Genomic DNA, 57,671 nt, shown 5'->3' with positions numbered 1-57,671 from the left:
TCGGGGTACGATATTATCGGTGGGAAAGCCCGGTCCGAGAGACCGGGCATCAATGGACGTCGTGATAAAAGGGAAGTCGGGCTCCACAAAAGGAGCAAAATCAGCCTCCTCAAAATTCACCTCCCTGATAACTTCGGAATCTTTCGGGGCTGGGTCTGTCTCCGGAGCACATCCCGCCAAAAGGATTATACCGGTCAGCAGGGCGATTATTCGGACAGCACTGGAGAGATTGCAAAAAAAACCGGGTGTTATCTTGTCAGCATCGCCGGGAAATTTCACGGAGCGGCAGGTAAATCGATACATTTTATACGGTCACTACTGGTTTAATAATTTTTTACCATCGTTATTGAAGTCGTTTTCCTATCACTTATTTTCACTGAGACACATATTCAGCTCTGTGTTCCCGAAAGGTATTAACAAAAATACCTCGACTCGCTCCTTTAATAAAAAAGAACGATACCATACAGAAACAGGCACAATATATACAACCGGGAACGCACGATTCATAATTTATTCTGTCGCAACCGTCACGCCCGGAGGATAGGCATAGTCGTTCCACAGGCGGTTTAGTTTTTCAGGATCCGGTTCCCCGTCAAAAGTTATATAGCGATAATGCATAACATAGGGAGCCCCCGGCTCTATAGCCATTTCTCCGAGCTGCATGGGAGCAAAAACAAAATACGGGGTCTCCGGATGAATGCGAACCGGTTGCGGGGCCCGGTAGTTGTCCGGATGACTCAAGACGGCGATTCCTGCGCGTTTGCCGTCCACCATTCCTCCCATATGCGCCCATCGCGCCCGGGTTTCATTGGCCGCACTGCGATCGTGTCCCCGGGAAGTCAAAAAGGTTACGTTATCGGGATTATCCCAGTTCCGGTGTCCCCTGAACCCCATGCCTCCATAATGATATTCCGGCAGGAGGAGCGGCTGAGCTGTGTTTGCCGTATGCGACAGGGTCAGGTCAAACATGAGGTAATCACTGCGGCTCGCAGCATCATAGACTTTCATTTCCCACTGCTCGTTAAGCGCAATAACCGGAGCCGAAGAAGTCAGATCCGTAAAATAATGGTTAGCCTTCAGTCCCCCGTGCACCGGTCCCTCCCAGGCGAGCTCCATCGAGTCCTGGTCCACCCGGGCGGTCTTGTCCTGGATATTCCAAAAATCGGGTGTTCGTCCCTGAAACTCGGTATTGGTCCATGCCGACCATATCCCGTAATGATGAGGATGCATCGCCGTATCCAGGTGATTGGTTAAAACCGTGCCCCCCGGCGAATATACGGGATGAAGATATCCCCCGCGCTCGTATTGCTTATCCAGCTCCCGCGGCGGGTTGTTTTTCCCGTGATAGTAGGAAAGCACGGGATCCTCCCCTGCTTTGAAAGTGATTGTATTCTCATCCACAGCATAAGTGACTCCGCTATCGTCAGCAGTGGACGAAAAGGATTCGGCGTCCAGGCTATAGCTCTTCGAAGAACCTGCGGGAAGCTCCTCCAGCACAAACCAGCCTTTGTTTTGCTCATCCACCTGCAGGAGCGCCTGGTTGCCCGCCTCATCCTCCATCGTATACACACCGGGATCCACGGGCTCCGGGAGCGTAAACGAAACCACCGACTCCATGCGGTCGAAGCCACCCGCCGTAACGGTCACGGTATATTGGCTACAGGCTTCCGGAGGCGCCATGAGCATCAGAAATGCTGCAGTGAATAATCCGATATGAAAAGAAGTATGTTTTTTTTGGTTACGCATAAGTTATCAACAATTTAGTTTACAAGCATACTGAGTCCTTCCGGCACCACCCCGATATCGATCCCCAGAAAGAGCGTAAACAGGAAATAGGTGAGCAGCGTAATCAATATGGCAAAAAACAGATTCAGCACCAGGCCGGCACGTGTCATCTGCGGGATATCCATCACGCCGCTGCCATAGACGATCGCGTTGGGAGGTGTAGCCACCGGAAGCATAAAGGCACAGCTTGCCACCATCGTTATGGGGACGGCAAACAGGAGCGGATCCTGGCCTATTCCTATGGCCACCGAACCGATCACCGGCAGGAAAGCCGCAGCGGTCGCCGAGTTGCTCGCCAGCTCCGTAAACATGATAATAATCAGGGCAATAACAAGAATAGCCAAAATAACAGGCCATCCTCCCAAAACTTCAAAGTATCCACCGACCCATTCCGCCAGGCCCGTCCGCTGGATCGCCCCCGCCAGTGAGAGTCCCCCGCCAAACAGTATCAGCACGCCCCAGGGAATTTTTTCGGCATCTTTCCAGCGCATGATAAATTGTGACTTGCTGAGATCAACCGGGATAAGAAACAGGATGAGCGCGCCGAAAATGGCAATACTGGCATCCGAAAGTCCCGGCAACAGCGGCTCCAGCAGCGGCCGCGTCATCCAGAGTATCGCAACGAGTACAAAGACCCCGCCCACGTACTTTTCGGGACGACTGATGGCACCCAGCCGCTGCATTTCATCATCAATGTAAGCGCGTCCCCCGGGAAGCGTTTTCATACGGACCGGAAATACCAGACTTGTCAGGGTATAAAAAATTATCGGGAGTCCCAGTACCACGACCGGAAGCCCCAGCCCCATCCACTGGGCAAAAGTGATTTCCATGCCATAGGCATCATTGACAAAAGCAATCATAAGCGCATTCGTCGGCGTTCCGATCACCGTACCCAGTCCCCCTACATTAGCCGCATAGGCAATAGCCAGCATCAGCGCCACCGCGAAGTTCCGGTTCTGCTGCCGTTTTGCAGCGTCCTGCACCCCCGTTTTCGTAAGCTGAATAACCGAAAGTCCGATCGGGAGCATCATCATGGTTGCGGCCGTATTGCTTACCCACATGCTCATAAACGCCGCGGAGACAATAAAGCCGGCGATAATATTGCGGGGCCTGGACCCGATAAAGCTGATAATGTTAAGCGCAATGCGCCGGTGCAGGTCCCACCGCTGCATGGCGATGGCGATAATAAACCCACCGAGGAACAGATAGATCATGGGGTCGGCATACGGGGCCGCGGAAGCGTCGATATCCGCAATTCCAAGAATGGGAAACAACACAAGCGGCAAAAGGGCTGTCCCGGATATCGGAAGCACCTCGGTCACCCACCAGGTGGCCATAAGCACGGCCACGGCCGCCGTGCGCCATCCGGCCAAACTGAGTCCCTCAGGCGAATTTGAAAAAAGCATAAGCAGGAATACCGAGAGTCCCCCTACAAAACCGACCCATTTGGTCGTGCTTACAGGCTTCTCCTCGGGTTCTCCCATTCCAAGTTCTTCTTCCTTCCCCTTATCTGATCCCTTAACCTCTTTATCCTCTGTGTTTTTCTTCATTCGGATACTGTTTTAAAGAAACCTTTGCAAAACCGTTCGTTTGGCCAATGTTGGCCTTACCGGTCGGTTGAAATCCTCACATATGGGTGATTTGCTGCGAGAGCACCCTCCCTGAGGCCTTGACCTTGAACAAAATTCCTGGTTTTTCAAAAGCTTCTTAAATTGATTTTATGTTGTTGTAGCTCTTGTATGCTAAATTTATAACAAGGTTATAGCCGCTGGATCGACAGTCCCCCGTCAATCATCATCACTTCTCCGGTAGAATAGGGAAAATCACCCTCGACCAGCGAAAGGACCCCCTTTCCCACATCCTCGGGGTATCCCCAGCGGGGCTGGGCGGTCAGTCCCCCGGCAATCAGCTTGTCGTACTTGTCGGTGACCGCCGAAGTCATATCCGTTTTGATAATGCCCGGGCGCACTTCATAGACCGGGATGTCGTACTCGGCCAGACGCACCGCCCAGATCTTGCTGTGCATCGCCAGTCCCGCTTTCGACATGCAGTACTCCCCCCGCTTGGGAGAGACCACCGAAGCCGAAATGGATCCCACATTCACAATGGTGGCCGAAAAAGACGAATCCTCCTGTTTTTGTTCAACCATCCAGCGGGCTACGCCCTGCGTCAGAAAATAGGGCCCCTTCAGGTTGATACGCATCACCCGCTCATAACTTTCCTCCGTGGCTTTCAGCGGATCTTTTCGCTCCCGGGGCGCCACGCCGGCATTGTTGACCAGCACATTGAGCCGGCCAAAATGGGAGCGAATGCCGGCCATGATGGATTCCCGGTCGGTGGCAGAACTGATATCGCCCTGGCAGTATATCACGTCGCTGCCCGTCGAGCTAAGCTCCTTTAACGTCTCCCGTACCTGACCTTCAGGGCGCACGCCATTGAACGCAACGTTGTAGCCGTTCTCACACAGCTTCTTGCAGATTCCCTTTCCAATGCCGCGGGATCCGCCGGTGACTAAAGCAACTGGTTTCATAACTCTTCCTTGTTATTGTCTGGTGTTCGAAAAAAAAGTGTAGTAGGGACGGTCGCCCGTCATGCGGGACAGATACAGCGCGAGTTCCCGCAGGTGGTAGTCGCCCCACATGCTCGACTCCCCGCACGGTATGCTCTGGCCTTCCGGGATATAGTCCCACCCATTGGGCCGGTGGTAGACCGAGTGCAGCAGCAGGCCCTGGTGGGACTCATCCGTGCTCAAGTACGGTTCCTCAAGCAGCGTCCGCGCCACTGAGAGCCCCGCCTGCCAGTACCTGCTTCCTTTTTCCTGCTCTCCCCTCGACTGCAGGTAATGTCCCAATCGAAGCAGTCCCTGCGCCCCTATGGCCGCAGCGGAGCTGTCCACCGGCTCCACATCATTATAAGGGTCCGCCGGCATATCCCTGTAGTCCCCCAGCTTGTGCAGGTCCGGGGCGCCCGTATCCCAGTAAGGGATGCCATCCAGGGAGCTGTGCTCAAGGTAAAAATCGCAGGTCGCCAAAGCCGCCTTGCGCATCATCGACTCGACCTGCTGGCGTCCCCCGTACGGCTCCAGCTCGTCGTCGTCCAGCATATCCAGAAATTCCAGCTGCTCGGGGTATCCACACATCGCCCAGGCCAGCCCGCGCGTCCATGTCGTGAAGGGAGAAAATCCCTGCTGCGAATTCGGACAGCGAAACTGTCCGTCCGTAACATTAAAGACCGCCTCATGGGCCGTTCGTCCCCGCAGGTCATAGCTGTCGCGTCCCTCCCCGTAGTAGATGTTGTAGGTCGCCGTAGCGCGGGCGTGCCGGATAAGCCGTCCCAGCAGCGAAATGGGCTCGTCATGCTCACCATAAAGCACATGTCCCAACCGGTGGCTCAGGGCCAGGGCGCGCAGGGTCCGAACTGTGTCTACAAAGAGCGAGTGGGGGCCGTTGAAGGAGTGGATAAATCCTCCTCCGTCCGCGATTGGGGTCCACCTGCTGGCCTGCACCGCGCCCGTACTTTTCAGCGCCAGCCTGTAAAACGACTGTTCCCATTCACTGGCGTCGATCCGACCCTCCCGGCACAGCCTCCACAGGGCGCCATAGGTACTTACATTGTTGAAGCCGTGATCGTGGACCCCGATATGGGTAATATGAGGTGCCATCCTGGTAACCGTGGCCTCCCGCCCCATTTCAAGGTACTCCGTCTGGCCGGTCGCATCGAACTGGATGATCTCGGACCCAAACTGAAATCCCTGTGTCCATTCGGTCCACCCGCGGGTCGTGTACACCCCGTCCTCGGTAAAGACCGGAGACCCCTGAGAGGTATCATAGTCGCTGCGGATCAGCTGAATCTTTTGGGCTGACAGCTCCCAAAACCGTTGCAAAGGCAGATCTTCCACCTGAAGATCCTGTTGGATATTCATCTTACTTTTTTTCAGTTATAATTCCTGTGTTTCAGTTTTAATAATGGTTATTAGTCGAAGGTAGAAGGTATAAAGTAAAAGGTATAAGGTAATAGATCCCGGAACCGACTTCTCATTTTGATTTTTCATTTTCCATCTTTCATTCCCAATCCCTCATTAAAAATTCCTGATTTCCCATTCTTTCTCTTAACCCCGCAATCTTAAGCCAGCTCCGGTACCTCGATCCATGCCCGCTGCTCGGACGCTTCGTAGCCGATCTCGGCCAGCTGGACCCCCTTGGCCGCTTCCAGGAGATTCCATCGGAAGGGATCGTCCTTGACCACATGCCGCAAAAACAGCTCCCACTGCATTTTAAAAGCGTTGTCAAACTCCTGCTGCTTCGGCATTTTAATCCAGTCGTCATAAAAGTTGTGATCCGAATCCACATCGGGGTTCCAGACGGGCTTCGGGGTCGCCGAATGGGGCTGAATCCACACCTCCCGGAGTCCGGCCACCGCCGATCCCCTGGTGCCGTCCACCTGGAACGTGACCAGGTCGTCGCGCCGCACCCGGGTGGTCCAGGAGGAATTAAACTGGGCTACAATGTCGTCCTCCAGCTCAAAAATCGCGTATGCCGCATCATCCGCCGTGGCCTCGTAGGGCGTACCATCCTCCTCATAGCGCTTGTCAATATGGGTGGTCCCAAGACAGGAAACCGATTTCACCTCTCCGAAAATATTATCCAGTATGTATCGCCAGTGGCAGAACATATCGAGGATAAGTCCCCCGCCATCCTCCTCCCGGTAGTTCCAGGACGGGCGTTGCGGCGCAATGGTATCACCCTCGAAGACCCAGTAGCCGAAATCCGCCTTCACGGAGAGTATTTTTCCAAAAAAGTTCTGTTGCCTGAGCTGCTTTAGCTGCACCAGACCCGGCAGCCACAGCTTGTCCTGCACCACCCCGTGTTTGACGCCCCCTTCTTCGGCAATGTGATGCAGCCGCACGGCTTCTTCGGTGGTCACCGCCGTAGGCTTTTCGCAATAGATATGTTTCCCGGCCGCCACCGCTTTTTTGACGCTGTCAAACCGCAAGTCTGTCCGCTGCGCATCAAAATAAATATGATAGTCTTCTTCATCGAGGACCTCATCCAGGTTGGTCGTCCACTCCTCTATGCCGGTCCGCTCCGATAGCTTTTGCAGCTTCACGGGATTGCGGCCCACCAGCACCGGACGGGGCATGATCACCTCATCTTCGCTGATCTTCACGCCCCCCTGCTCCATGATCGGCACGATGGAGCGCAGCAGATGCTGGTTGGTACCCATGCGTCCCGTTACCCCATTCATAATTATTCCTACGGTGTGTGTCGTCAGTTCATCACTCATTTATCTTAATTTATTTCTTATTTTTTTTATTTAATCGATCGATCCCGGGAAATGGGTGGTTTTGTTGCTGCTTGAGAATCCTTCGTTAGCGGATGTATTAAAACGAAGCCACGCAGACACGCTCAAGCAATTCCACGGGAAGGCGTGTCAGTTACCCGGCAGTTTCCGGATAAAACAGGGCTTGTGCCAATATCAAATAACGCACACCCCGTTACCACTAATTCTTCCGTGTGATATTAGGTTAAATTCGCATTACATGAATGATTACTCTTTTCCACTATAATCTTCCGCTCCTTCGGTACACTGCGGCCAGGCTCCATCCGGCAATGCGGGCACGTCTTCCCCTTCTTTGGGTAAAGTACCCTCCAGCTCCTGCCGCCAATGGGCTACGTCCCCGGCCGGACCGTAGCAATAAATAAACTTGAGCGGGGTTTTCCCGATATTTGTTAGCTGATGAAACTCCTCGGAGGGAATATACACCGTTTGTCCCGAGTAAATCTCCCGGCGCTGCTCGCCGAGACAAATTTCGCCGGTTCCCTCCAGGATCAAATAGATTTCCTCCTGCGGATGGTTATGCCAGGGAACCTGTCCCCCTTCCGGATCCAGGGTCACCATGCCCAACGAAAAGTTTTCAGCCTGGAGGGAGGAGCTCCCTCCCACGATGTTTTTGGTCAGCCGCCGGGCCGGAAAACGCCGGCCCTCAGTCTCATTCAAATCAGATATCTTCATAATACTCTCAGCCGTAAACTGCGTGAAAAGATTAAAAATTATTGCGGGTATACTTTATCGGTAAAGACTTAAAAAGTCAACCGGTTTCTTGATAAATCTGTGCAATTTATTTTGTTCTTTTGCATCAAGAAGTGCATTGATTTTCATAATCAACCCTTGATGACAGTAAGAACCTATAATTTCGGGTTATTCTCATTTATGGTGGAACCAGTATTTAAAAAAATGCAAAAATTTTAATGCGTTTCCCTGACGGGTGTCGTGTTCGATCGGACCGGATGCCCGATTGATCGGAAGAACCACCGATAAATAAATGAGCATTTAGCCTGTCCCCCGGCAATATCGTCAGTCGCGGGCAGACGGATCTCGTAATTCATAACCTCTTCTCATCCCGGCATCAGCAGGTCTGTATAATGAAATACCTCGATAGCGATGAGCCCCAGGATCCCGACCATCAGGATATAATAGAGCGTTGGAATAATGGTCAGTCGCATCACATCCCCCTCCTTTCCCAGGTAGCCCACGGTTGCCGATGCCGCGACCACGTTATGAATGGCAATCATATTTCCCGCGGCGGCCCCGACGGCGCCCAGAGCTACCATCAAGGTGGTGGGCATCGACAGGTTTTCAGCTATACCAAACTGAAATAAGCTGAACATGAGATTACTTATGGTATTACTTCCTGCGATAAATGCTCCCAGGGCCCCGATAGCCGAGGCAAAAAGGGGATATATGCGTCCCACATTCGTGGCCACCCAATCCGCCATAACGATAGGCATGCTTTCCAGTCCGAGTTCATTCATTCCCGAGTTGATATAGATGCGAACCATCGGTATGGTAAAAACCAACACAAAGCCGGCCCCGAGGAGCATATTCGCACTTTCGGAAAAAGCCGCTTTCACCTGAGAAAGATTCATCCTGTGGATAAAAACAGCAAAAAGGCCGGCCATGAGCAGGATCGTCCCCGGCAGGTACAGGGGGGTGCTGGACGCCGAAATAGCCGTACCCATAATCTGTTCCCATCCGATGACTACATTTGACAGGAAGCTTTTCAGGGGAAGCTGGGGCAGACGGCTTGCCACCAACAGCAGGGCCATCAGCACGTAAGGCAGCCACGCCTCGGCCAGGGACAGGTCAGGGGTACGGTTTTCCTGTCGAGGGTCCACGCTCATGGTACCCATCCAGTGGGAGGGCCACTCCCCGGCAGGCATAAACTGCCAGCTTTTTTCAGGGATGAGAAAGCCGCGGTTGGCCGCATACATAACGACAGGCAATCCCACAAGCGCACCCAGCAGGGAAGGAAACTCCGGTCCCAGGAAAACACCGGTCAGCGCATAGGGAACGGTAAATGCCAGTCCCGCAAAAAGAGCAAAGGGGAAAATCGAGAGTCCTTCTTTCCACGACCTGTTTTTTCCAAAAAAACGGGTCATCATCACCGTCATAAAGGTGGGCATCAGGGTGCCCGTAACCGCGTGTAACAGGGCCGCATGAGAGGTCACGACCGAAAGATAATCCATGAGCGAAGCATCGGCCAGTGCCAGCTGCGATTCCAGTTCGGGGCCTTGCAGTCCCGCCTGAACCCCGATAAGGATGGGCGTGCCCACCGCTCCGAAGGTTACAGCGGTACTCTGCACCATCAATCCCAGCATCACCGCAGCCAGTGCAGGGTATCCCAGCGCCAGCAGAAGCGGCGCCACGATGGCAGCCGGTGTTCCGAATCCCGCCGCCCCCTCCAGGAACGAACCGAACAGCCAGGCAATAATAATGACCTGCACCCGGCGGTCGGGGCTGATCTCCGCAAAGCTCTCCCGTATGATCTTTATGCCCCCTGAATACTTTAGCAGGTTAAGCAGCAGGATAGCTCCAAAAATAATATAAAGAATATCAAAGGTGATAAACAGTCCTTCAATCGTCGACGCTACAATATGCAAGGCCGAAAAATTCCAGGCAAAAAAGGCCGTGACAATGGTGATGCCCAACACAACCGGCATCGCCATTTTGGCCGGCCAGCGAAACCCCACTAACAGGATCCCGGCCAGCAGTATGGGCAGGAAGGCTAAGAATGCTAAAAGCGATAGCGGCATATATATCTATATGGTTAGTCTAATCCCCATTTCACACCGAAAATATAATGGAATGTAAAGATAATAAGTTATCAATATTTTTATTTCTATTTTCTTTTCAACACAGGGCCCTCGGGATCCATAATCGATTCATTATGCTTCTCCCGCAAGAACGTTATTCATTGCGAATCATGCAATTAAATTCGTTTTGTCAGGTTGTCGCGGATCAGACGCTCCCCGGTTACTCCACCCGTAAAGGCTCCTCCATCTCCTGTTCCATATGCTCAGGCAGCTGGAATACCTCCCCTTCTTTATTGCTGAAATACAAATTGGATTTCGAGGGTTGCCGCCCATGCCCGTCCGCCCAGAATCCATAAAAATCGGGATGCGCATTTATTGGACGCCGGACATAGGTATGGTTAAAATCACTGCCGCGGGTCAGTTGTCTCTCTTTGCTCCAGCTTTGTCCCTGGTCCTCGCTCAGCCACATCGCTACCTCTCCCCCGGGATTGTAAGACTGCGGACCGGTCTCCGTGGGAGCAATGATGCGCCAGGTCCCATCCTCTTCGATGAAAAGCGAGCCCATGTCATAATTATTATCCGAGGTGGTAATATCACGAATGATCCACTCCTCCCCGTCCCATCGCGCCGTCCGCCAGGTACGCGGATCGTTATCGGGACCGGATTCATAGCCTTCAGACGTTATATACATGATGACCGGGCGGCCCTGCCGGTCGTAGGTGATATCCTTCATATAAACATTCAGATCCTTGCTGTAATAATCATGCACCAGGGAGGGATTTTCAATATCGGTGAGTGGCAACTCCAGCGGGGTGCCGTCTGCGGCCTGCCAGTTCTCCCCAAAATCGCGGCTTTCCACATAATAGAGGTTCGTCCGCCAGTTCAGTCCTCTCTTTTCTTCGGTATCCGGATGAAAATTAAAGGCCGATCCGGCTACCCCGTCTCCCAGCGCACTGATCTGGTAATGTCCTTTTTTTATGGCCGCAATGCGTTTCCACTCCGACCAGCTTTCCCCGTCCGGGCTGGTCATGAAGCAGATCGTGCGATCGGCCGGATAGCCATACCGGGTAAAAAAGTTGACAAATCCCCTGCCCGGCTGGTACCAGCTCTGCATATACGAGAAGTTGGTCATCGGTACCCTCTCCCCCTCTTCTATCTTGGTAGCTTCTATTTTTTCAAATGCGCTGATGTCATACGGCACTTTGCTTTTGCTAATGTAAGAGGGACGCGAAGTGCCGTGGGAGGTGGAAAATATATAAATATACCCATCCTCATCGATCGCCATCACCGGATTGTCGTGAGCGTCGGTCGTCTTCTTGTCCAATACCAGCGTGGGTTTGGAGACCTTCCCGGTTTGATGATCATAGTAGGAAACCATATGCAGCAGCGTGGAATTCTCCTGGTCGGTCCCCCCGTACGTAAAAAAGGTTTTGTTCACCTCCTCCCTGTAAATAGCAAACGGATTATGCTTGGCCGTATAGGTCGCCAGTCCCCCGCTGTATTTATACTTGTATTTATTGTCCAGCGGCTGATTCATGTACCAGATGCCCCGGTAGCCGTCCAGTTGTCGGTTTATGAGTTCGCCTTCGGCGTACTTGTTATCATGAAATTTAATCTGCAGTTCTTTCTTTTCCGACAAAGAATCATCACTAACTGAATATTCTTTATTTGTAGAACAGCTGAAAAGTATAAAGACCAGAGCTATGACAAAATATTTCATACTACATTATTTTATAGTACTATATTTATTCTTGTTATTACTGATAAAATTTAATACTTCTGATTTCAATACTATTATTCATGTTATTATTAAATAATAAATAAATGTCATGCATATCGTTTATAGAATTTATAGTAACTATTTTCCGTTGCGAATCAAATTCATCAAATGAAGTTTTCCCAACTAATTCACCTTCTAAGGAATCTATTCTTACGGCAATTTCTAAGCTATCATAAAGATTTTTTTCAGGTAGTTCTGAAAATTCAAATTCTATCTGTTTAATTCCCGTCATATCAATGTTTTTTACTCCTATATGAGAATTCTCTTCCTCAAAAAGTAAATAAGGATCATCGTAACCAGGAAACTGCATAGTCATATTATCAACTATATCAATCTCTGCTGCTTCAATTTTTGGGTTTCTTAACACTTCAATTTTAACTGTTTCAATAGGTGGAATTTGCTCAAATCCATTGTCTTCGTATGATGCCATAAATATTAATCGATCTTTACTTTCATTCCCGGGGGACGGCACATTTCCTTCTAAAGGCATTAACCAAACTGTTTCTTCTCGAACTGTATCCAAGATATAGCTAATCATCGATTTAGCTTCATCTTTGGTTAATGAAGTATGAGGAGGCATTTCAGCCTGTCCCCAGTTTCCACTCCCCCCAGAAATTACTTTTTCTGTTAATCTCTCATATGTGTTTTTATTTTTTTCATATCGTTGAGCAATGTTAGTGTATGAGGGCCCTATTGAGCTTTTATTTAAAGTATGGCAGGTATTGCAATCACTTTGATTTATTAGCTGTAATCCTATTAGCGATTCTGCAGATGATACCGTGTCCCTTTTTTTCAGTGTATTTAAAAATTTATCTATATCATATGCTGGCGGGAGATGGTCAAACCATACTTTTACCCTATCTGCATCAATAATTTTATCTTCTTTATCACTTATCTGTACTGAATATTCAATGTCTTTATCACCAAAAAAGAAACTCTTGTTAGCACCTTCAAAATTTAAATCAATACTAGGAGGGTCATTACCAGCTGTAATTTCTATTGTTGTACTGTCTTGTGCACCTTTGTAATCAGATACAGTAAGAGTAGCCTGGTAAATCCCTGGATCATCGAAATTGACAACAGGGTTAGCTTGATTAAATGTTTGTATCTTTTTTCCCTTCGACTCTATTTTCCATTTATATTCAAGGGAATCATTATCATAATCGATGGATCCACCAGATGATAACTGAACTTGTAATGGAACAGAACCTGCTGTCTTATCTGCATCGATTTGTGCAATAGGGTCACGATTACCAGCACTATATTTTATCTTAGCTAATTTGGCATCCGGAGGATTATCTACGTAAGGGTCTCGGCTATACTCTAAGATATATAAGTCACCTTCTGGTCCGAATTCCATGTCCATAGGTCCTTTTAAAGTAGTTTCCGGCAGAAACCGCTCCATTGACTTAAAGTTTCCTTTTTGATCCATTTCTATCACCATAATCCAACCCCTAACGAAATCAGTAACAAACCACTTTCCATTATAATATGTAGGAAATGATCGTTCGGCTTCTATAAAATCAGATTTTCGATATACTGGTCCTCCCATTGCAGAAAGGCTGCCAGTCCCTGGAATAGAAAAGTCATCAGACTTATCACGAGAATACCAAACTAACGCGGGTACAGGAGACACCGGCAAATTACCCAGTCCAGTGTTAAAGGGTGAATTATTAACTATATTAGTAGAATCAAAATAGGTATTAGCACTTCCATCTGGGAAATAATCCAAAAACTTTTTATTATTTGCTAAAAAATATGGCCATCCAAAGTTTCCTGCCTTGCGTGCTTGATTAAATTCATCAGTACTTGGCCCTACTTCTCCCCAGTATAACCAACCAGTTTTGCTATCGATACTTAATCTCATAGGATTTCTAACACCCATAATGTAAATCTCTGGTCTTGTTTTAGGCGTACCTTCAGAAAATAAATTTCCTTCAGGAATTGAGTAAGTTCCATCAGGTTCAGGTTTAATCCGTATAATTGAACCTCTCAAATCATTTGTATTACCGGCCGTTCTTTGAGGATCATAAATTTCTTTTCTTGGGGCATCAGAAGGAGAATCTCCAAGAGCAGTATTATCTCCAATGCTAACCATAAGATTATCATCCTTATCAAAGACCATTCCTCCGCCAAAATGACAACATCTATTGCGCTGAGTAGACCATTCAAGCATAACCTTTTTTGAATTCATACGTAAAGAATCACCCTTCCATACATAACGTGCAAGGATGCTCTTCGGCTTTCCACCTTCCGGTGAATAATAAAAATAAATATAATTATTCTGATCAAAGCTGGGATCCAGTGCCACCCCATGTAAACCGTCATCCGCATCATATTTACCACCTGCAGTTGTATAAGGTTCTATATACTGCAAATTCACTGGTATTTCGCCAATGACCTTTACTTGACTATTCGAAGGATCAAATACTTTAACTTTTCCAATTTTCTCTATAAATAATACTCGGCCATCTTTCAATATTTCCATTTGCATCGGTTGGTTTACATCTTCCGTTAAAGTCTCTTTTGTAAACCTATTTTCTTCTGGCTTTTTAGATACCTCCTGTCGAAAGTTGTACGATTGCCAGACTACGGCTAAAGCAGTAACAATTATAAAAGTCCAAAAAAATATTAATTTAATATTCGCCATTATTTATCCAACTACCTAGTTACATTTTAATCCAAAGTACTGTAGGTTCTCATCGTATATAGTTACGATCTGAGAGACTTTTGAAGCTTGTAGGTTTCTCAGTTTGTGAGTATGCTGATGGTTTCCAAAATACAGCTGTGATTTTACATGAAGGTCTTTAACCTTTCTTCAGGATCTCCATCTGATATTGAAAGGTTTTCATCCACTTTCTATAGTTCCTTTTAACCTAAAGTATTTGTCAGATATAGATTCTCTTTGCTTATCATAAGAATACCTTATATAAAGGAAACCGGGATATTATATTCCACTACGTGTTTGTTATCTTACAATGTTATTAATTGGTACTCAGAAAAGAGATCTGATATATGAACTAAACGATATCCTATGCCAACCTTATCACCATACTGATCTAAAGCATTTTTATAGCTTTGGAGCTTTGGCTATCCTTATCACAAAAAAAAGATGCTTATTAAAAAATTAAGATTCAGCCCACCAAACCGGGATTTCATATATAGTATTGTCATCTATTTCTGAAGGAGTATTCGGATTCCTGTTCACTTCAGAAGGCGGATAAGCAAGCCTGAGAGGCAAACCTTGGGGAGCGTTCATTTCGATAATACCTGTTCTTCTCACATCATTGTATGCTTCGATAGATTGAAACATCCAAAAAGAAATATACTTTTGACGAATGATATGATTCAGTTCTAAATTATTTGCCCCGGGAAAAACTTCGCCTTGACTTATATAGGCATTTATATCTTCCTCTGAAACACCAGCCCTTCTGCATGCCACTCTAACTGCCTCCTCATATGCTTTATTAGCTTCAAATCTATTACCCAGCCGTAATTGAGCTTCTGCTTCAATGAACTTCATTTCATCATAAGTGAGCATCGGCTGAGGGGCTTCATCATATAAGACATTTTCTTCTGAGGGTGCAGAATACATAGAATGGGTCAAATCGGTTTCAGCTTGCCTGGGAGGGGCGCCTATGTATTCATCACCAATCTGAGTAAACCATAATTCTGCTCTGGGATCTCTAAATCCAGAAACAGTGAAATCATTCATAACTTCAAGGATGGTTTCACTTATGGCATATGTCTGCTCAGTCTTCTGCCATCCCGCCCATGGATTATCGTTTGTTGTTCCTGAGAGATAACCATCAAATATGAGATTTTCATCCTCAGAGGCAAAAGCGTTATCCAGTGCATTCAAAGCATCTTCTGCAGATAATTGTGGGTTTATATTACTCAAACGATTATATAAACGAGCTTTCAGAGCATAGGCCGTTTTCTTCCACATTTCCGTATTTCCCCCAAAAATCAAATCGGTATTGCTGGGATTGCCAAGGGTACCTCTGTCCAAATCGGTAATTGCCTCATCAAGATAATTTTGCAGAAAGGTATAGATTTCCTGCTGACTATCGAAACCTGGTGATCTATTTTCACTTCCTTCCAAAGCCTCGGAATGAGGTATTTCGCCAAAAAGATCAGTACCAATACTAAGCGTATAGGCGTACAAAATCTTTGCAATACCCACTTCAACATAGTGTCCTTCTTCAATTCCACCATCTGCCCCTCTTTTTATGATATAATCAAGATCATTCAAAGTGCTATATACTCTGCTCCAAACAGTAGAGTTTATATTAAAAGGTTCTCTATCATTTAAGTGTACATTTGTTGCATGCTCAACAAAGAAAGATGCATATTCACCTGCCCCGTCACCGGCAACACCGTGGATAGTGCTCATTGTTGCCTGTGGAAGAAACAATGATATTGATGCTTCTGTAGGGGAATTTTTATTCTCATTTATATTATCCATTATTTCATCATCACAGGATACGAGCAAAACAAATGTAAAGGCAAATAATAGTACTGAATACTTTTGTTTAGTAAATTTCATGGCAACAAAACCTATTATTCATATTAGAAATTAATACTTACTCCCACTCCTGCACTTTTAATTTGGGGATATGCCAAATATTCTGAACCTTCTGTTGCGTTATACATTTCGGGATCAAACTGTGGCACTTTATCACTTTGCCAGATATTTCTTCCCATTATATAAATAGATGCAGATTCTACTGAGAAATTTTGAAGCCACTCATTTTTTAATTGGTATGACAATTTAATCTCCCTTAATTTTACAAAAGTGGCTTCATATACATCGGCTTCATCAATATTAAATAAGGCTGTATGATAACTTTGATCCTTTTGTATGACTATATCATTCTCTCCTTCTACCATTAATTCGCCTCCTTCATAATACCCTTTCATGCCTGGTATTGTGTAATCAGACTCCCTGTCCACAGTAGTTACTAATGTACCATAAAGTCTCGTTAAACGATTATAAGTGGAGTTCAGTAATCCTCCATATCTCCAATCGACCTGTGCTGAGAATGTAATATCTTTATAGGTAAAGTCAGATATAAAACTCATCTCAAAATCAGGATTAATGCTACCCAATAAAACTTGCTCAGGTGTTCTCAGAGGAATTCCTGTGTCATTGTCCACAACTATCTCACCACTATCAGGATCTCTGGCAAAAGCTGTGCCTCGTAATTGAGGAAACTCCTTCCCGGTTTCGGCAACAATAACTGACCTCCAACTACTCCCCAGCTCTAATTGATTAATCCCTTCTGCTAAACTCACAACTTTATTGCTAAATGTTGAGAAGTTGGTAGTAAAATCCCATAAAAAATCACTTGACTGAATAGGTTTTAAGTTCAGGGTTATTTCATGTCCTTTAGAATTAATTTTTCCGGCATTCCTTAATTCAGAACTAAAGCCGGTAGAAAGGGGAATCGGTACGCGATAAATTTGACCATCTGTATTTGATACATAGTAAGTATAATCAAGTCCTATCCGGTTATTCAGAAAACGCAACTCTGTTCCTATTTCAAAAGTTTGAGTATTCTCAGTTTCTAAATTTGATGAATTGATTGCACTAGATTGAGTAAATGCATTATAACCTGCATAAGGCCAAGTAAATCCCCCAACAGCTCCTCCTGAATTAAGCACAATTTCGGTTGCATGTAATGGGCCTGGCTGTCCAACTTCTGCAATGCTTGCCCTCAATTTTCCATACGTGAGAATTTCTTCAGATATTGATAAAATATCCGTGAAAACAATACTTGTTCCCAACGATGGGTAAAAAAACGATCGATTGCCACTTGGCATATTAGAGACAATGTCATTTCTTCCGGTAGCATTTAAATAAAATGCATCCTTCCAAGAGAAGACTAATTCTCCAAAAAAACCAACTATACGTTGTTGGTTTTCATATTCATTTGTTGTTTGTTCTGTCGTATTGGAAATATTGTGAAACCCCCCTATCTCAAGAGTAGTACCATTTACACTTGATCCATTCTCACGCATATCATAAATCTCATTCCCAAACATTAAGGATAAGTTTAGATCTTGAGATAAATCTTTATTTATATTTATATGAAAATTCGAATTTATCTCTCTTCTTTCTCCAATAGAATTAATTACCTGTCCACCACTTGGTGGATCCGTTCTTCCTGGCCCCGATCCCTTTTCAAATATTGTTTTATTATTATTTACATAATTATCTATCCCGAATATATAATTTATATTTAACCAGTCTATAGGAGAATAACTAAGATTTAAATTTCCTAATACTCTTGCAGTCCTATTGCTTTTACTATTATTTTCAATCATCCAGTAAATGTTATCATGTTGTCCTCTAAAATTTATTTGTTTATAAGGATTTCCAGGCTCATGAATGGGTTTGTCTTTTAAATTATATGAAGAAGGTGCATTAATAGGACCCCAGTAATCAGAGCTTGGGCCTCTTGGTACTCCATATGTGTGATTTCGGATATATTTTAATGAAGGACTAATATTAAAATTATCGAATAAATCATACGATCCTGCTACTCTAATATCATTGCGCTCCATTCCAGATGATGGGATAATTCCATTTTGCGCCGTACGTCCTACACTAATTATATAATTACCTTTTCCAAATCCATCAGAAAATGAGAGATTCAAGTTTTGGGTACCTCCAGTTTGAAAAAAATCTCGAGGATTATCATAGGCTGCTGCAACTTCTTCTTCACCCAATTGATTTATATAAGTACCCATATCGCTTATTCTAGGTCCCCAAGCTATAGAGGAATAAGGATCAAATTCACCACCAGACCCCTGCATATACGTTTTCTGGACTTCTGGCATTTTAGAAATTCTATCAAAATTGTGATTCATTTTGAAAGTTATAGATGGTTCTTGTGTACCATTTCCTTTTTTAGTCTCTATTACAATAACCCCCTGTGAGGCCCTTAGCCCATAAAGTGCTGCGCCTCCTGGACCTTTTAATACATTTACAGATTTTATATCACTTGGATTTAAATCTGTGATTCTAGTACCACCTGTTACTGGTACCCCATCAACTATATATAGAGGCTCATTATCTCCTAATAAAGAATTACTACTCCTTATTGTAATTCTGTGAGAAGCCCCAGGTTCACCAGAAGTTAGTTTGACATTGAGTCCAGAAACCTTACCCTGTAAACTATTTACAACATTACTATTTCCAACTGACTCAATATCTTCACCATCAACTGCCTGGGTTGAGTATTCAATCTGACGCCTCTCTCTTTCAATTCCAAAAGCTGTGACAACGACCTCTTCACCTGTAACCGCCTGAGGTTCCATGGTAATATCAATTTTTACTTGTCCATCAATAGGAACCTCTTGAGTCTGATATCCCACAAAAGAAAACACCAACGTATCCTGCAGGGATTCTACGGTTAGCTCAAACGTACCATCACTGTCCGTCGAAGTGCCGGCTTTTGTTCCTTTGACTAATACATTCACACCCGGCAGGGTTTCCCCTGACTCCGCATCCGTAATTTCTCCGGTGACTACCTCCTGAACAGCCTCTTCCAAAACCGGCTCAATTTTATCGTAGATAATAAAATTCTTCGAATTCACCCGTTCAAAAGTCATATTAAGCGGCCCAAGCAACGCTTCCAATTCCAAAGCCAAACTATCGGAAAAAGCATTCCGTTTGGAAACATATTTACCGCGCACCTGGTGGGGACGAAAAAGGATATTTACGTCAAATTTTTCTTCAATCTTGTCCAAAGATTCTTCCAACGGAACCTGCATTTTGTCTCCGTCAACAAGCATTTGCAAGTTGTTCTGTGCCAGATCTTTTTTGATCTGTCCGCCCATAAGCGAAACGGGTACAAAACAGATCATTAACAGGATGATTCCTATCGTATTGTTTTTCATAATCAGTATTCCCTCCACATATTTTTCATTTTATTTAATCCCTTTGAATTTTGTGAAAAACTTTATAGCTATTCCTTAATCCGTAATGAGTATCAGCTGTTCGCGTCGATCGATATCGACTTCAAGCAAGCGGGATAACGAAGACAGCAGCACGGGCAAATTATCATTTGATACGGTACCTGAAACCAGCATCTCTCCGAGCTCAGACGAAGCAATCCGCACCTCCAGTCCATATATCGTTTCTAAGTCATAGGCAATCTCATGCAGTGGGGTCTCTTCAAACACCAATCGGTCCTCGGTCCACGACGTGTAGAGTTCAGGGTTTATGGCTTGTACGTCAATCCGGTTTTGTTGACTGTCGAACCGGACCATTTCCCCCGGCGTCATGACATGCGAAATGGAGGAAGAGCGGCTGGAGTCGGGCTTTTCAATTTTCACCTTTCCTTCTTCCAGCACCACTTCCGTCTGGTTTTTACGTGTGTTGACATTGAATTTCGTACCCAGAACCCGGACATCCCCATCCCTGGTATGCACCGTAAATTGACGGCGATCTGCTCCGGTTTTGTGTACAATATCAAAATAAGCTTCCCCCTCTAACCATACCTGGAGCTCTTTACCGGTGTGGCGTTGCGGATACCTCAGCCGGGAATCAGCATTTAAAATAATCTTTGAACCATCCGTTAGCTGCAGGGCCCGTTTTTCCCCGAATTCTGTCTCGCTAACCGCCCATTCGATTTTAACTTCCTTTTTATCAGGGTCTGATTGCGGAAGCCCGACATATATACCCCAGCCTGTTACAATGGTCAGCAAAAGGACCGCAGCCACCCGCATCCAATAATGGACATAATTGCTTTTACTATGGGAGAATCGCTCGGTTGGTACCCGGTTAGTCTCATATTGGCTGATGGTTTCCTCCAGTTCAGCCAGCTCGTTTTTAAAGTCAGGCGTGTCAAACGGGTCATAATGAATGGACTGGTGCAGTTTTTGGGCTTCCCGGACCATCACCTCGCGGGCAGGGTCTTCGGCCATCCACTGCTCCCAATGCGCCCGCTCTTTCTCGGTCGCTGAGTGGGATATCCAGCGGATAAACGAATCATCAGCAAGTAAATCCTCGATATTTGAATACTGATCCACTATTTCTTATTTGTAAGTTATCTTTCCGTTTTAATTTTCTTCCACCTTCACCTCTATAGACTTGACCGAACCACGGGTGTACCAGTTTTTTTCTTAAAAAATTAGAAATGAGCGTCATATGAGAGGAGTTTTATTCTGACCCCTCCCTGGTTAAAGATGAGAATACGACTATCCAAATGGCTACAAAATAGTTTTCGAACGCAAGGATATTTCGTTTACGCCAGACCCAGGGGGCTACAAAAGGCAGCATAGGGAAGAATATTAAAAACCCGATAAAGAAGAGATTGGACCAAAGCAACGTTCTGCCGCGGCTTTTCTAAGCTATAGCGAGATAGACTATAGACTACTGCACACCAGCACATATGCCCTAAAAAGTGAAGTGCAGTAAAGCTACTCAGGCGGATTAATGTAGAAAGGGAATACAGAAAACTCTATTGATCAAGTGCAATATCCACTCCCAATTCCTCCCGAATATTGCGGAGTGCCCGGGTCAGGTGATTCCTGACGGTTTGGTAGTTGATCTCCAATACCTCGGATATTTCCCGGTTCGAAAGTCCGTGATCATACCGCAGTAAAAGGATCTCCTTCTGACGGGAGGATAATTCCCGGCAAGCCTTTTTTATTCGTTTATCCAGCTGTTCGCTATGTTCAAGTCCGATAATTTTCTCCTCAATATTCGGGACGGCATCGAACTGGATCTCGATAAATGCATAATTGCGTTCCGATCGTGTCTTCTCCTGGCGTAGTTTCTGCAGTAAAATTCTCCGGAGCGAAGATAAAAGGTAAGCTTTTACGGATTCCGCCTGATCCAGCGATTGCCGGTACTTCCATAGTTTAAAGAAAAGCACCTGTATGGAATCACGAACCAACTCGTTCCGGGCAGAGGTTAGTCGCATGCCATAGTTATATAATCTTTGGTAATATTTTCCAAATAACTCAGATACAGCACGCTTCTCCCCCTTTCGAAGTGCCTGCCATAATTCCCTGTCTTCGTTGTATTTTTCTTCTTGGTTAAAATTTTTTCGCATACATATTTAATCAGACTTTACCCCGTTTTTTATAACATTAACCAAATCGAAATGAAATGCAAATATTTTTTAAAGTCTTTCATATAGCGATAATATTTGTATTACTTATTTTCAACATTTACCACGCAGAAGACTAAAAATTGTAGGATAAATAAGCTCAAATTTGACTCAAGTATTGACAAAAATACTCTCAACTATTCATGTCAAAAGCGTCTCTCGTGTTATTTTAATTAAATGGTAAAGTAATCCAACTAGCAAGAATTCCTTCTACTTTTTTTCATAAATCCAAAAAGACCCATAAAGAATTAGGGATATTTAAGCTGGATTGGTTTTTTTTACTGCCAATCATCATTATAGATATTATAACAAATCCCCCAGAAGTATCCTCTATAAACTCTTGTAAATCTCCATAAACCCACCAGCCACCTTTTGTAGTAAAGGTAGCTTGGCAATCCATACCACATTAATTAGGCGGATCGGTCGGGACCGGGTAATCAGCCAGGGGCTTGGCATCCCACCAAACTCTCGTGGCATTATTGTCCGGACCGTCCAGCAGTCCTACGGCATTTTCTGTGGCCTCCTGATTGTTAGAGTACTCGGCGGGGACAAACATCAGTCGCCTGACTAACTCGGTCTCGGAAACATCCGTGTTTTGGGATTCCCTTACGGCGTACCCACGGGGATAGCCCGTCCTCCTGCGCTCCGTCCAGGCTTCCCAGTCATTCATGGGATAGAGTGCCAGCCATTTCTGGGTGATGATTTGCTCCAGTTTCCGCTCGAACGACCCGCCCGTATCGAAGTCCACGGGGATATCACTGACCGGTGGACTATTATACTGATCGGGATCTCCATTCTTGTCGGTAGGAGCAATGGGTGTATTAGAACTGTTGATATAGTTGTCGATCTCGGTTGCGGTGGCTTCTGTCCGCTCGTTAAGGGAAGCCCGGATCCCCTGATCATATAACGATTCGGCTGTGCCCCCCATATCCCATCCGCGCAATGCGCCTTCTGCGCGCAGAAAATATACTTCGGCCGCTTCCATCAGGCGGTCGGGCTCGTTCGTCCCGCCTTCGGAAATCGGCAGCCATTTATCATCTACATAGGATAGCTCTGAAGCCATTGATAAACTCCGAGTGGATGACTCAAGTCCATTTCGTGCCCCCACATACCGGGTTTCTTCCTGGGGAAATTGTTGCAGCCGTCCGCAGCAGGGCTGCCAGTACTCCTCAAGCCGGGGATCTTCAAACCCCTCCATAATACTTTGCATGGTAGCACTCATGCCGAATTCAGTATGGTAGGTGATACTGCTTAGCTTGTTGATGTTATTTTCCGTAGACATCAGCAAGGCGTTGTTGTCGTTATTCTCAATAACTCCGTCGGCTATGGCTTTTTCGGCTTCCTGCTGGGCCAATCCCGGTTCCACGTAGGCGATGCGAAGGGCCAGCCGCAGCCTCAGTGAATTCGCCCATCTCAGGTACTGGTCCACATTCCCGTTGTATACCAAGTCATTACCGGCAAAGACGGTCTCCCCTGAATGCTGCTCCAGAACATTTCTCACCTCATCCAGAACGGTAAAGAAATCCTTGTATATATCTTCCTGTGCATCATAGGGTACACTCGTTTCGCCATTCCCAAACTCAGAATAGATAATGGGTCCCCAATAATCGGTAATACGATGATAAAGCTGAACTCTCCACAGCTTTGCCACGGCATTGGCCAATGTCATCTCATTTTCAGCAGTATAGTCCTCCACAAATTTCAGCTGGTTGGCTGCCGCGCCCCAGCTGGTATTGGTATAGAATCCCGTAAACGTCGCATCCGACCAGGCTCCCACATCCACCAGGTTTGCCGAGGGAAAGCTGGGATGCAATATAGTGGTATATTGCGTCCAGGCTGCGGCATACAGATTGTGCGAAACCTGGTACCAGGTCATCATCCCGCTGTACTGGGCCTGGGCCAGCGCATTCCCCAACTGGTTGATATCCACATTATCGGTTGTCAATTCATGATCCGGGGTATTCATCTCCGTAAAGTCGCCCGTGCATGAAACGGCTCCCACCATAAGGATTATCAGAAGGGCTATGGCCGGTATCTTCATAATACTCATTTTAATTGTAGTCATTTCAATCCCTCGTCTGTAATTAAATTCTTAATTTCCTTAAAAATCTATGGACAGGCTTGCTCCAAACGTTCGCTGGGTAGGCCGGGTAAAGGCATTATACCCAACCGCCGCGGTCCCCGTACTGGTAAGAATATCCGGATCCCAGTCCCCTTTTCGGTGGATAAAGAATAAGTTTCTACCCGTTACGGAAACCTCAATACTGGATACCGGCAGCGTTTCAATTACGGATAAGGGAAGCATATATCCTATAGTCACCTCTCTCAGGCGGGTATTCGTGGCTTCCTGGGTAAAAGCTTCCCCCACCGGAGTATTACGTCCCCCTACATTTCTCCAAAAGTTCTGGGCTGTTATTTCAATATCATTCGGCGTGCCGTCTTCTTTCACGGCTGTTTCCCCTGCAAACAGGTTATCCCCGAAGACCAGCCCGCCATCCCGTCCTTTAACGGTTTCTTTGGCTATTCCACTGCCATACATGATGGAATTGGTCATCGATACCACATTTCCTCCCTGCCGGTGTTCGATCAGAAAACTGGCCGTAAGATTTTTATAGGAAAAACTGTTGGTAAGTCCACCGGTCCAGTCCGGATTGGCATTCGCCACCTTAACAGTCCGTCCACTGGTGATCTCGGGAAGTCCGTTGGAATCAACAATAACCCGTCCCTGGTCATCCCGCACAAAACCTCTGGAATAAATATTACCGAACTCTTCGCCCTGTTCGACGACAAAATCACGCATATAGCTGTCTCCTCCCACGACTACCCTTGGCCGTTCGTCAGAGATCTCATTGACTATATTTTCATTGGTTGCGTAATTCAGGTCGAGGTCCCAGCTAAAATCACGGCTTTGAACAGGTGTCGTATTCAGAAGCATCTCCATCCCCCTGTTTTCGACATCCCCGCCGTTCGTAAAGAAGGAAGAAGCCCCGGAACCCGTGGGCAGTGCAATGGTAAACAACTGGTTAAAGGTATTTGTTTTATAGTAGGTAACATCCAACCCAAACCGGTCTTCGAAAAGGCGCAGATCCAAACCAAACTCAATGGATTCGGTTTGCTCCGGCTTAAGGTTTTCAGCGGGCAAGACCCCTGAAACCTGAAGAAATCCACTTTGTCCCCCGGGACTAAAATTCGCCGAACGGCTCAGCATATAGGGCGGAGCACTGTTGCCGACCTCTGCATAGGAACCTCTCACCCTCGCAAACGAAACAACATCCGGCAGATCTGCCAGGTCAGAGATTACCGCAGACAAGCCTACCGACGGGTAGAAGTACGACCTGCTTTCCTCAGGAAGCGTTGAGCTCCAGTCGTTGCGCCCCGTAATATCAAGGTAGAGCGCGTCATTCCAACCGACCCGGCCGGAAAAATACAGCGACTGGGTCTCCGTGGGAGCATCAGGGGAAAAACTCGCCCCGGGAAACTGGGTATTACTCAGGGTAAAGAAGTTGGGGACCAGTAACTGCTGCGTCGTATTGGCAGACAGCGAGCCATATTGCTCTCCTATATTCTTTTGCACGGATCCCCCCACATTCAGATCGACATTCCACTGGTCGGTTAAATCATTTTCATAGGTAAATAAGAAATCGGCATTAAAGAATCTCGAATCGTTCTTATTAACGGCGTATTGCCCCTGACTGAAGGCTGAACCGTATGAATCATAATAGACCTTCTGTTCCTGGGAATTATGGGAGACGTCAAAAGAGGAGCGGGTCAGCAAGCTTAAGTTCTCCGTGAAGTTGATGGTCAGTGATCCCATCCCCAGCACCCGCTCGGAATCCTGGAGCCTTAACTGCCGGTACATCGTCCAATACGGATTCTTGCCGGTCGTTGAACCGGGATTCCAAAAGTGCTGATGATTGATACCGTTCTCGGCGACATATTCATATTGCTGATACTGCTCATGGGAAATATTCCGGGGCAGGATGTAAATATTCCTGAAGGGATTAAAATTATCGCCATCTCCGGTGCTCAAAGGGTTTTTTCTATCCTGGTTCATATAATCGATTTTGGCATCCAGCGAAAGCCAGTCCGTCAGATCACTATTCACCCTCAAGGCCGCATTATTCCTTCCGAGACTATTGTTGGGTACCATGCCCGATGCATCCGTTCTCGTAAATGAAAAAGAGGTCGTTGTATTCTCCGAGCCGATACTGGCATTAATACTCGTTGAAACATTGATTGCCGTCTCAAAAAAGTCTGTAATATTATCCGGCTGGGGTTCAAACGCATACTGCTGCCCGGCAAGCTCGGGATCCGGCGACCAGTGATCGACCATGCGGCCATCCAGTGGAGGTCCCCACGACTCCTCAGAGGAAGGATCGTAATTTCCGGAAACCCCTTGTCCATACTGATTCTGAACAGAGATACTGTGTATAGGCTGACCAAACTGAACGGTATTGTCCAATCCAACCTGAATTTGATTCCGTGCTCCCCGCTTTGTTTCAATAATTATAGCCCCGTTCTGGGCGTCGCTCCCATAAAGCGCGGCAGCATTCGGGCCTTTCATAACGTTAATGGACGCAATATTATCGGGACTGATTTCATTATAACTTCCCTGGATAGGCACCCCGTCCACGACGTACAAAGGCTCATTATTTCCACTGATAGAACGATTTCCCCGTAACACGACCCGGGAATCCGAACCCACTCCGGCGCCTCCTTCACTTATCGATAAGCCGGCAACCTTCCCCTGCAGAGAGTTCATTACATTCAGTTCCCGTGCCTCGGTCAGTGATTCGGTGTCCACGCCCTCCGTACTATATGACAAGGACCTTGTTTCCCGCTGCACTCCAAACGCTGTCACAACGACATCTTCACCCATGATGGCCTGAGGTTGCAACACAATTTCCAGGGTTGTTCGTCCCCCTATGGGCACGTCTTTCGTTTGAAAACCGATAAAAGACACTTCCAATGTGTCATTCAGGGATGATACCTCCAGGCTGAAAGCACCTTCACTATCTGTAGAAGTACCGGTCTGGGGGTCCCCTTTTACCGTAATATTAACGCCCGGCATCACTTCATTTTCAGAAGCATCCAGTACCGTCCCGGAAACGGTTTGTGCCTGAAGATCCACATGTGCTCCGAAAGTGAGAAACAGTACCAAAAAAGAAAAGCTTGCCAGTCGTTTTTTTTGTATAATCCATTCCACATTTTCCCTTATTATTTAAGTTAATATATTTAATTTTACCTAAATTTATTAAGTAAAATTAAAATGCCCTTATACTAATTTCCCTTTAACAAACATTAATAAAAGTATGGTATTGTAAAAAGTCAACCCTGAATCCGGTAACGAATCATTCAAAAGGTGATTATCCTGCGGCTGTCCATTCAGCATGTATTATTCGATTTCGTACTCATCTTTCTCGTCCCAATTATTTCGTAATACAATAAGATCCATCCCCCGCCCCTTCTATCTTCCCTTTCATTCTACGACCGGGACCAGAATTATATATGCTCCGCAAAAAAAATTCTTACGATCAACATAGCATTGCAATTACTCATAATCAATCAGCCCGTAATTCACGTGAGTTTGCATCCCACCGAATTTTTCCGGCGGCATTTCATCGGCGGCACATACCGTAAATTTCCCTCTGCAGGACGCCGGGAACAGCCGTATTTCATTTCATGGACGCCCCAAGCCTCATACCCCCTCATTTTAAGGTAACGCTTTGTCCCGCATACTCCTCGTCCGGCAACTCGATCTCAATCACCGAATGACCTTCCTCCTCATTCCAGGTTACTTTGGCCCGCTCACTTTCCCCGGCTTCGAACCGGGCTGTCACCTGCAGGCGCAGGGAATCCTGCTGCCGGCCGGGATCAGATACCGTCATCTCTTCAACGCGGCCTCCGGAGGTTTTAACCATGACCATGCCGGGGTGGTCGACGGACAGCCTGACGCCCTCGGCTATTCGGATTTCTCCCGCTTCGTAAAATACCACTTGGGTGATATTAAGTCGGCCGTGCCGCACCGCTTGAATCCGGGGGGTATTAGCTAAAATATCAATGGCGGAACTTCTCCTATACTCTTCCACCTCAGCGGCTTTGATCCCGGGAACCACGATATACGCATAGCCGGCCTGCCGCGGAGCAATCCCGTGATCGAGCCAAAGCGTAAACACATCTTTACGCACCTCGCCTGACTTCTTCGCCCAAATCTGGTTGTTAATGTCATACCATAAGCCGCTTCGACGGCTGTTTTCGAGATACACTTCCGCCGGCTCCGGAAAGAGATAGGCCGTTTTGTCATGATGGACCCACTTTATTTCCTCCAGAGCATGGGCACCCCGGCGATGTACCTCACCACCCTTGCCATCCCCTGAGCCTGAAACAACCTGCCCCCTTAACAGGCTCTGGTTCAGCGTCGTAGCAACCGGATATTCCGAATCAGAAGTAATACCTGCGCCCAGGCTGACAAATTCCTCATCAAAAAAGTACCAGGATTTACGAGCCGAAAGCGGATCGATGGGACTCTCAAAGTCAAAGGCCGCAGCTCCATACAGTCCGTCGGTTACGCCGCCCACGAAGTCTGTCAGCCCCGCCTGCTGCACTTCCCCGGGATCCGGCAGCGAGGGTTTCTGGAGTACTGTGGTCCCCGGTATCTTCTGCCAGTCCCACACCGGAAAAATATGAGTATACTCATCGCCCGTTCGGGTGAAAAAGGTGTAGCCATCGCCCAGGTGATGGTTTTTCAATCCTTCCCCGTTATAGGGGACTTCCATATTGTGGTTGCGCGAGGAATACATGCGTACGGAGGCAAAATAATCGGGACGCTGGTGGCTGTAATACTCCGTATGCCAGAAAAAGCGGCTGCTCCGCAACCCGGGCTCCTGCTCCCCCCTGCGGATCCGGGCAATCGTTTCCAGCTCGTCTCCCCTGTAGGAGGTCACCCGCAGCAATTTTTCAGGCACTTCCGCGCTATAGGGAGTGAGCGCTCCCCTCCGGGTAACGCCCCTGTTTTTAGCACCCGGGTCGGGATAGCGCCCATAGGCCATCGTCTTGCAAATGCCGTCGAGGTAAAAATCAACCATAAGCTCGATGGCCCTGTCCGGGAACCGGAAGGAGGTGCCGCTCACCTTCTCCGCCCAGTCCACAAAATAACCGGCAAACCCTTGTCCGTACGTCAAGGTGGAAGTCACCCTGTCATGGCGGTGATGAAAACTAAAGTCGGTCTGAAGTCCCCGCATATCCGTGCTGTCTCCCCTTTCAACGGCAAAACCAATTTCACCGGCAATAGCCTCCAGCGCTTCGTCAAGCATCTCGCGGTCTCTTTTAAATATACCGTGCTTGCCCATGATGCCGGCAATCTTAATAAGATCTCCCCCGGGCCGGGCCCCCCAGGCCTCCAGGTTGGCCCGTCCGACGATAGGATCCGCTTTTCGCTTCTGTTCTTCGGTGAGCTCCTCATCCATGATCAGCAAAAGGTTTCCGATCCGCTCCGGGGTGCCGATCTGATTCCACCACCAGTTTTCACAGATAAAATCATGTTTCAGCCAGAAATCAAGAGAAGAATGGACAGCTTCTCTGACTTCCGGGTCACCGTAAAAAGCCGATCCCGGTTTTTTATATGCCCTGCCCAGTTCAACCATATTGCTCAGATGACGGCTGTGTTCGAAGGCTGTCCTGGAAGTATCTTCATAATTGATATCCGGCCAGCTTCCGTCCCCCCGGATAGAAGCGACCAGATCCCGGATCTCCCCTTCATTTATCTGCTGTTCCAGAAGCTCACCGGTGAAGCGATCCCTAAGCAGCTCCATATCAGAGGCTTGCTGCCGGGCCGGACCCTGGGAAAAGACCGGTTGTGAAGCAACGAAAAGATACAACACTGATAGTATGAATCCTGCTAATAATGACTGCTTTCCTGCACCTGTTATCTCTATCATATTTAAAGCCCGTTTAATGCTGTTAGCTCGATTTTTTTCACCTGTAAATTTGTTCTTCGGCAAGACGAAGGAAAAATGGGAAACGTTTGCAACATATTACACGCTGTTATAATCTTTTGGCCTCAATAATCGATAGTAAATCTATCTGTATCATGGGCTTGCAACAATACACCATATATTCCTGAGAAAATACGGGGTAGCAGTTCATCTTATAGTACAACATCATACAGTCAAGGGACAATTTTCTCCAGCCTCGCGTCTCCGCTGTTAGCAAAAGGGACAACGATCTCCCAGCTCCCCCGGCCGGGGACAGAAACGCTGATTTCAATGCCCTCCCTATCCCGGGACAGAATCTCGGTCTCCAACTCAGGATCGGCTTCTTTGGAGGGATACAAGAGCCATATAAAAGTATCGTCAGACTCCACCCGGCTGCGGTAGACCGTGGCAGTACCGGGTTCATAGTTGTTGTACTCCCTGCTGTACCAGCCCTGGACTTCAGGTTCATCCCGGCCTTTAATAAGTTCTATATTCCCGTTGGTTTTACCGACTGGTATTATCTGCAGATTTCCGCGGGGATGGTCGGATGACACAACGCCTTGTTCCTTTTCCCGAACTGATATCTCCGGGTGCCAGTGCCACAGCGTTTCAATGGTGCGGGGACGATCGGTTGTTATCTGATCTGCGACGACCCAGAATGCTCCTCTCACATAAAAGAGCGACCGGCGGTGCTCTGCTTTCCCATCCAGCTCAGGGAAACGGCCAAATGATGCAGATGCGTAATCAAAGTCGCCTGCTATTTTTACCTTGTCGTTTGCAATCGGCTCGGTCGCCCGTTCCGGACCGGCCCCCTGCCCCTTCCCGTCGATGAGAACGAGGTTATGGCTCGCACTGCTTTTGGCATAGTCCCGGAACCTCTCTGCCACCCTCCCGCGGTAGGCAAACCTCCCGGCATCCACCAGCATATCGCGTCCGAATGCTGCAATAGAAAGATGCAGCTTGTCGTTATGCTGATGGCCGATCCCCCAGGGACCCATATCAAAAAATGACCAGTGAGCCCCCGTTTCGTAGCCGTCCCGGGAGACCAGGTGTCCCGCCCAGGGAAAGAGAAAGGAGGGTCCCCCCTCGGGCCTTGTACCCATTTGACCGTTTGAAGCGATATACTCCCAGTCTCCGCGCCGGTAGCGCGAAGCGGCCTCTTTAATTAGCTCGCGGTTATCATCCAGGTCCGAATCATTATTGAGAAGTCCGTGTCCGTCGGGACGCATCGTCGCAGCCAGATAATGCCACATGTCCACCAGCGTCTCAAGGTAAAAATCAGGCAGGCTTATATTGGCTGACTCACATATCTCCATAAACTGGCTAAAGTTTCTGAGGGCTACCTGGTGGTAATGCGAGGTAAGCTCGGCCTGAACCCCGTCGGGGTAGACCTGCTCCTTCATGCTGGCCACCATCGTGTCAATGGAATACGCAAGCCAGTCTGATGACTTCCCGAATTCGGGCCAATAAGCAGCTATAGTAGCCAGTCCCGAAATTTCCATAGTCAGCCAGTTTCCCTGCGCATGAAAATTCCGAAGATAATGAGCGTGCTCAGGCAAGCTGCTCAGGATAAGCAGCTGCGTAGCCGGGGAAAGATACCCGGTATCTATTAAATTAAAGAAGGCCGGCATCCAGTTTCTGACCCTCCCCGTCACTTCGAGCCCCCTCCACATGGCCGTTGAACTTTTGACTTCGGGATAAGGCCAGCTGCTGATAATCCAGTCCTTGATGTAGTGATCGATGTAGCGGGCATAGCGAGGGTTTCCGCTGTCCTGCCAGGCTTCCAGCAGCGTACCGACCGTGCTGTGCCGGTTGTGAAGCCAGGCATACTCCATATCATCGGCGGGACCGGTATGTCCCCATTCCAGATGTCCCTCTTCCGAGCGGGGGACCCGGTCGGATACCCCCTGGATCGTAATAATGTCGTTAACGATGGAATCTGCCGCGGGAACGGTCCTGTCCGAAACCGGCGCCGCTTCCACGGACATCCTCTCCTTTGCCGTTGAACTCTCGTAGTATGCCAGCAACTCCTTGGCAGCCTTTGGGATATTCCCGCTTTCATAGGCGTGCTTTACCTTCTTCAATCCCTCCCTTTCCAGGTCCAGATGATCGAACACCAGTAGTATTCTCCCGGGATATAAAGCATGCAGGTCTTCCACCGACGTCATCTCCTGCCACGAGATGGAATCCCCCGCAGCAGCCGTTGCTTCTGCGGTTCCGCTACCACCGTCAATGGATTGGGCTATTCCCAGCCCCCATCCACATACCGTGGAGATCAAAAAAACTAAAAAACATATTCCATTATGCTTTCTACACGGCATCTCGTAGTTAATCATAAACGAAGTGAAATTTAGTGAATCAAGTATTGCTTCTGATCACTCTCATCCGTCAGACCACAAAATCAGCCGCCCGGCACCGGAACTTCGAAAGACCAGCTGATCTGATAGCGTATTCAATACTTTTGAGAGGAGTGTTGAAAACCACGGATTTTGTTCCATTTCAAGGTCAGATGGAGGTTCCCGTTGCAGTAAATAATCTATAGATGGATTTCAACTGTGTGAGTATTTCGACCATCCGGTAACACCGGCATCGCCAATAAAAACAATGTTGGAAAGTCCTGTTTGCTTCACTGCGAAGCCCCCCAAAGCCGAACCCGGATCTCCCCTTCCGGCCCATCAAAGTACCAGGCCGGTATCCTGATCTCTACCCGCTTCAGGTTATCGATCTGCCGGTCAAGCTCCAGCGGAGGCGGATCCAGGGAAACCACCGAGACCTTCAGTCCCTCCGGGGACAGGATCTCAAGGTTCAGTTCCTTGTCCTCCTGCCGCAAAATTGCTCCCCGGCCGGTAGGGACCACCTCGGCGGTGGTCATCAGCTGCCAGGTCACCAGCTCCGTTGAATCGGCGAGAGTCAGCTGGTCCTCGATCAAAAGCGACCGGTTATTTTCTTTTACAAACGTCCGACGGGCCTCCTCCAGCTGTCCCCCGAACACCTTACTCATTTCAAAGGACGCTCTCGGGGTCGCGCCCTCGTCAAAACCGGCGAGCGAGGCAAATCCATCTACGTTATGCAGGGCTTCGTTAACAGTCAGCGTGCTGTGCCCGTAATTGTTCTTGGTCAGCAGCGTCCACCGCTCGCACTCCTGGCAGCTGCCCCACAGGTTGAATCCCGTTTTTTCCAGGGCGTGGTAGCTTTGGTTGCCGGGATCCACGACCCAGCGCACCCCATCCAGCTCAAATACAAAGGACCCCGCATCCATATTCCCGTGATTGACGGTCCCGCGGCCGCCTTTGCCCCCGAAGAAGTACTCTCGCGGGTCATCCACTCCCCCTCTGAAAATGACAATGGGATTGGCGCCCTCCCCCTTCCAGGCCCGGGGAAGTTCTTTCTCATTTCCCCCGTTAAACTGGGCCAGCCAGACCAGCCCGGCCCCGGCGTGGCGGGTCAATTCCCCCATTTCCCGCGGGTCCCGCAGGAATCGCTCCCGCTCAAAATAGATCTCATTTCCGGTTTGGGCGGCGAACCAGGCCAGCGTCAGGTTGCCGTTCGCGCTGCGCCGGTCCCCGGAGTCGGCAAAATTAAAATACATTCCCGAGGGGGCGGTGCTGAGCAGCAGGAAATCGGCGCTTTCCATGAAGCCCGGGACCCCGGACAGTCCGAAGTCGGTGCCGAAGGCACTCTCCAGCATCGAGGCGGTCAGCACTGAAAAGCCGGTGCCGTAGCCCCAGTAGGTCGGTCCTTCCGGGTATACCCCGTCGGGACCGTATTCCTTGAGGGCATGAGGCATGCCATCCAGGGCCCGGCTGATCGTTCGGGCCGCCAGCTCGGGCGCCTCCCCGGCAACGACGATTGCAGCCGCAATCATCCCCCCGTGGCACACCTGGTTCCAGTTGTTGTCGCCGGTAATCCACCAGCCGGTGACCTCCTCATTATAGCTCGGTTTGATCCCCTTTTCGATCAATGCCGTTTTGGCCTGCGCAACGGTCGACGCCGGCAGGTCATCGCCCACCCAATCGATGGCCAGCGCCACCGCCAGGGACATCTCGGCCACGTCTAAAAAGTGCGAGGGATTCCAGTCGCTGAAGCTGATCACCGACTGCAGCTCCTCGTTGATGCGCTCCAGCACCGCCGGGTCTTCCTCCATCCGGTAGACCATCCCCAGCACATTCATCCTGTAGAGCATCTCCCGGGAGGTGCCCAGCAGCCGTCGCCCCACCATCTCCCGCTCCAGCAGGGGCTGGGAACGGATCTGCCCGGCATTCAGCTTCAGGGCCTGGTACATGTTCCCGACCACCGGGTTGGACTGCAATTTCTCCCGGAGCAGGGACTCCCTGTCTTCATTCAGGATGAGCCGAGGGGTGGCCGGGTTCAGGTTCGCCTGCAGGTACTCCTGCGTCATCGGGTTCTCCAGCCGATAGGCCTCGTCAACTGCATGGGGCTGGGCGGAACCGTCATTACACGATCCTGCCCACAAGCAAAGTATAAACAAGACGGTGAGCGGCAAGGAAAAGCCGGAAGCAGTTCGTAGTTTCATCTCGATAATATTTATATTCGATTTGCTGTTATTCTTAAACAAAACCTTTGATTTCCCGGGCCAATGAATATGCGAGAAAATGAATACCCCTTAAAGTCTCCCAGCTGCAAATCAATCACGTTTCTTTACCCCGATTTTAGACGCCGCTGGGTACCAATCCCGGAAATAGTTGGTTCCCGGGACTGATTTAAGACGGCCCACCAAGCCTGTTGGATAATGCTATAACCTAAGGCTTATCAGGCCTGGAGATTTGAAGTCCACGGGACCGGGACATTTTGCAGTCAGACTCTTTTATCGCATCTACCAGCCGGGGTTCTGTTCGAGATTTTCATTTTGTGAAAGCGCACTCAGCGGAAGGGGCCACAGGTAGTGTTTGCTTTCGTCAAATACCGGGTCGGCCCAGTCTGTGTCCGCGTACACATCAATATATTCATACGTATTACCCGAAGCCGGTTCCACAGCGGTGGTGGTCCTGATATCGGCCCCCTCATAGCGGGCAGCGGCAGCGTCATTCCAGCGAATGCCCAGATCAGGTTCTTCCAGTTTTTTACCCTGTTTCCACCGTTTAAGATCTTTGTAGCGGTGGCCTTCCATAAACAGTTCAACTCTCCGTTCGCGCCGGATTTCTACAATGATCGGGGGCACCCCGTCGTCGGTGTATCGCGGGTCGACAGGTACATTGCCCAGCTGCAGGTGCGGCATAGCCACGCGGTCGCGCAGGAGATTAATACTCATATCCAAGTCCTGCTGGGTAATCTCGCCAAGCTCAGCCCTGGCCTCTGCGTAGTTCAGCAAAACCTCGGCATACCGCAATATGATAGCCGGAGACTCAGCGGTATTATAGGCTTTTCCAAGCAAATCATCCACATTATAATGCTTGATGATATGGTAACCGGTAGAAGAAATACGTCCCCCCGACATCCCGGTAACCCGGGGATACGGACGGTCGTCCTCCATATGATACCCGTACTTGTCCGCATCATCCGGATGCAGGACGGTTTGCCTCAACCGCGGGTCCCTGTTTTCAAAAACATCTTCTATCTGCTCATCACCCTGGTACTGGTTTGAGACCGTAATAGGCTGTCCGTCGGTACATAAATAATCCTCAACCATGCTTTTGGTTACCCCCCCGGTATAACTGAAATAGGACTGTACGTGGTTGGTAAATACACCCAGCTGGTATTTTCGCCAGTACATGACTTCCGGATTCCCGCTGAGGTCGAGCACCCGGTGGTAGGCATTATAATCATTTTCCGGGTCCCCCGTATTATACAATGAATAGGGTCCGTCATCCATCACTTCTTTTGCCGCAGCGGCGGCTTCCTGGAGCCACATATCGGCATTGGAACCCCCGTGATATTTGCGCCAGGTTCCCTCGAACAGAGCCACCCGCGATTTAACCAGCAAAGCAGCCCACCGGTTCAGCCTGCCCGGGGCATTTCCGTCTCCCCAGTCGTCCGGAAGATGCTCCGTGGCAAAATTCAGATCCGCAAGCACATTATCCATGGCCTCTTCACGGGGAGTCCGGGACGCGTATAATTCTTCCGAATCAATATTTAACGGTTGATCCACCCAGGGGACATCCCCGAATTTTTGCACCTTTTCGGCATAGAACCATCCCCGGAACAGCCGGGCTTCGGCGGCGTATTGATCTATCACCTCCTGGGCGATGTCTGCATTATTATAATTTGCAAGTCCCACATTGATGGACCGGATGAAATCCCAGCCTTTATAGCCGAACCATTCCGGATCTGAGGGTATATTATGCTTGCCGGCCCGTACTTGCTGAAAACGACTGTGTCGCTCATGCACGGGAGCCATATTGTCGGCAAATTCATCCTGGAACCAGATACTGTATCTATGGCTACCGAATCCGTTGTGATGCCCCTGCAGGATAGGGATGTCATCATCATTTCGTGCGCGGTCATACAGGCTGTTATTGTACACTCTCAAGTCATTTTCCGTATTCCAATAGGTTTCACTGCTGACTTCATCCAACGGCGTTCTGGTAAGAAAATCGTCCTTACAACCATTGATCAGAAGAATCGCAACAAAAAGTACACTGAATGTTAATCTATAATTTTTCATATCAAGTCCTTTTTAAATTATAACGAAATTTGTGCGCCGAGGGTGAAGATGCGCTGCATAGGGTACTCTATAGCCCCGTTTCCACCGTAACCGCCGATGCCTCCCTGAAGCGTCTCGGGATCAAGGGGATCGCGGATGGGAGAGTATTCCCACAGGTTCATCCCGGTAAAATAGACTTGGGCGTTGGCGATCCCCAATCTCTCCATCAAATCATAGGGCAGCGTATAGCTCAGCCGTATGTTCTTCAGCCTGATATAACCGGCATTTTGCAGGTAGCGGGACTGTACCTGTACATTCTTCTTGTCATTGGTTGATATGTGGGGATGGGGGAAGTAAGCGTCCCGGTTATCATCGCTCCACGTATCGGTGATAAAATATTCTTCCACATGTCCGGCATTAAACGGAAAGAACCAGGTCCAGTTACCGGATGAGGGCCAGTAATCTTTTTTCATGACGCCCTGGAAGAAGGTCGTCAGCCTGAAATTTTTATACCTGATACCTGTGTTGATCCCAAAACTCCCCCTCGGGGTACTGTTCCCGATTACTTTCCGGTCCCCGGGGTCGTCCAGCGTATTGCTGCCCGGACTAATCTCCCCGTCCCCGTTAAGGTCCGCATATTGTATGTCCCCGGGCCGCCAGTTCGACCCGATATTGGATTGATCGGCGGCATTGTCCACCTCCGATTCGTTCTGGAAAATACCGACGGTTTCATAGCCCCATATTTCCCCGATTTTTTGTCCCTCATAATATTCCGAGAGCGCGCCCGACGGATTTTCATATTTTGTTATTTCTGAGGTCCAGTCGGACAAAGCCAGGGTAATATCGTAATTAAAGTCAGGGCTGACCGCATTGCGCCAGGTCACCTCCAGTTCCCAGCCGGAGGTCTTTAAATCAGCGGCGTTTGACTGAGGCGCGCTGGTTCCAAGGATACTCGGATACTCCACATCCATCAGCATGTCTTTCGTCTCCCGCGTATACACGTCAAATGACGCCTCCAGCCGCTCGTCGAACATGGTGAAATCCAAGCCGATATTTTGCGAAACGACCGTCTCCCAGGTCAGCGTCGGGCTCACCAGTCCCGGTGCCGATACATAGGGTATCTGCCCGTCCGACATAATATAGGGAGACTGACCGATACCCATCGTGGGAATATATGGGTAGTATATCGGGTTTTCATTATCATCGAGCAATATCTGATTCCCCAGCTGGCCGAATGAGGCCCTGACTTTCAGGTTATCAATAACGCCTCTGGTGTCGGACATAAAACTCTCATTCGAAATCCTCCAGCCTACCGACACCGACGGGAAGAATCCGTACCGGTCCCCTTCGGGGAACCGCGAGGTGCCGTCGTAGCGACCGTTGCTCTCTATGAGGTATTTCTCCTTATAGTTATAATTCAGCCGGTAAAAAGCACCCCGCAGCGCTACATGCGAACTGCTCCCGAAGGTCTGCTGGTTACCCACGGTGGCATTAAGATCCGTAATCGCAGGAGTTATGAGAGACCGGGCCTGGGAACCGACATATTTGTTCTGAGTCCACTCCTGGTTGAATCCCACCATGGCCGTTACATTATGATTCGCAAACTGATTCAGGTCGTACTCTGCATACACATTAAACACATATCCCTTGTTGGAATCGCTGTCCTCCCGAATCCAGTCATCACCGCTGAATCCATTACTTATTGGGTTCGGATCCGTAAGATCCGTAGAGACAATATCAATCTTGCTCGCCACGTCCCGAAAATCCCGGCTGTAAATATTATAGGAGAAATCAGACCGGATGGTCAGGTTGTCCAGCGGCGTCAGGGTAACACCCTGCGTAAGCCAGGTATCGTTGTTCGTATAGGTCATTCGACCCCCGTTCAGCAGGTACGGGAAGAAGTTGGTGCCCCCGAAATACATGCCGATGTATTGCTCGTATTGTTCCCGGTCACCGGGCTCCCGGTAATGATCCAGGTCCGGGAACTGTACCGGCATGATGGGATTTACCCTGGCCAGTGTATTAATATTCACATCCCAGTTGTAAAAATGGGGTTTGTCACTAATTTCGGAATTGTATTGCACCTTTTCTTCCAGGCGCAGCCAATCCGTAACATCAAAATCAGCCTGCACCAGTATGTTATAGCGTTTGAAATTTTCGTTATTCCCCGGTTTCAGGTAGCCATCCTTATTCAAGTGACCCAGCGAGACGTAATAGGTCGAATTCTCCGATCCTCCCGAAATACTCAGGTCATGCTGCTGGGTCGGCGCAAAGTCGGTCATCATCCGTTCGTGATAATTATTGAAACCATAGAACCGGAGCTCGCCGTCAACCACATCCCAGGCATTCTCTTTCGTTGGGTTCTCCACCCACTGCTTGGTTCCCTCTACATAGTCTTCGTCATAGCTTGGCACCCCGCTGGTCCTGATATTCGCTTCGTTCCTGGCCTGAACAAACCTATGGGGATTGGTGACCGGATTCATATTAAAGATCGGTTTTGCCATCGACCACTGGGTGTTCAGGGAGACATTCACTTTACCCGTATTTTGCCCGCTTTTCGTTTCCACCAGCACCACCCCGAAGGCTGCCCTTGCCCCGTAGACGGCGGCGGCAGCAGCATCCTTCAGCACGCTTATACTCTCAATGTCATTGGGATTGATCCGGTTGATATCCATGGGCACGCCATCCACGAGAATCAGCGGAGATCCGCCGTTAATGGATTCGAATCCCCGGATATTAAAGCTCGGACTTTCCGCGGGATCCCCGTTGGGAACCGTTATATTCAGGTTGGGAATCACGCCCTGTAGTCCCTCTCCCGTGTTGGCGATGGAGCGGCTTTCCAGTCGCTCGCTGGTAACATTCGATACCGAGCCCGTAAGGTTCACCTTCTCCTGCGTTCCATAGCCCACAACGACCATCTCCTCACCCATGATGGCTTCGGAAACCAGTTCGATATCAATTTCACTGCGCCCGTTAATCGGTATTTCCTGGGTCTGATACCCCACGAAAGAGGCCATTAACGTATCCTGCAGGGAGGAGACCTCCAGGCTGAAATTCCCCTCCGCATTGGTGGAAGTCCCCGTACTCGTACCTTTAATGATAACATTTACCCCGGGCAGAGTCTCCCCCGAAGTGGCATCCGTTACGGTCCCGCTTACCTCCTGAGCCTGCAGCGGAGCGGCGATACCCCAAAAAAGACTGAGCAGAAAACTTACGAATAGCGTTAACGTTTGAATTGATTTTCCCATACAACCACCCTCTGTGTTTTAAAGCTACTGGTTAATTTAAAAAAAGACTGTCTCGTGTTAACCGATTAAGAGTTGCAGTAATGAAAATAAGACGGGCATAACGTGTTTTAATAACACTACATGGAAAGCTTCTGTGTATCCCTTCTGATTTACTGCGATGTATCCCTTTTGTTTATCGTGTCTTTTTCAGTCTAAAAAAGATTCATTTTATTAGCAAATATTTTTTTACAAAAGTAAATAAAGTTGCACGCCTTTCGAAATACCATGCTGCCAGGTTCTTATAAAATAATGGAAACCTATGTCTGAAGGTTATCGGGAGGGTATGTGCCTGTTGTACCTCATGCGAAGGGGATGCGATGCAGCCTTATGTATTCGCACCACAGATACACACTTTGCACCAAAAACCTGTTATATGGTGGAAGGTTTTTTTTATCCAGCGCTTTTTACTCCATCGCATAATATTTTGCATCGGGTTTTCATAAACCATCAGTTTTGGTCCATATCAAAGCCTGAGGGGATGCAAAATGGCAGCATCCTAACCCGGCCGCGCTGCACCGCCAGTCCGGAAAACCACTACCAACCCGGTGAAATTGAAAATCCCACGTAGCCGGGTTGGTCGGGGCGCTGAAAAGGGATGGCGTAATACAGTTCGGCCACAATATAACCCAGTATGTTAACCCGGGCACTCAGACCCGTACTGAAGACCGGGACCCGTTCGCCGGTCTCCCCGGAACTCCATTTCAGATCCCGGAAACTGAACGGATGATCCTGGTTCCAGGCATATCCGGCATCAAAAAAAGGCGCAATAGTGGTAGGGACGGTACGTGAGCGGAACAGCGCCAGCTCTTCAGCACCCAACAGCGGTACCCTGAACTCCATATTCGCTACCGCTATCCGGCTGCCATACAGCCGTTCAATGACGGCACACCCCTCCTGCTGGTTTTGCCCGCACTCTCCCGGACTGAATGAACCGTAGTTATAGCCGCGAATCAGCGTCTTATAGCCGACAAAATTCGGGGACAGTTCCTCTTCGGCTTTCGACCCCTGCAGGTAACGGCCGGTATGGAGTCCCCGGACGGCAAAGGTAAAGGGACGCATATAAAAATAGCGGCGATAATCGGCGAGTGCGTTCAGGAAGCTGAACGAGCCGGTGGTCGGCGTAAGCTCCAGTCGAAGCCGGTGACCGCGTATGGGCCCGGTAAAAGCACTGATCGAATTATCCTCCACATAGGCTGTAGAAGCACTATAGAGATTCAGGGGGGACGGGGTATCCAGGCTTTCAGTCGCCCGGTCGATCGGCTGACCCAGTTGATTATAGAATGTTCTCCGCAGTTCAACGTCGTACCAGATATGAGTCCACCCGGTTGAAAATTCCATCCGCTGGGTGCTGGAAAACGGGTACATTCCCAGCAGTGAAACGCGATCCTGGAAAGTTCTCCGGTTGAGTCGCTCCACGACCGGAAAAACCTCTTCCTCCCCGTCGATCGAGAGGGTATCTTCCGTGACGCCCGCTGCGGTGGTCCGGTACGGCATGTGACTGACAGACGCCCCGTAAATAAAGCGGCGATCCTGGTTCAGGTAAGCCACCTGTCCCCCGATGTCCTTCAGCCTCCCCTGTGCCCTGATGCTGGTTATCAGCCGGTGCTGGTTAAGCATATCACTGAACCGCATGGTGATGCCGCCGGCCGCACCCGCACCCAACTGGTTGGAAACGCCGAGTCCCCCGCTGCCGCCGATATAGTCGAGGCTCAGCTTGGGCGTGTAGTCACGAAGGCCGAAGGAATCGGGATCCGGCAGCTCGATGTACGGCTCTCTGAAGTAGGAACGAACCTGCTCGTTGCCATCCAGTCCAACCGGCGGCAGGTCATTGGCATCTGTCAGCTGATTGCTCGTAAGCACTTGGCTGCCAATCATTTCATCTTCCGGTATCTTATAACCGCTGTAATCGGAATCTTCAAAAACGGTGACCATGACCTCCCCCGATTCCCGGGCAACCGTCAAGGCCGGGGAAAGTGCACTGATGCCTGAAATTCCGGTATTGACATTGGTAACCTGGTAGCGCTGCCCGGCTTCGAAATCATACCGGTAGACGTTGCTGATGCCCCGGTAGTCGGAAATATAATAGAGAGAGGCGCCATCCGCACTGAATTGCGGATTGATATGCTTGGAATCCGCAAAAGCCGGCATGAGATCGATCTCACCGCTACCCAGGTCATACAAACCGATTACCGACTTACCGAAAGTCAGCTTTTCAAAATCGGTCTCGGATCCGCGATCCGTCACAAAAGCAAGCGCTGACCCGTCCGGCGACCAGGCCGGCTGCAGGTCCGAATAGCGATCCTCCGTCAGTTTCCGCAGGGAATCCCGCTGCATGTCGTACATGTACAGGTCGGTATATCCCCCGGCGGAGCCCGAGAATGCCAGCTTGTCGCCGTCCGGCGACCATGCTGGATTTGTGATTGCATCCACTTCCTCAAACGTAAGCGTGCGTACCGTATGACCATCCTCTATATCAATAATGATAATCTGGTTATCGCCTTTGGCAAAAACCACGGCTGCAAAACGCTCGCCATCCGGCGACCAGCTACCGGCGGATTCTATAAACCGGAGGGCATTGAGGTGCGGATTCGTAACGGTGCTGGTCAGGCTCCGAATAATTTCACCGCTCTCCGCATCCGCCAGAAACAGTTCCACGGAAAACAGGTTCTTTTCTGAAATAAAGGCTACATACTGCCCATCCGGGCTGAGGGAAGGTCCCGCATTGATGCCTCCGGTACCTTTTGACTTTCCGAGGATTTTCTTCCCGACCTCGGAAGGGTCGTTGTGTTCCTTCACCGTTTCGGCGTATTTTCTTTTGACGGACTCCTGCCACAGGGTGGACAGGGAATCCATCGACATATCAAGCGTCTCCTCTATTCCTTTTCCCACACCTTTTTGTGCACTGGTACTATACAGGGGTGAGACGACCTCATCGCCCCACATCCCGCCTATATACGTCCATACCGAATGTCCATAGCGATAAGGGAAATACTCCCGGCTGTTGGCCAGATCCTTTAAACTCGGGATATCCTCCCGTCGAACAGCATCCCGCAGCCACATCCCTGTATGGGTATCTTCCGCCCCGACCGACAGGTACTCAGCCATCCCCTCGATAAACCAGAGCGGGAGTTGGCTGGTAGCCCGTATACCGCCGATCTTATCCGACGTTCGGGCGATATCGTATTGAAAAGCATGAACCAGCTCATGACCCAGTACATGATTCGTACTCTGGTTGGCCTCTGCAAACGGCATAATGACCCGGTTCCGGAGCCCCTCCGTCACTCCTCCGGTCCCCACTCCTACATTGGGGACGATATCATTCTGCTGGAAATCGGCGTGATTGGCATAAATAATCAACGGGTTGGTCGCGCTTATTTCATGCCCCAGCAAGTTGGAATGGCGATGATACCAGCGCTCTGACAGGCGACCCAGATCTTTTACCGCTTCCGCCTCCCGGGGATAGTGGTAAATGTCAAAATGAGAGGTCTCCAGAATCCGGAAGTCGAAATCTTCATATTGCACTTTATTCCGGCCAAAATACTGGGCTTCCGCAACCGGAACAGAAAAAGAAACAAGTAGTAATAGTGTTAAAAATATACCCGATAAATAATATACTGTCCGATGTAAACGCATAAAATAATTTGTATGATTTCATTTTATGAATTCATTATGTGGAGCCTTTGCAACACCGTTCCTTTGGGCAATCCCTGCATTTTCGCGCATCCAACATCCCCTCAGAAACCATATACCCTGTGGTTTTGAATCCGCTAAGGGGGTGTTGTCGACAAAAATTCCTGGTTTTTCAAAGGCTTCTATACAGCAGTCTAAATAGAGCTCTGTCATTTGACAACACGTACAGGGATTAAAGCTAAAACTGTTCAAAGCGTCGTAAAACAAAAATAATGACTATATCAATCCAACTTTCTGTCTGATTGCATCTTTCCGCCGGCTATCAAACCTTTTTTTTGATTTTGGTTAGCTTAGAAAAAAAAGAGAAGCATGTAATAAAAAAATAGAATTATCCGTGACCTTTCCGTAACAGTCTTTGCTACAAAATCCGTCAACACCCATAAAATTACTATTTCCAATATGAACGGGGAGAAATTTTGTTCCACGTCAGTCCCCAATTAAATTATCTTAATTTTTCTATGAACCATTATTACGTTTATATTCCGGGGTGTAAAGAGCCGTTATTACTACGGATGAAGTCTATAAAGGAGTACATCTCCCTTCTTCTCCCCGAATGAATCGGGAGAGATTTGTGTGATGGGCCCAAAATGTTATGAAAACTTCCTATGTAAACAGGTCTTTTTTCCCTGGAAAAAAGCCTTTGCCAACGTTTCGGCAAAACAGGAGGATTGATTCTTTATCAGGGAGTCAGTCAGGTTGTGATAAATATTTAACCAGCAAAAACGCGTTAATTTAATCCCTAAAGATACTTAGATGAATATATTGGTTACAGGGGGTGCCGGATATATTGGCAGCCATACGGTCGTAGAACTTCTGAATGACAAACACGAGGTGATTGTCGTTGACAACCTCTCGAACAGCAAGGAAGAAGCCCTGACAAGGGTCGAAGAGATCAGCGGCCGTACCCTCACCTTCTATAAAACCGATCTGCTTGACAAAGAAACCCTGGATGACATTTTTGCCCGGCACGAGGTTGATGCCGTCATTCATTTTGCGGGGTATAAAGCGGTGGGGGAATCGGTCAGCAAGCCGCTCTCCTATTATCACAATAATGTAACCGGCACGCTCTATCTTTGCGAGGTGATGCAAAAACACGGGGTCTCGAACCTGGTCTTCAGCTCTTCGGCCACCGTCTACGGGGATCCTCATACAGTGCCTATCCGGGAAGATTTTCCGCTTCAAACCACCAATCCATACGGTCGCACGAAACTGTTTATTGAAAAGATTCTGCGCGACCTTCATACGGCAAACGAACGCTGGAATATTGCCCTCCTGCGGTACTTTAATCCCGTCGGGGCCCACAAAAGCGGACGCATAGGCGAAGACCCCAATGACATTCCCAATAACCTGATGCCCTATATCACCCAGGTTGCCGTGGGAAAGCTCGACCGGCTGTCGGTATTCGGGGACGACTATCCTACTCACGACGGCACAGGGGTCCGCGATTACATCCACGTGGTTGACCTGGCGGTGGGACACCTGAAAGCGCTGGAAAAGCTGTCAGAAAAACCTGGGGTTGTCACCTATAACCTGGGAACGGGACAGGGATACAGCGTACTGGACGTGGTGAAAGCCTTTGAGGAGGCTTCGGGACAAGAGGTCCCCTACCGGATCACCGACCGGCGTCCCGGTGATATCGCGAGCTGCTACGCCGATCCAACCAAGGCGGAAAAGGAGCTGGGATGGAACGCCCGGCGTACCCTTCTGGATATGTGCAGAGATTCCTGGTTATGGCAGTCTCAGAATCCCGACGGGTACTAATAGATATAGATAGCAGAGGTTGCTTATTTCCAAACCTCTCGCCAAGGACTACTTAATGAAATTTTCCAATCCATTTTAATTTCAAATTTCTAACTCGCTTATCCCTTGACACACGAATTACGGTCCTGTTGAATTGTTCACTGCTTGATAAAGGTCGTGCGGTCTACGCCTGTATTCCCTGTCCTTGAATCGTAGCCATACACCGTAATTTGATAGGCTCCCTCCTCACCGGGCGAAAAACTGGTCTCGAAGGTGTTTTGCTTTCCGGCATAGTCCATCACTTTTCGGGCCACCTCCCGCTCTCCCCTGCTGACGACAGCCCTGAATTCCATCTCGTCGCTGTCCCACATACCCCCCGGTTCGATGGGACATCCGCACATCATAACTGCATTGGCCGTGATGGTCATGGTGTCACTGCTATTTCGCTCGTGTGCCTGAGGCTGCAGGATGTCAATGGCGAAACCCGGAATCTCGAGCATAATACCATCCCCGGTGATATCCTTACCGGGTATCAGCCAGAGCTGGGTGCTGGAAGTGACTTCGGACTGTCTTTGGGCTACCGGGGCTGTTGCGGAGATCGCCACAAAGGTCGGTTCCGAAAGCTCAAGAGTGGTCTCAAATTTGGCCGCCCCTTCGCTGCTCAGATCCACATACCGCCGGTGCGGCTGCCGCATGATTCGTTCTGTATCACCGGTGGAACCTTCGGTCAGCCCCTCGGCCAGCAGCTCCCCTGTATTGACGTCCGTAATCGTTACCCGGGCCCCGTTCATCGAAGACCCGATAAACTTGGCATCTTTGGCCTTTGCACGCACCACTACCGTCGTGGATTCCTGTGCCATACCGCTCCATACCAGACAGCAGGAAAACACCAAATATAGAAAAATCGTCTTTAGCTTCATCATAATAATAAGAAGTATTGGTATTAAAATTTACTTAAAGAAATAGTTATAAGTGTTTATGAATAAATAGAATACCTCTGTTACTTAATCTTTATTATAAACTGGATGACGTTTTAAACATGCCGATCACCCGGCACATAGTTTTACAGCACTTCTACTATCATAACAAGTATAACAACCACATAAATGACTGACTCATTCCATCTCCCGCCTGTGGCGGTTTTTCTCCTCAATCCACTTGGCCATATACCTGGTGCTGGCCGTGGTATGGTGCATTAAGATCCCACCCATGAAATTATTGCGGCGGTGGGATCGCAGGTCCTGCCGAATAGCACTCAGCCGGTCGGTAAATTCGCCTGCAAACTGTTCTTTATCGAACCGCTCGTTAATAATACGGATGCCTCGCCCCTGCGCTTGGTACCAGGCTTCCCGGTCGGTATACAACTGAACAGCGGCCGAGGCAATCTTTTGGGGTTCATCCACAACGGCTCCGCTCCACGGCAGGCGGCCCGAAAGTCCCTCCGCCCCGATCCTGGTCGTTACGCTGGGGGTACCGCACCTCATCGACTCCACCAGCTTGCCCTTCAGTCCCGCCCCGAACCGCAGGGGAGCAAGCGTCACCCTGCCGCTCCGAACAACCGCTTTGGCATCCGCCGCCCTCCCTTCGATATAAAACCCATCCTCCGGCCGGTGCAGCTGTCTCGCTTTCTGGGAGGGATAGGCCCCGTGGATATGCAGCTCCGCCTGCGGCAGCTGCTGGCGGATCAACGGCCAGACCTGCTGTTTCAGATACCGCACGGCGTCCCAGTTGGGCGGGTGACGAAAATTGCCGATGGTCACGAAGTGCCTGCGCTCCTCAAACCCCGGCCAGGCTTCCCGGTCTTCTTCCCCGACCGGCGCCAGCAGGAAGGGAAGATAATGCAGCAGCGAAGCCTCAACGCCAAACAGATCTTCCAGCAAGGTCATTTCAAAATCGGAAATAATGAGCGACAGATCGCACCGTAAGATACTGGCTACCTCGCGTTTAGCTGTATCATCTTCCAACAAGTCACGGGGCTCAAACGGCCGCCCCTCCTGCACTGCCCGCCGACGGGTGCGACGCAGGCAGTGCAGATCCTCGGTATCCAGGATTCGCAGGGTATCGGGACACTGCTCCGCAACCCGCCAGCCGAACTGTTCCTCCACAATGAAGCGGTCGAACAGCACAGCCGAAGGCTGCAGTTTTATGATAAACTCGTCAAATTCGGAGCTGTTGATAGTCGTCTGCACACACCGGATATCCCGGGCCTGCAGATCGGCGGCGTAGTTGCCCTCAGAAGCCGAAGAGGCAAACACTATTTCCCAGCCGCGGGACTGAAACAATGTAATCAGCTGCAGCATCCGACGTCCCGCTGCCGAGGAATCGGGCTCCGGCCAAACCGATCCGATAATTAAAAGCGTTTGAGCCATGTAACGTTGTATGTTTTGTACTACTGCTATTCAGGCCGTACAACTTACCATTTTATTTGTTTGCTATCATCTTAATCATCTGCCTTCTTTTTTATCACCGATAGAAAAGTCAAAAAATATCCGGTGAATGAACATTTCGGCGTGTTTGCTGCGACTCCGCTCAAATCATTCAATGCGGGCCGGCAAGAAGCCTCCTCTCTCGACCAAAAAATTTCTAAACGATTTGTCTTTGCACTCTCGTATCAGTGAAATTTTCACAGGTAATTTTTGCATGCCAGGTTTGGAGACCTTATCCTTAAGCAGCCTTCAACTCTTAGAACGACTGCATAATATTCGCTATGGATTTACAATTAAAAGGAACGGTTAAGAAAATCTTGGAAGAACAGTCGGGCACCGGTAAAAACGGTCCCTGGCGCAAGCGGGACTTTATCCTGGAAACAGAAGGAAAATACCCCAAAAACGTCTGTATCACCCAGTGGGGGGACAATATTGATCAGGCCGATGTGCAGGAAGGGGAAGAGATCGTTGCCTACATTGATATCCAGAGCCGGGAATACAAAGGCAACTGGTATACCGATGTAAAGGCCTGGAAAATCGAAAAAGGCAGTGACATGCAGGCCGGACCTCCGAACAATGATGCACCGTTTAATGATGAGGAGCCGACGATCGATCTCTCGGCTACCGATGATGACATTCCATTTTAATTGCGTCCGGGACGTTAATCCCGGTATTAACGCGCTATTCTGGTCAGCAGATCCGGTTGCAGGTCAACGGATACGCAAGAAAATAAAATCAGCGCGCATTCGTTCGAAAACACCTAACTGTGATAATATAAATTCTTTATAAAAAAATAATGACAAATTTCTTTAAATATCTATCGTCCTTTGTATTAGTGCTTGCGCTCATCGGGTGCCAAAATGATTCCGATGAAACGGCGGAGCAGACGGCTCAGCAGCCATCCCAACAGCAACAGCCCGGTCAAATGGGTCAGATGCAACAACCTGCTCCTGATATTGATGTATCTGAAGAGGAAGCCGAAACCTTTGTTGATGCCGCAATGGAGGCACAGCAAGTACAGATGAAAGCCCAGAAGAGAATGATAGGCATCATTGAGGAAGAAGGGCTGGATGTACAAACGTATCAGAAAATTGCCCGGTCAACCCAGATGGGTCAGTCGCCCCAGGGACAGGGTCAGGGTCAGAATCAGGATACCACAATAAGTGATAAAGAGATGGAAAAATTTGAGAGTGCGTCCGAATCTCTTCAGGAAGTGCAGGGAGAAATCCAGCAGGAAGTGACATCTGCGGTTGAAGATGCCGGCATGGAAATGCAGCGTTTCCAGCAAATCAGTCAGGCTGCCCAGCAGGATGCCGAACTCAGAAAAACCATACAAAGCAAGATGCAGGAAAGACAGGGATCACAAATGCCGCAACAGCAACCCCCCTCCGGCAACTAACTGTATAACCGACTTTCATCTGATATAGATACAGGTCTTATCTAAAAGAAAACCCGCTGCCTTAGGTAGCGGGTTTTATGTTTTGCCCCCCTGCCCCTTTCCTCTTCTCCTCACCATCTCCGTTATTCTTTATACCGATTGTATTTCGAGATCTTCCGGAAATAGAAATAATAATTCCGTGTTGTATAAGTACAACCCAATCCCTTATATTTGGTTCCTCAAAAGAAGGATATACTTCTTATGTATGAGGAAGAAGCCCGAGTGGCGGAATTGGTAGACGCGCCGGATTCAAAATCCGGTGGCCATTGCGGTCGTGGGGGTTCGAGTCCCCCCTCGGGTACTTGTTGCTTGCCAAAGAGTTACGGGTATTTAGTATTTTTAATACCGCTTTCCACCGGCTGAATAAAATCATTTCGGGACAACAGGGCGACAACACAGAATTTGATGCTTCTCTTTTTTCTCTTCACCAGGCAGGGTTCTTTGCACAAATAAGTAAGGCTCCCAGCGGTGAATCCAGGAGCCTTCTCTCAGCGGATTGACTACATCAAGGTAATACTCTATACACTATCAAGTGTATACTAAAAAGGCCCTACACATTTCACAGCGTAGGGCCCTAAGGGATTATGATAAGGTGAATGTAGAACTCACCTACTCGCAATATATTTCTTCTGGATATAGATTGTTACAGCCTTTTACATAAAAGCCCTGCACCGGTCAGGATGCAGGGCTTTGCTATCCAGTGTTACCAGTGTCGTTGGTTTCACTATAAATAAGACGATCAAATTGCGGTAACGTTACAAAATAGAGCCTTAATTAATTTTCAAAAGAAAAGTAAAAGCCCTGCACCTTTCACCGTGCAGAGCCTAAAGAGAGAGTACTTGTAATATAAATAATTTTATGTTTCGTTTGCAGGTCATAGAAATTTTTATCTGTTGGGCGCCTCTGCCGGGGAAATTCGGCCAGGCGAAGGTTTTAATACCCGGGAGCTGCGCGGGGCCGCAAAAGATCGTTCCACTCGCTAACCGGATTCATTTGCCTTGCTCCTCAAGATCCTCCATACCGGGGCAAAGACTTGCATGCAGCCCCACGGTAGTCACAGTATCCCCACTCAAACGCTTCCAGGTATGCTGTTTCACAGGGGGACTTCCAATGTCAAAGCATATTTCAGCCGCTTGAACCATTTGATTCAGCGCGAATAGCCATTATTAATGATTCAAAAGCTTCACTCTTCGTCAGATAGGCCGAAGCCCCCGCACTCCGCATATTCTCAATCACTTCCCGGCTCTTGTGAAATGATAAGCCGATAATTCGAACACCAGGCATCTCGCGTTTTATCTTCTGCGTGGCCTCTATGCCATCCATCACGGGCATATTCACATCCATGACTATGATATCAGGAGAAAGTTCCCTGGCCAGCTCAACAGCCTCCTGTCCGTGGGAAGCTTCTCCCATAACGGTTAAATCATGCTGTTCTTCAATAAGCTGGCGAAGTCCCCGCCGGACCATCTCATGATCATCCACAAGAAGAACAGTAACCTTTTGCTGCTGTTGGCCCTGCCCTTTTGCGGCGGCCGGAATTCGTCTTTCCGGGTCTTCAGGGGAAATTTTTTTCGGTCTCTTTTTCTCTTTAACAGGAACCGATAGCACAGCTTTTGTCCCTCTCCCCGGCTCGGAATACATATCAAAAAAACCGCCGTGCCAATCCATGCGCTCCTTTATGTTGAACAGGCCGAATCTGCCTGCCTCTGTGGGTATGGACTGGCTTTCTTTCATGTCAAATCCTTTACCTTTGTCCTCAACCATAACTTTCACGCGGCCTTTCTCGCGTGTCATTTTCACCCGGGCTTCCCGAGTTCCCGCGTGTTTCTTCACATTTCGAAGTAATTCTCGTACCGATTGATGGAGAATGGACCGGAACTCTTCGTCGACCGGTTTGAGCTGTCCGTCATCCTCGATCGTAATATCAAGCCCCTTCTTTTTCATCTTGTCAATCGTCCAAAGCAATACTTCCGTCACGTCCTCTTTATTCAGAGCCGGGGGCGGTGTCAATTCCACCATTAAATTTTGGGTGTATTTAAAAATATCATCTATTATTTTTTTCAGCTCCTCTAAATCAGGGGCTGGATGCTGAGATAACTCCACTACCTTCATTTTGGCAACCGTAAGCATCTGGCCTACGCTATCATGGAGTTCGGAAGCTAACCGCTGCTGTTCCTGTTCTTCTGCTTTGTTCAACTTCGAGGTCAATGAGCGCAGCTTTTTTTGGTAGGAGCGCAATGTCTGTGTCCGTTCCTCCACCCGCTCCTCCAGCGTCTCATTTATCGCTTTCAGTTGGAGTTGGGCCTCTTTGCGGTCTGTGATATCCCGGGCGGTCCCTATAATGCGGGTCATTCCTCCCTCCTTATCATGTACAATACTTCCTTGTGCGTGAAGCCACCGGATCTCCCCGTCGGGTCGAATAATACGGTACTCATCATCATACTCCTGTTCCCGCAGCCCGGCAAATCGCTCTTGTACCCGGTCACGATCGTCCGGATGGACCGCATCCATAAAATACATCGGCTCATCGTATAACCGTTCCCGATCAATTCCCCATATTTTCTCAAAGGCGGGATTAATATAGAAAAACTCTTCTCCATCCTCCGATGCCATCCAGATAATCTCATTAAGATTTTCAGCCAGCATCCGAAACTTCGCCTCACTTTCACGAAGTTCTTGCTGGGCCTGCCAGCGCTCGGTTACATCCTGGACCACAAGCATACCGGATATGATGTCTCCCTCACTGTTTTCGATAGGCAGTGTCTGGCAATGCAGTTGCCGGTCATGTAATTCAACGTCAAATGAATTAGCCTTGCCCTCAAACGCGGCCTTAAAATACGGTTTAGCCGGATCTACGACCTCTTTCGGGTAGACATCAGTGATTCTGTTGCCAATACGATCCTCCGGAATAATCCCAATACGAGATAACAGTTCACCGCCGAAAGCGGTATAGCGAAGATCCTCATCGAATAACCCGACAGCGCCTTTCGGGAAATTCTCTATAAGCGTGCGATACCGGTCTTCAGATTCTTCCATTCTGCGTTTCCAGAACTTGCTATCGGTAATATCACGGGTAAAGCAACGGGTATGGATGAATTTGCCGTTTTTTCTAAACCCATTTGAGCTGAGTAAAACTTCCCGAACGGATCCATTCTTATGAATCATTTGGGCTTCAATATTGTGTACTTCTTCCCCCTTCTTTATACGCTTCATAACCTCTTCGATTAAGGCATCCTTGACATAGAATTCAGTAATATTTCGCCCCACATATTCTTCCCGGGAGTATCCCAGCATATCCAGTTCAGTCTGGTTCACCTCCAGGATGGTCCCCTCCGGCCCCAGCCAATGAAGTCCTATCGGAGCATTTTCAAAAAAATCATAATATTCGGAGTCCATTTGCTTCAACTGCACATCCGGTTTGCTGTCATATCTTTTCCTCTCCTTCAGAATGATATAGACACCGTTCACCGTCTCATCCTCGTCAAAAATGGGACTGAACGAGATATTAAAGGCTTTTCTTTCATCATTATCCAAAGAAAGAGAATAGGCGGGTATCCGGCGGTCCTCCCCGGTGGCAAGAACCTCTTCAACATACGGCTCAAATGCTTGTTTGTCCCCTTCCAGGATTTCTCGGGCGGGATGTCCCAGCAGGGAAGGGTCAATTCCCAAAAGGTCTTTCCAGGCATCATTGTACAGGCACACCAGATCATTCCCCCAGCAGATGCACGCGGGGGAGTCGGACGCCAGGCAAATATGCACTGCCGTTCGCAAGCTCTGCGGCCATTTCCCGATTGCTCCCAATGGAGTTTCTGACCAATCTCTGCCAAAAATTAACGTTTTCATGTCCCCGGCAGTCGACCCTGTATTTTGATGTGCCATATCTGTTATTTGGACTAAATATATAATACAAAAGAACTTAGGACGATTCTTTCCAGCCCCGGATGCTCTTCCCAATAGAAATTACAAAATAAGATTCAACTAATACTATCCTGCCTATCAATTCTTGACCCCGCTGACTGTCCATTCAGCTATATGTATCCGGTGGATGACAATTAATCTATAACCTATCGATGATCTCTTTTGCCAACATCCCCAAGCCGACTATTTACGTAATCATTCCTTTCCGAATGGTACGTATATATAAGGAACCCATATAAACAACTAATGAAATATTATCGCCAAATCGAAGGTAGAATTAGTTTAAAAAGGAAGGGAATGGTAATGGGAGTGGGAATGGGAATGCATGGGGAGGGTCATAAAAATGTAAGCACTGTACCTACTCTGCTCCAAGGTTACAAGAGTAGCTATAAAAAGCCTTTCGAGCCCCGCGTGCTTGATAATACGAGTCATCATCCAGCCTGCGCGAAAGGCATGTACAGATATGTTATAGTTATACCACCGTCAAACTGTAAGCTTCCCCGAAGGATCCCGGGCCGGGGGTATAAACGTTAGTATTATGGTAGGTATTACTGTCGAAAGGCAGCAGTATCACCTAATTATATCGTGTATTATCTACTTCCAGCCGGTAGCGACTGGTTGCCTATCCTCACCAATATTACAGAGACTAATAAGCTGGATTTTGCTCGAGTTCGGAATTGATATCTACTTCTGCCTGTGGAATGGGGAAATACCGATGCTTAGGCGCCTCATACCCTAAAGGTCCCAACTCCTCCTCTGCAAGTCCCCATCGCCTTAAATCATGCAGGCGCTGATATTCAAAAGCCAGTTCTACCCTTCTTTCATGAACAATAGCTTCAAAAATTTCCTGTTTATTACTCACCGGATACTCTGTTGTAGGATAATCAGGCATATCTACACTGGGTCGATTACGAACCCTGTTTAAATAATCAATAGCCTTGTCAGGTTTATCATTTTGATTCGCCGCTTCTGCCGCCATAAGAATGACATCACCCAATCTGATAATAGGAATATTTCTGGCATTTGCGTCCTCCGGACCCGTATACGGCAACATTCCTTTTTTCATGGTATAACCCAAAGGCGTCCAGGTTTCACTGTATTGCGTATCACCAAAAGGGTCTCCTTCCCTGAAAACATTATAAAACAAACGAGGATCTCTGCCATTAATCGCAGTCGGTCCGGAATACTCCTCATATTCATTTACATGATCTTGTGTAGGAAGCAAATTCGCAAACCCTCCTCTTCCCTGGGGTAAATTCAGGCGTAAACGCAGATTTGACTCGTTAACACCTGGTCCATCCTGCCCCGACCATGTACCTCCCCCAATATCAGCGTACTGAACTTCAAATATTGACTCTGCGTTATTATCCTCTACCCATAGGTTAGAGTAATCCTCGACTAATGAATATTCTCCTGAGTTAATAACATTATCCAAGGTCGATTCAGCCATAGCATAATTTTCGGCGTATAAATATACCTTACCCAGCAACGCCTGCGCTGCACCCCGGGTAACTCTACCCAGGTTTTCGCTGCTATATTCAGAACGCATGGGTAATACTTCAACAGCCTTTTGTAAATCTGAAATCATAAAATCATAAATATCTGATTTTGGTGTTGCCCCAACCCTGGCATTAGAAAGATCATTCGGGTTTGCTTCCTGAATTAACGGCACATTTCCATACAACGAAGTGAGATGCCAGTAATACAAAGCCCGCAAGAATCGGGCTTCAGCTATGTATCGTGCTTTTAATGATTCATCCATTTCTATTTCAGGGACATGCTGGAGAACAAGATTCGACCTGAATATACCTTCATAACAAACCTGCCATACATCATCTATAAACTGAATTGAAGGGCTAAAACTCCATGTATTGAATTCCAGTCCCCCGGTATTATTTACTTCTACATCGTCAGAAGGCCCATCTACAATCTTTGGATAGTCATCACTATACATATCATTCAGTTGTAAAGAGGCATAGGCAGCATTAATGGCTGACTGGGCGTCTTCAGCAGATTCATAAAAGGTATCGGTTGTCAATGAACTGGTTGGCTTAATATCTAAAAAACTGTCATTACAACTTACATACAGTAGCCCTACCAACAATATTAAACTTGTTATTTTTATTCTTTTCATAATGTTTTCCCACTTAGTTTTAAGAATCTTCAAGTATATTGAGTTAGTTAAAATCGACTTGAATACCCATTCTTACCGTTTTAGGAATTGGATATTGCCCAAAATCCACACCTCTTATAAGTGAGCTTTGATTACCTGAGGTTAGTGTTCCTACTTCCGGGTTAAGCCCACGGTAACCTGTTATGGTAAAGAGATTTGATGCCGATGCATAGATGCGAAAAGCCGGGAGATTTAATATTTCACCTAAATCATAACCAATCTGTATATTCTGGAGTCTCATATATGAACCATCCTCGATGAATCGGGTTGAAGGTCGTACATTCTGGTTAGGATCTCCCCTGATAACCCTCGGAACATTCGTGACATCCCCGGATTGCTGCCAGCGATCAAGCATTACGGTTAATGCATTGTTATCTCCACTTCCTTTCCCCTGAGATAACCCTGCCCAGATCAAATTATAAATTTGATGTCCCTGTTTCCCCTGAATAAAAACAGAAGCATCAAACTTCTTATACTGCAAACTAAAGTTTAACCCATAAGAGAAGTCGGGAAAAGGGCTACCGATTACGGTTCGGTCATCGGCATTAATCACTCCGTTTCCATCCAAATCTTTAAACTTGACATCTCCCGGAGCTGCACCCGGCTGTGTAGCATGGTTGTCCAAGTCAGCCTGGTCTACAAACACCCCTTCCATCACCCAACCATAGAAAGCGCCAATCTCTTCTCCCTCACGGGTCATCGTTAAAACTTGATTGGGATCATTAGTCATTTCTGAAATTATAGGTTCTCCATTCCCCAGTGAGGTCACTTCATTTTTATTAGTTGAAATATTACCGGAGATCGAATACTGTAGTTCACCAAAATTATTATTGTAGTCAGCGGTAAACTCCACTCCTTCATTATGTAATCCCCCGGCATTTTGAAACGAACCGTTACCCCTGCGAAGCCCGGAGGTGGTTGGAATGGGTACCCGTAGCAAGACCCCATCCGTGTCTTTTACATAATAGTCCATCGCCAGAGTAAGCTTGTGATCAAGGAAAGAGATATCCAAACCGACATTTTTCTGCGTGGTGGTTTCCCATTGCAGATCATTATTACCCAATTGCAAATAAACAGCTCCCGGAGAAACAGTTTGACTCTCTCCAAAGATATATCGCGCATAAGGTGAGATAGTAGCAATGGAAGCAAAATCATCAATTTCCTGGCTTCCCACCTGTCCCCAACTGGCCCTGACCGTTAAATTGGAAATAGCACTCATATTATCCATAAAAGACTCATTCGTCATTACCCAGTTGGCAGATATTGAGGGAAAAATACCATAGCGATTATTCTGGCCAAAGCGTGATGAACCATCTCGTCTTATGGTAGCCATTAAATTATACCTATTATCGTATCCGTAATTCATCCTACCGATAAATGAACGAAGAGCCCATCCTGTTTCACTTCCATTTAAACTTGACTGGCCGAATGCTGCTGCAATGGTAGGTACATTATTATTAGGAAACTCTGTGGTATTTCCGCTAATATATTCATACCACGTTTTCTGCTGGGAATAACCGACAAGGGCGGTCACGTCATGGATATCATTAAAAGTATTTTGATACGTCAGCGTACTTTCCAGAACGTAATTGTCAGTGTTGGACTTAAGCACGCTTAAATCAGCTGTAGGATTACTTCGGTTACCCATCTCATATTTAGGTGTGAAGGTATTATCATAGCCAAAAGTAAAATCTCCATTTAAATTCATCCGATAAGTAAGATTTGAAAGAATATCATATTCGGCATAAATATTCCCTAATATCCTGTTATCGACATTTTCCTGATCTGTCAAACTCCATATCCCAATTGCATTGTTTCGGTCTTGCGGGGAACGTTCAACGGTTGGACCACAGAAGCCTCCCAAATTTTCAGGACATCGTATCGGCACTGTTGGTGCCTGTTGAAGAAGTTCTTTGAAGTTCGTCGAAGACGGACTCACTACTCCGGTCCATTCCGCTCTACTAAACTCTATAGATTCTCCAACCCTGAAATGATCTCCCACGTCAAAATCACTGTTAATCCTGGCAGAATACCTTCTGAAACCACTTGAAGGAATATTACCTTCTTCATTCAGATAACTGGTGTTAAATGCATAGGTAGCATCTTCATTCCCGCCCGAAAGCGACAGAGAAAATTCCTGGCTATATCCGGAACTGAATCCCTCTCTACCCCAATCCGTATCGGTTTGTAGATTTTCTGACAAGTGCGGTTCTGTTAGTGAAAGAGGTAGCGGTACTCCGGCATTTTCATATGCTTCACTGGAATATTCAACATACTGTTTTGAATTCATCATGGAAAGATAATCCGTTACTACCGATACTCCTCCCGTCATGTCAAACTGCAAGTCCATTTCGCCGGCACGGCCGGATTTTGTAGTTATAATTATCACCCCATTGGCAGCGCGTGCTCCATATATTGCCGCGGCAGAAGCATCTTTTAAGACTTGCACAGATTCAATATTACCGGGATTTAAAGTTGCCAGTGGATTTCGATTGGGGTTGTCTCCACTGAATACGGGAACCCCGTCAATCACATATAATGGATTAGGGTCTTATGAAGCATAGCATGTTATAAAAGTTTGTAACATATTGCTATGCAATGAATAACAAATATTATAAGCGTTCAAAAATTTCAGAGGCC

At 48.1% G+C, this 57,671-nt stretch carries 31 protein-coding genes and 1 tRNA gene (1 of these 32 running past the window's edge); 4 read left to right on the top strand and 28 right to left on the bottom strand.

Annotation, left to right across the window (positions count from 1 at the left end):
- From BUB16_RS15390 to BUB16_RS15285, 23 genes are all read right to left on the bottom strand, one after another.
- On the bottom strand, positions 1-303 hold the beginning of the coding sequence (locus BUB16_RS15390; RefSeq protein ID WP_084088340.1) for a c-type cytochrome. 2,577 nt of this gene lie to the left of the window's left edge; the window shows 303 of its 2,880 coding nt (coding positions 1-303); its start codon is at positions 301-303; its stop codon lies beyond the left edge, outside the window.
- A 207-nt stretch (positions 304-510) separates the two neighbouring features.
- Positions 511-1,746, bottom strand: a complete 1,236-nt coding sequence (locus tag BUB16_RS15385) for a DUF6807 domain-containing protein (RefSeq protein WP_073066446.1) — start codon at positions 1,744-1,746, stop codon at positions 511-513.
- Positions 1,747-1,760: 14 nt separating this feature from the next.
- Positions 1,761-3,269 carry an SLC13 family permease gene (locus BUB16_RS15380; protein WP_073066567.1) on the bottom strand — a complete coding sequence of 503 codons (1,509 nt, stop codon included), beginning with the start codon at positions 3,267-3,269 and terminating at the stop codon, positions 1,761-1,763.
- Positions 3,270-3,544: 275 nt separating this feature from the next.
- Positions 3,545-4,315 (bottom strand): 3-ketoacyl-ACP reductase, encoded by a 771-nt coding sequence (locus tag BUB16_RS15375; protein WP_073066443.1) that lies wholly within the window; start codon positions 4,313-4,315, stop codon positions 3,545-3,547.
- Positions 4,316-4,327: 12 nt separating this feature from the next.
- Complete coding sequence (locus tag BUB16_RS15370; RefSeq protein ID WP_073066439.1) at positions 4,328-5,707, bottom strand: glycosyl hydrolase; 1,380 nt, start codon at positions 5,705-5,707, stop codon at positions 4,328-4,330.
- A 200-nt stretch (positions 5,708-5,907) separates the two neighbouring features.
- Complete coding sequence (locus BUB16_RS15365; RefSeq protein ID WP_073066436.1) at positions 5,908-7,068, bottom strand: Gfo/Idh/MocA family protein; 1,161 nt, start codon at positions 7,066-7,068, stop codon at positions 5,908-5,910.
- A 264-nt stretch (positions 7,069-7,332) separates the two neighbouring features.
- Positions 7,333-7,797, bottom strand: coding sequence for a dimethylsulfonioproprionate lyase family protein (locus BUB16_RS15360; RefSeq protein ID WP_073066432.1), 465 nt, complete (start codon positions 7,795-7,797; stop codon positions 7,333-7,335).
- A gap of 383 nt (positions 7,798-8,180) precedes the next feature.
- The gene (locus tag BUB16_RS15355; RefSeq protein ID WP_073066429.1) at positions 8,181-9,878 is read right to left on the bottom strand and encodes an L-lactate permease; all 1,698 of its coding nucleotides are present in this window, start codon (positions 9,876-9,878) and stop codon (positions 8,181-8,183) included.
- Positions 9,879-10,098: 220 nt separating this feature from the next.
- Positions 10,099-11,517, bottom strand: a complete 1,419-nt coding sequence (locus BUB16_RS15350) for a BNR-4 repeat-containing protein (RefSeq protein ID WP_073066564.1) — start codon at positions 11,515-11,517, stop codon at positions 10,099-10,101.
- A 118-nt stretch (positions 11,518-11,635) separates the two neighbouring features.
- Complete coding sequence (locus BUB16_RS15345) at positions 11,636-14,308, bottom strand: PQQ-dependent sugar dehydrogenase (protein ID WP_073066425.1); 2,673 nt, start codon at positions 14,306-14,308, stop codon at positions 11,636-11,638.
- Between the two features lie 477 nt (positions 14,309-14,785).
- Complete coding sequence (locus BUB16_RS15340) at positions 14,786-16,207, bottom strand: SusD/RagB family nutrient-binding outer membrane lipoprotein (protein WP_073066422.1); 1,422 nt, start codon at positions 16,205-16,207, stop codon at positions 14,786-14,788.
- A 23-nt stretch (positions 16,208-16,230) separates the two neighbouring features.
- Positions 16,231-19,566, bottom strand: coding sequence for a SusC/RagA family TonB-linked outer membrane protein (locus BUB16_RS15335; protein ID WP_084088338.1), 3,336 nt, complete (start codon positions 19,564-19,566; stop codon positions 16,231-16,233).
- Between the two features lie 75 nt (positions 19,567-19,641).
- Positions 19,642-20,700 (bottom strand): FecR family protein, encoded by a 1,059-nt coding sequence (locus BUB16_RS15330; protein WP_073066419.1) that lies wholly within the window; start codon positions 20,698-20,700, stop codon positions 19,642-19,644.
- Positions 20,701-21,131: 431 nt separating this feature from the next.
- The gene (locus tag BUB16_RS15325; RefSeq protein ID WP_073066416.1) at positions 21,132-21,728 is read right to left on the bottom strand and encodes an RNA polymerase sigma factor; all 597 of its coding nucleotides are present in this window, start codon (positions 21,726-21,728) and stop codon (positions 21,132-21,134) included.
- A 277-nt stretch (positions 21,729-22,005) separates the two neighbouring features.
- A complete protein-coding gene (locus tag BUB16_RS21255) occupies positions 22,006-22,185 on the bottom strand; it encodes a hypothetical protein (RefSeq protein ID WP_139240334.1) in 180 nt (59 codons plus the stop codon).
- A 6-nt stretch (positions 22,186-22,191) separates the two neighbouring features.
- Positions 22,192-23,850: a SusD/RagB family nutrient-binding outer membrane lipoprotein gene (locus BUB16_RS15320; protein WP_084088337.1), complete on the bottom strand. Its 1,659-nt coding sequence runs from the start codon at positions 23,848-23,850 to the stop codon at positions 22,192-22,194.
- A 36-nt stretch (positions 23,851-23,886) separates the two neighbouring features.
- Positions 23,887-26,991 (bottom strand): SusC/RagA family TonB-linked outer membrane protein, encoded by a 3,105-nt coding sequence (locus tag BUB16_RS15315; protein WP_211483204.1) that lies wholly within the window; start codon positions 26,989-26,991, stop codon positions 23,887-23,889.
- A gap of 502 nt (positions 26,992-27,493) precedes the next feature.
- On the bottom strand, positions 27,494-29,722 hold the full coding sequence (locus BUB16_RS15310; protein ID WP_073066410.1) for a polysaccharide lyase family 8 super-sandwich domain-containing protein: 2,229 nt from the start codon (positions 29,720-29,722) through the stop codon (positions 27,494-27,496).
- A 230-nt stretch (positions 29,723-29,952) separates the two neighbouring features.
- Positions 29,953-32,037, bottom strand: coding sequence for an alginate lyase family protein (locus tag BUB16_RS15305; protein ID WP_211483203.1), 2,085 nt, complete (start codon positions 32,035-32,037; stop codon positions 29,953-29,955).
- A gap of 347 nt (positions 32,038-32,384) precedes the next feature.
- Positions 32,385-34,292 carry a heparinase II/III domain-containing protein gene (locus BUB16_RS15300; protein WP_084088343.1) on the bottom strand — a complete coding sequence of 636 codons (1,908 nt, stop codon included), beginning with the start codon at positions 34,290-34,292 and terminating at the stop codon, positions 32,385-32,387.
- 300 nt (positions 34,293-34,592) lie between these two features.
- Positions 34,593-36,380 carry a RagB/SusD family nutrient uptake outer membrane protein gene (locus tag BUB16_RS15295; RefSeq protein WP_073066406.1) on the bottom strand — a complete coding sequence of 596 codons (1,788 nt, stop codon included), beginning with the start codon at positions 36,378-36,380 and terminating at the stop codon, positions 34,593-34,595.
- Positions 36,381-36,397: 17 nt separating this feature from the next.
- A complete protein-coding gene (locus BUB16_RS15290) occupies positions 36,398-39,607 on the bottom strand; it encodes a SusC/RagA family TonB-linked outer membrane protein (RefSeq protein ID WP_073066403.1) in 3,210 nt (1,069 codons plus the stop codon).
- A 573-nt stretch (positions 39,608-40,180) separates the two neighbouring features.
- Complete coding sequence (locus BUB16_RS15285; protein ID WP_073066400.1) at positions 40,181-43,279, bottom strand: BamA/TamA family outer membrane protein; 3,099 nt, start codon at positions 43,277-43,279, stop codon at positions 40,181-40,183.
- Between the two features lie 810 nt (positions 43,280-44,089).
- Between BUB16_RS15285 and galE the strand changes: the two genes are divergently transcribed.
- Positions 44,090-45,097 carry a UDP-glucose 4-epimerase GalE gene (gene galE, locus BUB16_RS15280; RefSeq protein ID WP_073066398.1) on the top strand — a complete coding sequence of 336 codons (1,008 nt, stop codon included), beginning with the start codon at positions 44,090-44,092 and terminating at the stop codon, positions 45,095-45,097.
- A 137-nt stretch (positions 45,098-45,234) separates the two neighbouring features.
- On the opposite strand, the gene BUB16_RS15275 is transcribed toward galE, so the two are convergent.
- A complete protein-coding gene (locus BUB16_RS15275; protein ID WP_211483202.1) occupies positions 45,235-45,999 on the bottom strand; it encodes a hypothetical protein in 765 nt (254 codons plus the stop codon).
- 192 nt (positions 46,000-46,191) lie between these two features.
- Positions 46,192-47,445, bottom strand: a complete 1,254-nt coding sequence (locus tag BUB16_RS15270) for a glycosyltransferase (RefSeq protein WP_073066395.1) — start codon at positions 47,443-47,445, stop codon at positions 46,192-46,194.
- A gap of 338 nt (positions 47,446-47,783) precedes the next feature.
- On the opposite strand from BUB16_RS15270, the gene BUB16_RS15265 reads away from it, so the two are divergent.
- The 3 genes from BUB16_RS15265 (at position 47,784) to BUB16_RS15255 (ending at position 49,241) form a co-directional block, all read left to right on the top strand.
- Entirely contained in the window at positions 47,784-48,149 is a 366-nt protein-coding gene (locus tag BUB16_RS15265) for a DUF3127 domain-containing protein (RefSeq protein WP_073066392.1), read from the top strand.
- 149 nt (positions 48,150-48,298) lie between these two features.
- Entirely contained in the window at positions 48,299-48,901 is a 603-nt protein-coding gene (locus BUB16_RS15260; protein ID WP_073066389.1) for a DUF4168 domain-containing protein, read from the top strand.
- 255 nt (positions 48,902-49,156) lie between these two features.
- Positions 49,157-49,241, top strand: a tRNA-Leu gene (locus BUB16_RS15255).
- A gap of 824 nt (positions 49,242-50,065) precedes the next feature.
- Here BUB16_RS15255 and BUB16_RS15245 read toward each other — a convergent pair.
- The 3 genes from BUB16_RS15245 to BUB16_RS15230 all read right to left on the bottom strand — a co-directional run bounded on the left by BUB16_RS15245 (position 50,066) and on the right by BUB16_RS15230 (position 57,564).
- Positions 50,066-52,819, bottom strand: coding sequence for a PAS domain S-box protein (locus BUB16_RS15245; protein WP_073066384.1), 2,754 nt, complete (start codon positions 52,817-52,819; stop codon positions 50,066-50,068).
- Positions 52,820-53,504: 685 nt separating this feature from the next.
- The gene (locus tag BUB16_RS15235; protein WP_170864421.1) at positions 53,505-54,992 is read right to left on the bottom strand and encodes a RagB/SusD family nutrient uptake outer membrane protein; all 1,488 of its coding nucleotides are present in this window, start codon (positions 54,990-54,992) and stop codon (positions 53,505-53,507) included.
- 43 nt (positions 54,993-55,035) lie between these two features.
- Complete coding sequence (locus BUB16_RS15230; protein WP_073066375.1) at positions 55,036-57,564, bottom strand: SusC/RagA family TonB-linked outer membrane protein; 2,529 nt, start codon at positions 57,562-57,564, stop codon at positions 55,036-55,038.
- Between the last annotated feature and the right edge of the window lie 107 nt (positions 57,565-57,671).

This window comes from Fodinibius roseus (genome assembly GCF_900129315.1).
Lineage (GTDB): Bacteria > Bacteroidota > Rhodothermia > Balneolales > Balneolaceae > Fodinibius > Fodinibius roseus.
Note: the sequence above shows the minus strand (reverse complement) of the source record. Positions and strands in the feature narration are given on the sequence as shown.

Excerpts from the sequence above, each read along its gene's own strand:
- BUB16_RS15265 (WP_073066392.1), top strand. The coding sequence starts at position 47,784 with ATGGATTTACAATTAAAAGGAACGGTTAAGAAAATCTTGGAAGAACAG.
- galE (WP_073066398.1), top strand. The coding sequence starts at position 44,090 with ATGAATATATTGGTTACAGGGGGTGCCGGATATATTGGCAGCCATACG.
- BUB16_RS21255 (WP_139240334.1), bottom strand. The coding sequence starts at position 22,185 with ATGGATTGCCAAGCTACCTTTACTACAAAAGGTGGCTGGTGGGTTTAT.
- BUB16_RS15285 (WP_073066400.1), bottom strand. The coding sequence starts at position 43,279 with ATGCGTTTACATCGGACAGTATATTATTTATCGGGTATATTTTTAACA.
- BUB16_RS15290 (WP_073066403.1), bottom strand. The coding sequence starts at position 39,607 with ATGGGAAAATCAATTCAAACGTTAACGCTATTCGTAAGTTTTCTGCTC.
- BUB16_RS15270 (WP_073066395.1), bottom strand. The coding sequence starts at position 47,445 with ATGGCTCAAACGCTTTTAATTATCGGATCGGTTTGGCCGGAGCCCGAT.
- BUB16_RS15345 (WP_073066425.1), bottom strand. The coding sequence starts at position 14,308 with ATGGCGAATATTAAATTAATATTTTTTTGGACTTTTATAATTGTTACT.
- BUB16_RS15355 (WP_073066429.1), bottom strand. The coding sequence starts at position 9,878 with ATGCCGCTATCGCTTTTAGCATTCTTAGCCTTCCTGCCCATACTGCTG.
- BUB16_RS15380 (WP_073066567.1), bottom strand. The coding sequence starts at position 3,269 with ATGGGAGAACCCGAGGAGAAGCCTGTAAGCACGACCAAATGGGTCGGT.
- BUB16_RS15320 (WP_084088337.1), bottom strand. The coding sequence starts at position 23,850 with ATGACTACAATTAAAATGAGTATTATGAAGATACCGGCCATAGCCCTT.
- BUB16_RS15335 (WP_084088338.1), bottom strand. The coding sequence starts at position 19,566 with ATGAAAAACAATACGATAGGAATCATCCTGTTAATGATCTGTTTTGTA.
- BUB16_RS15310 (WP_073066410.1), bottom strand. The coding sequence starts at position 29,722 with ATGATAGAGATAACAGGTGCAGGAAAGCAGTCATTATTAGCAGGATTC.
- BUB16_RS15340 (WP_073066422.1), bottom strand. The coding sequence starts at position 16,207 with ATGAAATTTACTAAACAAAAGTATTCAGTACTATTATTTGCCTTTACA.
- BUB16_RS15245 (WP_073066384.1), bottom strand. The coding sequence starts at position 52,819 with ATGGCACATCAAAATACAGGGTCGACTGCCGGGGACATGAAAACGTTA.
- BUB16_RS15235 (WP_170864421.1), bottom strand. The coding sequence starts at position 54,992 with ATGAAAAGAATAAAAATAACAAGTTTAATATTGTTGGTAGGGCTACTG.
- BUB16_RS15370 (WP_073066439.1), bottom strand. The coding sequence starts at position 5,707 with ATGAATATCCAACAGGATCTTCAGGTGGAAGATCTGCCTTTGCAACGG.
- BUB16_RS15385 (WP_073066446.1), bottom strand. The coding sequence starts at position 1,746 with ATGCGTAACCAAAAAAAACATACTTCTTTTCATATCGGATTATTCACT.
- BUB16_RS15295 (WP_073066406.1), bottom strand. The coding sequence starts at position 36,380 with ATGAAAAATTATAGATTAACATTCAGTGTACTTTTTGTTGCGATTCTT.
- BUB16_RS15300 (WP_084088343.1), bottom strand. The coding sequence starts at position 34,292 with ATGAAACTACGAACTGCTTCCGGCTTTTCCTTGCCGCTCACCGTCTTG.
- BUB16_RS15360 (WP_073066432.1), bottom strand. The coding sequence starts at position 7,797 with ATGAAGATATCTGATTTGAATGAGACTGAGGGCCGGCGTTTTCCGGCC.
- BUB16_RS15375 (WP_073066443.1), bottom strand. The coding sequence starts at position 4,315 with ATGAAACCAGTTGCTTTAGTCACCGGCGGATCCCGCGGCATTGGAAAG.
- BUB16_RS15365 (WP_073066436.1), bottom strand. The coding sequence starts at position 7,068 with ATGAGTGATGAACTGACGACACACACCGTAGGAATAATTATGAATGGG.
- BUB16_RS15275 (WP_211483202.1), bottom strand. The coding sequence starts at position 45,999 with ATGATGAAGCTAAAGACGATTTTTCTATATTTGGTGTTTTCCTGCTGT.
- BUB16_RS15325 (WP_073066416.1), bottom strand. The coding sequence starts at position 21,728 with ATGCGAAAAAATTTTAACCAAGAAGAAAAATACAACGAAGACAGGGAA.
- BUB16_RS15260 (WP_073066389.1), top strand. The coding sequence starts at position 48,299 with ATGACAAATTTCTTTAAATATCTATCGTCCTTTGTATTAGTGCTTGCG.